We start from the raw sequence: 55,071 nt of genomic DNA on the forward strand, positions 1-55,071 counted from the left end.
CCATCGCGCATCACCACGATCTTGTCGGCCATGGTCATGGCCTCGATCTGGTCGTGGGTGACGTAGATCGTGGTGGTCTTCAGCCGCTGGTGCAGTTCCTTGATCTCGGTGCGCATCTGCACGCGCAATTTGGCGTCGAGATTGGAGAGCGGCTCGTCGAACAGGAACACTTGCGGGTTGCGCACGATGGCGCGGCCCATGGCGACGCGCTGGCGCTGGCCGCCGGAGAGCTGGCGCGGATAGCGTTTCAGGTAGGGATTGAGGTCGAGGATGTCGGCGGCGCGCTTGACCCGCTCGGCGACCACGGCCGGATCGGTGCCGCGCAGCTTCAGCGCGAAGGCCATGTTCTGCTCCACCGTCTTGTGCGGATAGAGCGCATAGTTCTGGAACACCATGGCGATGTCGCGTTTGGCCGGCGGCAGATTGTTGACGATGCGCTCACCGATGGCGATGGTGCCGCCGGAGACGGTTTCCAGCCCGGCCACCATTCTGAGCAGCGTGGACTTGCCGCAGCCCGACGGGCCGACCAGCACCACGAACTGGCCATCGGCGATTTCGACGCTGACCTCGTGCAGGACCTTGACGGTTCCGAACGCCTTGGCCACATTGGTGATCGCGACTTGAGCCATCGTCCCCCCTTTCCTCGCGGTGAAGCTAGCCATTGCCAACGGCAAGGGCAAGTCAGTATCTTATAGATAAAAAGTCATTCGTGTTGACAAGGTAATCGATTACGCGAATAGTGGCGAGTGCCAATCCGACAGTCGGATTTTTTCCCGAAAATCGGAGCTTCAGGCGACGCAGGGTGGGGTGCCACGTCCCCGTGTGATAAAGGAGAACCGCCGACGTTTCGGCGTCCGAGGATTGGTATTTCAAATTCACGACTGTGTTCTGGGAGGAATAGATGAGAGTCGGTCTGTACGAAAAACTCGTCCGCGCGGGTGCAACCCGGCGTGACATACTCAAAGGTGCGGCCTCGATGGCCGCGATCGCCGCTGCTTCCGGCGCCGGACTCGGCGCTTTCACACGCCCGGCTGCCGCCGCCAGCGAGCTGCGCTCCAAAATCCTGCAGATCCCCGGCGTCGGCAAAGGCCAGCCGACGGATTCCGACTTCCAGAAGGTCGGCGAACTCTGCCTGGAAGCCACCAAGGCCAACGTCAAGGAAGGCGAATTCGCCGGCGTCGAGCTCACCTTCATGGGCCTCAACAACCAGAACCTTCACAATGTTTTGTTCCGCGGCTTCCTTAAGCCGTGGGAGGCCTATACCGGCGCCAAGATCAGCTGGATCGACCTGGCGCAGGCTGACTACAATGCCCGCCTGCAGCAGTCGATCGCCACCGGCACCGTCGACTTCGACATCATCGAGATGGGTGCGCCCTTCGAAGGCGATGTTTGCGGCAAGGGCCTGACCTCCGAAATGCCTGACTGGGTCAAAGAGCAGATCGACATGAAGGATGTCGTTGCCTATCTGCAGCCGCCGGTCGGCACCTGGGACGGCAAGCAGTACCGCATCACCGTCGACGGCGATGCGCATAACTTCAACTTCCGCACCGACGTGTTTGCCGATGCCGACCTCGCCAAGGCGTGGAAGGATGGCGGCGCGACCACCGAATGGGGCGTGCCGAAGACCTGGCAGGAAGTCCAGGCGGTGACAAAATTCCTCAAGGGTAAGCAGTTCAAGGGCCAGGACGTATTTGGCTATCTCGATGCGCCCAAGGCCTGGGGCGGTTTCGGCTTCTACTTCCTCGGCAGCCGCGCCTCCGCCTATGCCAAGCATCCGGACGACAAGGCCTGGCTGTTCGACGCCGACACGATGAAGCCGCGCGTCAACAATCCGGCCTGGGTGCGCGCCATCCAGGACGTGATCGACGCGCTGCCGTCGGAGCCCGCCGACCAGATCAATGCCGATCCGAACACCACCGCCTTCCAGCAGTTCCTGGCCGGCACCGGCTCGATGGTCACCTGGTGGGGTGACGTCGGCTCCAACGTCAAGACCAACGATAGCTCGGTCGTCGGCGACGTCACCGGCTTCTCGATCCTGCCGGGATCCGACGATGTCTACAATTCCAAGACCGGCGCCTGGGACAAGCTCGCCAGCGGCCCGAACTATGCGCCGAACTGCGCCTATCTCGGCTGGGGTGTCTATGTCATGGCCCGCGTCGACACGGACGAAAAGAAGAAGAAGGCGGCATGGTCGGCCGCCGCCCATCTCGGCGGCAAGGACCTGTCGATCTGGACGGCGATGTATCCGTCGGGCTTCCAGCCCTACCGCAACTCGCATTTCGACATTCCCGAATGGGTGGCGGCAGGCTACGACGAGGCGTTCATCACCTCGTATCTGAAGTCGGAAGCCGACAGCTACAACCATCCGAACGCGGCGATCGAGCCGCGCATCCCCGGCATCTTCCAGTACTATTCCGCTGCCGAGGACATTCTGGCCAACACATTCGCCGGCAAGATGAAGGCGCAGGAAGGCGCTGACGCCATTGCCGCGGCCTGGGAAAAGCTGACCGACCAGATCGGCCGCGAAAACCAGATCAAGCTCTACAAGGCCTCGCTCGGCATGTAGACTGTTGTCGTGAAATGGGTCCGGCGGCGCGGAGCCGCCGGACCTGACCGGCTCGGGCCGGTCGCAGGCATAGTTTTGAACGGACGGGACGCGTGGCTGACCAGACCACCAATGCATGGCCGGCAAACGCCGGTCCAGCCGATCTGATCTCGCCAAGCCGCAAGCAGCTTGGTTTTGCCGTGATGGCGCTAGCCACGCTCGGCCTGCTGGCGGTGATCGCGCTACAGATCCTCTACAAGAGCGAAGTCACCACGCTCGGTTTCGAGACCTGGCGCCCCATCGTCTACGCCTACATTCTGTGGGGCGTGGCGCTTGGCGTCGGCCAGGTGCTGACGCGCGGCGAGGACGGCCAGCGCGCGCTGTTCCTGCTGCCCGCGCTTTTGTTCACCATCGCCATGGTGATCTTCCCGACCCTGTTCGGCTTCTACATCGCGCTGACCGACTGGAACCTGTCGTCCTTCGCCGGCCGCAAGTTCAACGGGCTCGACAATTTCTGGCAGATGCTGGCCGACCCCTACTACCGCAATGCGCTGTTCAACATGGTGCTCTATGTGCTGGCCGTGCTGGTCGAGTACGTCATCGCCTTCGGCCTGGCGCTGCTGCTCAACGCGCAGATCCGGGCGCGCAAATTCTTCCGCGTCGTCTTCCTGATGCCGCTGATGCTGTCGCCTGTGGCGGTGTCATGGATGATCGGCAAATCGTTGATGGAGTACCGTTTCGGACCGGCGGCGACGCTGGCGCGCCATCTCGGCTGGGACAACCCCGCCTTCTTCTCCAACCCGATCACCGCCCGCATCTCGATCATGGTGCTCGACGCCTGGACCTTCATCCCGTTCATGATGATCATGCTGCTGGCTGGCCTGCAGGCGATGTCGCGCGACGTGCTCGAAGCGGCACGCGTCGACGGCGCCACGACCTGGCAGACCTTCTGGCAGGTCACCTTCCCGCTGATGCTGCCGGTGTCGGTGACGGCGGTGATCCTGCGCATCATCTTCAAGCTGAAGCTTGCCGATATCATCATCACCGTCACCTCGGGCGGCCCCGGCGGCGCTACGGATTCGGTGTCGAGCTTCATCTACCGCGAATACCGCGACCGCTCGAATGTCGGCTACGGCACCATGCTGGCGATGGCCTATCTCGTCATCATCGTGGTGTTCGTGACCTGGCTGTTGAAATTCGCCAACCGCTTCGTGCGCAATGTGAACTGACAGGGGATCATGAGCGTCCAGACCACCGACTATGTCGCTTCCGAAATCCGCTCGCCGGTGGGCTTTTTGGCCAATCGCGTGTTCATTTATGGCGCGCTGGCGTTCTGGGCTTTCATCTGCCTGTTCCCGATCTACTGGACGATCACTACCTCGTTCAAGACGGCCGTCGACGTCACCCAGGGCCACCTCATCCCGTTCGTCGACTTCCAGCCGGACTGGAAGGGCTGGCGCTCGCTCGGCCTGTCGCCGGATTCGATCTTCCAGACCTCGACGGTGCGCGAGGAATTCATCAAACGCTTCATGAATTCGGTCATCACCTCGGTCGGTGCATCGAGCCTTGCGATCGTCATCGGCAGCCTCGCCGCCTACGGGCTGACCCGCTATCGCTACCAGTTCGCCTGGTTCAAGAACGAGGACATCTCGTTCTTCTTCCTGTCGCAGCTGATCCTGCCGCCGGTGGTGCTGGCCCTGCCCTTTCTGGTGCTCTACCGCGAAGTCGGCCTGCTCGACACCCGCATCGGGCTGATCCTGCTCTACACGCTGATGGTGCTGCCGATCGTCATCTGGATCATGCGCGACCAGTTCAACTCGATCCCCGTCGAGCTCGAGGAGGCCGCCTTGGTCGATGGGCTGTCGATCTGGGGCGCCTTTTTCCGCATAGTCATGCCGATTGCGCTCCCTGGCATGGTCGCCGCCTTCATCCTGGCAATGGTGCTGTGCTGGAACGAGTACTTCTTCGCCGCGCTGCTGACCTCGACCGATGCCAAGACCATCCCCGTGATGGTGGCGAGCCAGACCGGCTCGCAAGGCATCAACTGGTGGTCGATGGCCGCGCTCGCCACCGCCGCGATCGCACCGCTGGCGGTGATCGGAATTGCGCTGGAGCGGTATCTTATCATGGGCATGACGGCTGGGGCGGTGAAGTAAGCCGTTGCTGAGGCGGGCCTATGCTCCCGTGAGCACCGATTTTATCCGGTCGCGGAACATCTCCGCGGTCTTGGCGGTGCTGAAGTCTCGCGTCTCAAATCGCTCGCCGTTCACCGTCGTCAGGACGACCGTGTAGGTTGGACCTCCACTGTCCCACTCGATTGTCCTCAGGCTGAAATCGGCTATGTCTCCTGGCAACACATGATGCCTGTGCAGAAAGATCGGGTTGCGCAGCACGATGTCGATGCGCCCGCGCCTTACGATCCAGCGCACCGCCGGGCTGAAGATGGCCGCATATACCAACGGAATGCCGACGGCATAGGCGCCTAAAATGATGAACAGAAAGAACGGAGTGGCGATGCTCGACGGCCAGACGCCGCGATAGAGCTCCCCATGTCGGCATGACAATGCAGAACAGGCCGGCAAGCCCGAGAAACAGGCGCTTGGCGACATGCATCGGAATGTCGTGCCGCAACCGCCCGTCCCTGCTGATCTCGTCCATGCCATGCCTCCAAGCCGACGATGGCGGCGGAAGGTGAACAAGCCGTAACGACCCCAAAGGCGGCAGATGGTCAGGGCTTCAAAATGGCGCGCAGGTGATCGAGGATCATGGCGACACCCTTTTGCCCGAGTTCGGCGGACGCCTCCGGCGCGCTTGCCGTGTACCAGCTTGTGTTGTCTGCGAAATGTCCGGCATCGACTGCTTCCGGGCACAGCGCCAGCATCAGGGAGGTCTCGCCGATGCCGGCATGGTCGAACGGGTACTTGCCGTTCATGGCGGCCGACATCAGCGGATGCACCTGCACCCAGTTGAAGAAGTTTTCGCCGGCGGCGTGCGCGGCATAATAGTCGGCCATCTCGTTCGAGCCCCACCAGCCCTCGCCGCGCTGCTTTTCGAGGAAGCGGAAGATCGCCTGGCGGCCGGCGGTCTTGAAGGCGAGATCGGTCGGCATCCCCGCCGCGAAATTCTCGGTCTGGTGGTGGATGATGGCGTGGATGTTGCGAAAGCCGATGCGCAGCAGGCTGTAGAACAGTTCCTCGCCGAACGGCGCCAGCTGATTGCCGCCGACCTGCACCGAGCCGCTGCCTTCGGGCGCCGCCACCGCATAGCTCGCCGCGCCGTAGTAGAAGGACGGCAGGATGACGATGTCGGCCTCCTTTTCGTAAAGCTCCAGCGTCTTGATGACGGCCAGCGTGTCCATGCCGACGGCCATGTGTTCGCCGTGATATTCGAGCACGCCGAGCGGCAGCACGACCGGCCAGTTCTCGGCGATCGCCGTGCGGATCTGGTGCGGCAGCATCAATTCGTAGCGCATCGCGCCTACTCCATGTTGGTGTGGCGGGCGCGCATGGCCTCTGACGACTGGCCGGTCAGCCCTTTGAGCTTCAGCACCATCACCTCGAACAGCAGGAACAGCGCGCCTTCGAAGACCGAGCCCATTGGCAGCAGCGATGTCTTTTGCGGCCCCTGGTCGCGCGCCATGGTCTGCGCCGGGATGAGCAAGGTGAAGTCGGCGAGTGCGGCCGCACTGCCCCCAGCCTCGGCGGTGAGCAGCAGCACCGTCGCGCCGGCGTCACGGGCGACCTGCATCAAGGTAAGCACCGTCGTGGTCTCGCCCGGGCCTGAACTGACCAGGAAGACATCGCCCGGGCCAAGAGGTGGCGTGTTCATGTCGCCGACCACCGACACGTCGAGCCCGAGGTGATAAAGCCGCATGGCGAGGCCCTTGAGCTGCAAGGCCTCGCGGCCGCAGCCATAGACGACGATCTTCTGCGCGCGGGCGAGCGTTGCGCAAGCAGTGTCGATGCCGGCTTCGTCGACGCGCGCCAGCACGGCGCCCAACTCTTGCAGGGCGGTCGCGAACATATCCGAGCCGGCATTCGTCATCAGGGTTCCGCCAGGGTTGTGGCCGGGATTTCCGGTTGCGCATTTGCCGGGAAAGGCTTGTTTTTGTTCATGCTATCACCGCGAAAATGCGTGTCCAACAGACGCCGCGGCTTTTGCTGTGCCACCGGCGTGATAGTGTCATGTCAGACAAATCAATCCAGGAAATCTCAAGCGACATGAAGACACGGCATTTCGACCGCATCGGCAATGGCGGCATCGACTTCACCGAACTCGGCTTCGGCAGCGCGCCGCTCGGCAACCTCTACCGCGCCGTCCCCGACGCGGATGCCAATGCCACGCTGGAGGCGGCGTGGGCGACCGGCTGCCGCTACTACGACACCGCGCCGCTCTATGGCTTAGGTCTCGCCGAAACCCGCCTCAATGCCTTCCTGCGCGGCAGGAAGCGCGATGACTATGTGCTGTCGAGCAAGGTCGGCCGCCTGCTGCGTGTCTGCCCGCCGGAGGAACGTACCGGCATCGGCAAGTTCTTCGACACGCCGACGCGCCGCGAGGTCTACGACTACAGCTATGACGGCGTCATGCGCTCGTTCGAGGCGTCCCTGGAACGGCTCGGCGTCGACCGCATCGACATCCTTTTCGTCCATGACCTCGACATCTTTACCCATGGCAGCAAGGAAGCGTCAGACCAGCGTATCGAGGAGTTCATGGCCTCGGGCTATTACGGACTGCTTGCGCTGCGCGACCAGGGTGTGATCAAGGCGTTCGGCGGCGGCATCAATGAATGGGAGGTCTGCCAGACCCTGGCCGAGCGCGGCGATTTCGACCTGTTCCTGCTGGCCGGGCGCTACACGCTGCTCGAGCAGGAAGCGCTTGCCACCTTCCTGCCGCTCTGTGAGAAGCGCGGCATCGGCATCGTGCTCGGTGGCCCCTACAATTCCGGCATACTGGCGACCGGGCCGAAGCCAGGCGCCTATTACAATTACTCCGAGGCGCCACACGACATCATGGATCGTGTCGGGCGCATCGAAGCCGTCTGCAAGCGCCACGGCGTCAGGCTGATCGAGGCTGCGCTGCAATTCCCGCTGCTGCACCCGTCCGTGGTGTCGGTCATCCCCGGCGGCCAGCTGCCGGCCGAGGTTGAAAACAACCGCGCGCTGCTTGACGCCAAGCTGCCCGCGGCACTTTGGGCCGATCTCAAGCAGGAAGGCCTGATGAGGGCCGACGCGCCGGTGGGCTGAAGGCTCGCCTCAGCGGGCTGACGGCCTGCCGTGTCGCGTTGCCGACGAGGCAAAAGAAAAGCCGGGCGAGCCCGGCTTTTCGAGATTCTCTGAAGAGAAAAAATGGTCTTAGTTGACCGCGTCCTTGAGGCCTTTGCCGGCCGAGAACTTCGGCACGGTACGCGCCGGAATCTTCACTTCCGCGCCAGTCTGCGGGTTGCGGCCAGTCGACGCCGCACGCTTGGAGACGGTGAAATTTCCGAAGCCGACGAGCCGTACATCGCCGCCCTTCTTCAGTTCGCCAGTGATGACGGAGAACACCGCATCGACCGCCGACTGTGCGTCACCCTTCGAAATGCTCGCGGATTCAGCGACAGCGGAAACCAGTTCGTTCTTGTTCATAAAAATTCCCTTCCATGAGAAAAACCGGAACTCTTCGACTCGTCCGGCAGGAAAGGGACTTTAGAAAGAAGCGTTCCCGCAACCAAGTCGAAAAGCGCGGAAAAAGTGCGAAAAAGCCCGGAAAAGGTGGGTTTTTCACATGAAAAAGCCGGGCTCAAGGCCCGGCTTTCCATTTGTGCACTGCACCCTTAGCAAAAACTAATGTGCAAGCGACTTTCCAGCATCGTCGGCGCTGTCGGTCGTGGCCGGCGGATTGACCGGCTCGACCCACTCGATCGGCTCCGGCATGCGCACCAGCGCGTGCCTCAGAACCTCGCCGACGCGTGAGACCGGAATGATCTCCATGCCGTTCTTCACGTTGTCCGGAATCTCCGCCAGATCCTTGGCGTTGTCTTCCGGGATCAGCACCTTCTTGATGCCGCCGCGCAGTGCGGCGAGCAGCTTTTCCTTGAGGCCGCCGATCGGCAAGATGCGGCCGCGAAGCGTTATCTCGCCAGTCATCGCCACATCGGCCCTGACCGGAATACCCGTCAGTATCGACACAATGGCTGTCGCCATGGCGGCACCTGCGGACGGTCCGTCCTTCGGCGTAGCGCCCTCCGGCAAGTGCACGTGGATGTCGCGCTTGTCGAACAGCGGCGGCTCGATGCCGAAATCGACGGCTCTTGAGCGGACATAGGAGGCCGCCGCCGAGATCGATTCCTTCATCACGTCGCGCAGATTGCCGGTCACCGTCATGCGGCCCTTGCCGGGCATCATGACACCTTCGACCGTCAGCAGCTCGCCGCCGACTTCCGTCCAGGCAAGACCGGTAACGACACCGACCTGATCGTCAGCCTCGACCTGACCGAAGCGGAAGCGCTGAACACCGAGGTAATCGGCGAGGTTCGCCGCCGTGATGCTCACCGTCTTCTTCTTCGTCTTCAGGATCTCGGTCACCGCCTTGCGCCCGAGCTTCATCAGCTCGCGCTCGAGGCTTCTGACACCCGCTTCACGGGTGTAGGTCTGGATGATGCCGCGGATCGCGTCCTCGCTGACCGAAAATTCCTTCGGCTGCAGCGCGTGGTCGCGAACCACCTTGGGCATCAGGTGACGCTTGGCGATCTCGATCTTCTCGTCCTCGGTGTAGCCGGCGATACGGATGATCTCCATGCGGTCCATCAAGGGCGCAGGGATGTTCAGCGTGTTCGCCGTCGTCACGAACATCACGCTCGACAGGTCGTATTCGACCTCGAGGTAATGGTCCATGAACGTCGAGTTCTGCTCGGGATCGAGCACCTCGAGCAAGGCCGATGACGGATCGCCCCGGAAGTCCTGGCCCATCTTGTCGATCTCATCGAGCAGGAAGAGCGGGTTGGACTTCTTGGCCTTCTTCATCGACTGGATGACCTTGCCGGGCATCGAACCGATGTAGGTGCGGCGGTGACCACGGATCTCGGCTTCGTCACGCACGCCGCCAAGCGCCATGCGGATGAATTCGCGGCCGGTCGCCTTGGCGATCGACTTGCCGAGCGAGGTCTTGCCGACGCCGGGAGGGCCGACGAGGCACAGGATCGGCCCCTTCAGCTTCTTCTGGCGGCTCTGCACGGCGAGATACTCGACAATGCGGTCCTTGACCTTGTCGAGACCGAAATGATCGGTATCGAGCACGTTCTGCGCGAACGCCAGGTCCTGCTTGACCTTGGAGTTCTTGCCCCACGGGATCGACAGGATCCAGTCGAGATAGTTGCGCACGACGGTCGATTCAGCCGACATCGGCGACATCGTCCGCAGCTTCTTCAACTCGGCTTCCGCCTTCTCGCGGGCCTCCTTGGAAAGCTTGGTCTTCTTGATGCGCGCCTCGATCTCGGCGGCCTCGTCGCGGCCGTCCTCGCCTTCGCCGAGCTCCTTCTGGATCGCCTTCATCTGCTCGTTGAGGTAGTATTCGCGCTGCGTCTTCTCCATCTGGCGCTTGACGCGCGAACGGATGCGCTTCTCCACCTGCAGGACGGAGATTTCGGCTTCCATGAAGCCCATCGCCTTTTCCAGCCGTTCCTTGACGGAAAGCGTGGCCAGCATCTCCTGCTTTTCAGGGATCTTGATGGCGAGGTGCGACGCGACCGTATCGGCGAGCTTGGAATAGTCGTCGATCTGGCTGGCAGCGCCCACCACTTCGGGCGAGATCTTCTTGTTCAGCTTGACGTAGTTTTCGAAGTCGGTGACGACCGAACGGGCGAGCGCCTCGACCTCGACCTCTTCCTCTTCCGGCTCGACCAGCGCGGCAGCGCGGGCTTCGTGGAAGTCCGGACGGTCGGTGAACGAGACGATTTTGGCGCGCGAAGCGCCTTCGACCAGCACCTTGACGGTGCCGTCGGGCAGCTTCAGCAATTGCAGCACATTGGCGAGCGTACCGATGTCGAAAATCGCATCGGGCTCGGGATCGTCATCGGCGGCATTCATCTGGGTGGCAAGCAGGATCTGCTTTTCCTGACCCATAACCTCTTCCAGCGCCTTGATCGACTTTTCACGCCCGACAAAGAGCGGAACGATCATGTGCGGGAACACCACGATGTCGCGCAGTGGGAGGACTGCGAAGACGCCGTCGCTGGGAGCCTTGGATATTTTGGCCATTGTCCAACCTTTCATGTCGCGGCCGCTAATTGAGCCAACCGCGAATCTCATATTAACGACCGTGGGTCGTTCCGCCTACCACCGTTTGTGACGGGAGTTTTACAGCACAGAATTCGGCACCACGGCCTTCCAGTGTTAGTTGGATGCACAAGGGGCAAAGATCAAGGGTCAACACGGGCCGTTCGTCCACTCCAGCACTAGGCTTGATACCTCACCACAGCAAAACGGCGCCCAAGGGGCGCCGTTCCATAAAAAGGTTGGGCCAGATGCCATGTCAGGCGCTGACATTGCCCTTCTTTTCCTTCTGCTCGGAATAGATGTAGAGCGGCCGGGCGCTGCCGGTCACCACTTCTTCCGAAATCACCACTTCGCGGACGCCTTCCAGCGCGGGCAGTTCGAACATGGTGTCGAGCAGGATCGCTTCCATGATCGAGCGCAGGCCGCGGGCGCCTGTCTTGCGCTCGATGGCGCGCTTGGCGATCGCCGACAGCGCATTCTCGTGGAAGGTCAGGTCGACACTCTCCATCTCGAACAGCCGCTGATACTGCTTGACCAGCGCGTTCTTCGGCTCGGTCAGGATCTGGATCAGCGCCGGCTCGTCGAGGTCTTCCAGCGTTGCCAGGACCGGCAGACGGCCGACAAACTCGGGAATGAGGCCGAACTTCAGGAGATCCTCAGGCTCGACCAGGCGGAAGACGTCGCCAGTGCGACGATCCTCTGGCGAAGCGACGATGGCGCCGAAGCCGATCGAGGTCTTCCTGCCGCGATCCGAGATGATCTTGTCCAGCCCGGCGAAGGCGCCGCCGCAGATGAACAGGATGTTGGCGGTGTCGACCTGCAGGAACTCCTGCTGCGGATGCTTCCTGCCACCCTGCGGCGGCACGGAGGCGACCGTGCCTTCCATGATCTTCAACAGCGCCTGCTGCACGCCCTCGCCCGACACGTCGCGGGTGATAGAGGGATTGTCGGACTTGCGCGAAATCTTGTCGATTTCGTCGATGTAGACGATGCCGCGCTGGGCGCGCTCGACATTGTAGTCGGCCGACTGCAAGAGCTTCAGGATGATGTTTTCGACGTCCTCACCGACATAACCGGCTTCGGTCAGGGTCGTGGCGTCGGCCATGGTGAAGGGCACGTCGATGATACGGGCCAGGGTCTGGGCCAGCAGCGTCTTGCCGCAGCCGGTCGGGCCGATCAGCAAGATGTTGGACTTCGCCAGCTCGACATCGTTGTTCTTGCCGGCATGCGCCAAGCGCTTGTAGTGATTGTGCACGGCCACCGACAGCACGCGCTTGGCGTAGGGCTGGCCGATGACATAGTCGTCGAGGACCTTGAGGATCTCCTGCGGTGTCGGCACGCCCTCGCGCGACTTCACCATTGAGGTCTTGTTCTCCTCGCGGATGATGTCCATGCAGAGCTCGACGCACTCGTCGCAGATGAACACCGTCGGGCCGGCGATCAGCTTGCGCACCTCGTGCTGGCTTTTGCCGCAAAACGAGCAATAAAGCGTGTTCTTGGAATCACCGCTGTTGTTGCCGACCTTGCTCATTTTCCTATCCTTTCATCGCCGCCCGCCGATGGTCTGGCTGAAACGGCGCATATTCTATCTATCGCGGGAATTCGCCGCCGCCAGTGTCCCGGCTCCCGCAACGCAATCCGTACGAAACACAAATCAGAAAACGTAGCAATGATTCGCGACAACCCCACCCAAAGCTAAGCCGTCGAAAATCAACATAGCATTAACGTAGGCAATCCCATCCGCCGAGGGAACAGCCAATTGTGGCCGAAATGCCGCAAATCCCAGCAAAAGCGTGTTATCCCGCCATCCAACTGCCATGCAGCCTTATGCGGCGACGCCTTCGACCGGCTCGCGCGACGAAATGACCTTGTCGATGAGGCCGAAATCCCTGGCTTCGTCGGCGGTCATGAAATGGTCGCGGTCAAGCGTTTTTTCGATCTCTTCGTAGCTCTTGCCGGTGTGCTTGACATAGACCTCGTTGAGGCGGCGCTTCAGCTTGATGATGTCCTGGGCGTGGCGCTCGATGTCGGAAGCCTGGCCCTGGAAGCCGCCGGAAGGCTGATGCACCATGATGCGGGCATTCGGCGTGGCAAAACGCATGTCCTTGTGGCCGGCGGTCAGAAGCAGCGAGCCCATCGACGCCGCCTGGCCGATGCACAGCGTCGACACCGCCGGCTTGATGAACTGCATGGTGTCGTAGATCGCCATGCCCGAGGTCACCACGCCACCCGGCGAGTTGATGTAGAGGTTGATCTCTTTCTTCGGGTTCTCGGCCTCGAGGAACAAAAGCTGTGCACAAACCAGCGTCGCCATGCCGTCTTCGACCGGGCCGGTGATGAAAATGATGCGCTCTTTCAGCAGGCGCGAGAAAATGTCGTAGGCCCGCTCACCACGATTGGTCTGCTCGACCACCATCGGAACGAGGTTCATGTAGGTTTCGACGGGGTTCTTCATGGACTATCCCTTTTTGGAGATGGGATTCCGGCGCCGGGAATATTAGCAATCGGGCAGAATCGGTTCTGGACGGTTAGGATGTAAATAGGATGCCGGCTCACCCTAGCGCAAGGCCGCCTTCTCCTAGCCATCTGGTTAAGTCGAATCAAGGTTTCCGCGCAAGGGGAAGTCAAGACGCGGCTGGCCGCGCTTTCGGTGTAGCAATTCCTTAACCGCATCGCTTAACGAAATGCGGCGAAACCGCTTTCCCCGGGAGAACCATACCCTACAATTCAACGTTGAACTTGCGTTTTCGCGTTCAAACAGGGGGAGTGCCATGATCAGGAAAACAGCTTCCTTGGCCATTTCCGGCCTTGCCGGTCTCGGCATGGTGTCCGAAGCGGTCGCCGGCGGCCGCGCCGTCGAATGCTACGAGCCGGTGCACAGGCCGGCGCTCTATGACACGGTCTATGAAGACGTCATGGTCAGCCCCGGCGGGCAGCTGGTCGACTACGACCCGCCGATCTATGGCACGATGGAGCGCGTCGAGCAGATCGCGCCGCCCCGCGTCACCTATGAGGTCATGCCGGCCATCACTCGCACGGTCTACCACACGGTCAAGGTCGACGATGGCGGCTATGCCTGGGAATGGCGCGTCATCCACGGACGCCGGGTGCTGTGCAAGGTCTGGCGCAAGGCCCGCTATGCACGTGTCGCCGAAACGGTAGAGATTGAACCCGCGCGTACCCGCCGGGTCGTGCTGCCGGCCGAATATGAGAGCGTCGCGCATGAAGTGCTGGTGCGCCCCGAGCGGCGGCACATCACTGAGATTGCGCCGTCATACCAGCGGGTGGCGCGCCGGGTGGTGGTGCAGGAAGGTTCGACCAGTTGGCGCCGCGTGCATATTGCGCGCCATTGCCAGGATTAGAGTTCGGCACGTCGTCGAGGGCCGTCCCGGCTGGCTCAATCCATAGGCCCGTCGGTGGCCAACATACGGTCTGGCACCAAGCTGGCAAGCCGCGCTAATGGTCTGGCATGACCAAATCCATGCCGCCCTACCTCGCCTTTGACCCAGCCGCGCGCCGCCTGCGGCTCGACCCGCACGAGCCGGCGTTTTTCCAGAACCCTTATGACGCCTACGCCTTCCTGCATGGCGCATCGAACACCTTTTTCTGGGAAGAATTCGGCTTCTGGTGTTTTGGCGGCTTCGACGACGTCAACAGGCTGCTGCGCGACCGCCGTTTCGGCCGCCAGAACCCGGCCGGCATTCCCGACAGCCGCGGTATCGGCGAGGATCGTTCGCATCTCGCCGCCTTCGACGGCATCGAGGTGAATTCGATGCTGGAGCTGGAGCCGCCGGTGCACACCAGGCTGCGGACGCTGGTCAACCGCGCCTTCGTCTCGCGGCAGGTCGAGCGGCTGCGGCCGCGCGTGGAAGCACTGGCCAATGAGCTTATCGACCGGTTCGAACCGGACCAAGTCGATCTGCTGCCTGCCTTCGCCGCCCCCTTGCCGATCACCATCATTGCCGAAATGCTCGGCGTGCCGGTCGAGATGGGGCCGCAACTGCTCGACTGGTCGCACCAGATGGTGGCGATGTACATGCACGGCCGCACCCGCGAGACAGAGGAGACGGCCAATCGCGCCGCGCACGATTTTTCCGACTTTTTGCGCGGCTACGTCACCGAGCGGCGCAAAAAGCCCGGCGACGATCTGTTGTCGTTGCTGATCGCGGCGCAGGAAGACGGCCAGAAGCTGTCGGAAGACGAATTGGTCTCGTCCGCCATCCTTTTGCTCAATGCCGGCCACGAGGCAACGGTCCACCAGACCGGCAACGCCGTGCGCACGCTGTTGGCACAAGGCGGGGACCCCGGCCGCTTCTTCACCTCGCCGGAGGCGACCGCGGCCACGGTCGAGGAATGCCTGCGCTTCGACGCGCCGCTGCATATGTTCACCCGCTATGCCTATCAGGAGATCGAGGTAACATCAGGGGTTGTCGTACAACCGGGCGAGACAATCGGCCTGCTGCTCGGGATGGCCAATCATGACCCGCTTGCCTTTGCCGAACCTGGCGTCTTCCGACCCGGCCGCGCCGACCAGAAGAACGTCTCGTTCGGCGCCGGCATTCATTTCTGCATCGGCGCGCCGCTGGCGCGGCTGGAATTGCAGGTGTCGCTGAAAACGCTGTTCGAGCGGCAGCCGCAACTCCATCTTGCGGAGGAGCCGCGCTTCCGCGACACTTACCACTTCCATGGGCTGGAAAGGCTCGCCGTCGGGTTCTGACGCGAGGCCGGGGTGCTAAAATGAAACTGTTTTCGACCCGGGCGATAGCGTTCGCTCTCGTCTTGCTGTGCGCCTGCATCGCAGCCGCGTCTGCCCGACGGCAAACCGACGACATACAGTGGCAAAACAGCATGGCCATTGCCAAGAAAATGGCGGTCGGCCTGCTTGACCGCCAAACCAGTTCCAAAGGTATGGCACTGACGTCCTTCGCCATGGACGTCGACCTCAATCTCGATGGTTTTCCCGAAATCTTCGCCTATCGTTATCAACCGGGTTGCGACGGCACGACATGCGGCAATTTCCTGTTCGTGCTGGAAGGCGACAGCTACCGCGAGGTGCTGGGCGACATACCGGGCGCCCGGCTGGTGCCGCAGGACAAGATCAGCCTTAGCATTTTCAAGCGAAATCGCTATTTCGATATCCAGTCCGATCAGTTGACGATCGGCTGGAACGGCGATCGCTATGTCGACATCTCGACGCTGCCGGCCACATCGCTGAACGGCGACACCTTCATGGCCGCCTGCCGGAAATCGAGGACCAGTGAGCCGCCGGAGGAGGGCGAAGCCGAACGTGCGGCAAGCGATTGCCAATGCCAGCTCAACCGATTCCAGGCGGTGGGCTTCTCGCAGGCTGATCTCGACCTCTATGTAGCGTCGCTCGGCACGGACTTCGTCTATCCCAGCGGCGACAAGGAGGCCGCCTGGCAAACGCTTTCAGGCAATGCCTCCGACGTCGCAATCGGCTGCGAGGTCGCCAGCGGCAGCAGCCAATGGCCGCAGGCCTATATGAACCATGGCGACCAGCCGCCGCAAAAGCTCGACTTCGACGCCTTTCTCGACGCCTGCCCGGCCAAGGATTTCATCCTGACCAACCGCAAGATCGGCACGCCGGACCGGGCGCTCGGCCTCTGCGGCTGCCTTGCCCGCGAAATGCCGACACAAGGGATAACGCAGGCGGGGCTCGACCTGGTGACGCGCTATTACCGCGACGAAATATCGGACAGCGATGCCGAGGCCGAGGAGGCGCTGGCGATGCACGACAAGGCGTCGGAAGCCTGCCTCACTTTGTTTCCGAAGTAGTCCTTCAGAGCTTGATCACATACTCCTTGCGAGTCGTTTCAAGCACTTCCCAGCTGCCCTTGAAGCCCGGCCTGAGCACAAAGCTGTCGCCGGCACGCACCGTGCGCGCCTCGCCACCGTCCTCGGCAACCACGGAGACGCCGGACAGGATGTGGCAGAACTCCCATTCGTCATAGACGATGCGCCACTTGCCGGGCGTCGCTTCCCAGATACCGGCGTAGAGGCCGCCGTCGCGCTCCTCGACATTCCAGGTGCGGAATTTCGGATCGCCCGCAATCAGGCGATCCGGCGCGGGTGCGCCATGCTCGACGTCGACGCTGTCGACGCCGACGGACAGGAATTTTGGCTCGGCCATGATCAAACCTTGGCCAGGGCCTGTTCCAGATCGGCGACGATGTCGTTGACATCCTCAATGCCGATGGAAAGCCGGACGGTGTCAGGCCCAGCACCGGCCTTGACCTTCTGCTCGTCGGAAAGCTGGCGGTGCGTGGTCGAGGCCGGATGGATGACCAGCGACTTGGTATCGCCGACATTGGCCAGATGCGAGAACAGTTCCAGCGCCTCGACGAATTTGACGCCAGCCTCGTAGCCGCCCTTCAGGCCGAAGGTGAAGACAGCGCCGGCGCCGAGCGGCGAGTATTTCTTCTGCAGCGCATTGTTCTTGTCGCTGGGCAGGCCGGGATAGTTCACCCAGGCGACCTTGGGGTGGTTGGACAGCCAGCCAGCGACGGTGACGGCATTGTCGCAATGGCGCTGCATCCGGAGCGGCAGGGTTTCCAGGCCGGTGAGGATCAGGAAGGCGTTGAACGGCGAGATCGCCGGGCCGAGGTCGCGCAGGCCGAGCACGCGCGCGGCGATGGCGAAGGCGAAATTGCCGAAGGTTTCGTGCAGCACGAGGCCGCCATATTCGGGGCGCGGCTCCGACAGCATCGGGTACTTGCCCGATTTCGACCAGTCGAACGTGCCGCCGTCGACAATGGCGCCGCCGATCGAATTGCCGTGGCCGCCGATGAATTTGGTCAGCGAATGGACGACAATGTCGGCGCCATGCTCGATCGGCCGCACCAGATAGGGCGAGGCCAGCGTGTTGTCGACGATCAGCGGCAGGCCGTGTTTGCGGGCAATGTCGCCGATCTTCTCGATGTCGACGAAGACCCCGCCCGGATTGGCCAGGCTCTCGATGAAGATCGCCTTGGTCTTGTCGTCGATCTGGCTCTCGAAGGTCGAGATGTCGTTGGTGTCGGCCCAGCGCACCTCCCAGCCATAATTCTTGAAGGCGTGGCCGAACTGGTTGATCGAGCCGCCGTAAAGCCTTGTCGCGGCAACGAAATTGTCACCGGGCCGCATGAGATTGTGGAACACGATCACCTGCGCCGCATGGCCGGAAGCGACGGCAAGTGCGGCCGTGCCGCCTTCAAGCGCCGCGATCCGCTCCTCCAGCACCGCCTGGGTGGGGTTCATGATGCGGGTGTAGATGTTGCCGAAAGCCTTCAGCCCGAACAACGAGGCGGCGTGGTCGGCATCGTCGAAGACGAAGGAGGTCGTCTGGTAGATCGGCGTGGCGCGCGCTCCCGTCGCCGGGTCGGGCTTGGCGCCGGCATGGACGGCGAGCGTGTTAAAACCGGGCGTACGGGTCATCGAAACCTCCCTCTCCTGAACCTGCTGAAAATCGCCGGGCATTCTTGGCGAAGCGCGGGCGCGAATGCAAAGAAGAAAATACCTTTCGGCAAGCGATCTACGATGAACGCGCGAGGAACTTCATCGTTTCCCGGAATAATTTTGCTCGCCTGGGAACCGAGCGTGGCTTTCGGAACCGCGGTCTATTTCTGGCGCACGCCGAAACTCTGGAATCCCGACCGCATCAGCGGCTTCTTGGACGACAGGACACCGGAGTTGACGCCGGTCCAACCGATCTCGCCCGACAGCTTGCCATATTCGATCTTGGGGCAGCGGTTCATCACGACCTTCATTCCCGCCGCCTCGGCACGCGCAGCCGCCTCGTCATGGCGCACGCCAAGCTGCATCCAGATCACTTTCGGCAAGGGATCGAGCTTCAGCACCTCATCGACAATGCCGGGCACCGCTGCCGAGGCACGAAAAATGTCGACCATGTCGACCGGTTCAGGGAGATCGGCAATGCTGGCATAGGTCATGCGGCCGAGGATTTCCTTGCCGGCCTGTCCCGGATTGATCGGGAACACCGAAAAGCCCTTGGCCAGCAGATATTTCAGCACGAAAAAGCTCGGCCTGACGTCGTTGGCTGACGCGCCGACCATGGCGATGGTCTTCACCGAATTGAGGATGCCGCCGATATAGGCATTGTCGTAGGTATCGTGGTTCATCCGACAATCGCCTTCCTGCGGTAGTGATAGCGGTAGAGTTCTCGGGCAAACCCAAGCGAGGCATAGAGCGCGCGGCCCGGCGCGTTGTCGGCGACGACCTGCAGGCAGGCCGCCGAGGCCCCTGCCCGCCGCGCCCAGCCGATCAGGCCGCCAACCGTCTTGCGGCCGAGGCCTTGCTGCCGGAAACGGCCGTCGGTTTCAACCGACTCCACCACAAGCAGCCCATCGCGGATGACGCCATAGGCCAAGGCGGCAATTTCGCTGTCACGCTCGCAGGACACGAACGCCTTGTCGCCAATGATCAGCCCAGGCATCTCGCGAAAAACGCGGCGATCAGTGTCGTCATAAGCGCCCATGCCGAACCGCGCGGCGAACCAGTCCTCGCTGGGCGTTGGCGAAACGCTGACGTGCTCGTCGCTGATATCAGCCAGCTCGTCGATCCCGCCGTAGAGATGGATGGTTCCGCCTTCGAGATCATAGCCTTGACGGTCGAGGAGCGTGTCCATCTCTGCAGCGATGCCGGGAACCCGAAACAGCGGGGTCTGGCCATGGCTGATGTAGAACGCCTCGGCCGTGGCAAGCACGCTCTCAGGTGCGCCGCGTCTGCCGCGCAAGGGATTGACCGAGTTGCTGCGCCGGGTCCGGCCGCCCGAACGCCTGAGCAGCCAGCCGTCGACGACGGTTTCCACGGCTGCCGGCCAGGCTTCGCGACAAGCCTGTTCGCTCTGCCAGTTGAGGTCGTCGTCGCTCATCGTCATTCGTCGTCTTCCCGCAGCGCCTCTTCCATAAACGCCTGCGGGTCGGTGCAGAAGTCGCGCAACATGCGAAAATGATCGGTGTCGCTGAAGTCGGTCGGATCGAGGCCGAAGCGGCTGATGCGAAACAGCCGCGCGCCGGGACAAGCCATCAGCAGCGGCGAATGCGTGGCCATGATCACTTGCGCCGTGCCCGACTGGTCCATGCGCCGCAGCATTTTCAGCAGCTCGATCTGCCGCGACGGTGAAAGCGCGCTTTCGGGCTCGTCGAGGATGTAGATGCCTTGCCGGCGGCAGCGCTCCTCGAAAAAGCGGATGAAGCCCTCGCCGTGCGACCACGACAAAAAGTCCGGCGGCGGCGGTCCGAACGGATCTTCCAGCGCCGCCTGGTCCAGATCGCGGGCGACCGAGTAAAAAGATTCGGCGCGAAAGAACCAGCCAGCGGTGACCTTTGGCAGCCAGTGGCCGCGAAAGGTGTTTGCCAGCGCGGCGCCGCTCTTGTCGATAGCGATGGAATGATCAACCGGCCTGTAGCCCTTGCCGCCGCCGGCTTCGTCATAACCGGCCAAAGCGCCGATAGCCTCCAGCAGCGTCGATTTTCCGGTGCCGTTCTCGCCGACAATGATGGTGATCGGCGTGGTGAATTCGAGCTCGAATTCGTGGCCGCGAAATAGCGGCAGGTTCCAGGGATACTTTTCCCAGTCAGCCACGCGCTCGGGGTCGAGCAGGATGCGCTTGAGATAAGGCGCCTTCAGCCGCGTCAGTTGCTTGCGATAGGCCATGCGGACCGATCAGTCCGGCAGCGAGATGGTGCCGTCATCCGCGATCGGAAAGGCAGGATTGTGCGCGACTTCCCAGACATGGCCGTCGGCATCTGCGAAATAGCCGTACCAGCCGCCCCAGAAGGCGCGCCCTGCCGGCTTGACGATCCTGCCACCGGCTTTTTCCGCCATGGCGAGCACCTCGTCGACTTCGGCGTCGGAGCGAGTGTTGTAGGCGAGGTAGACTGCCGACGGCGCCCTGGCGAAGGTGACGCCTGAATCTTCTTCGGCGCTTTGGCGTGGAAACAGGCCGAGAATGCCGCCCCCCATCTGGAAGAAAGCGACACCGTCGGTGATGCCAGCGTGACGCTTCAGGCCCATCGCCTCGTAGAAGCGCACGGCTCGCTCGAGATCGTCGGTGGCGATGGTGATTATCGAGATGCGCGGTTCCATGTTTTAGTCGTCCGTCCATTCCGGCTTGCGCTTGCCGATGAAAGCGCCGATGCCTTCTTCCGCATCGCGTGCCAGCATGTTCTCGACCATGACGCGGCCTGTATAGGCATAGGCGTCGGCCAAGCCCATTTCGGCCTGCGCGTAGAAGGCTTCCTTGCCGGTCTTGACCACCAAAGATGATTTGGAAGCAATGGTTTGCGCGTATTTGGTGACGATCTGATTCAGGTATTCGCGCGGCACCACGCGGTTGACTAGGCCGAACTCCTTGGCGGTTGCCGCATCGATGGTCTCGCCGGTCAGAAGCATCTCCATGGCGTGCTTGCGCGAGACATTGCGCGACAGCGCCACCATCGGCGTCGAGCAGAACAGGCCGATATTGACGCCCGGCGTGCAGAACGTCGCTTCATGCGAGGCGATGGCGAGGTCGCAGCTGGCGACCAGTTGCAGCCCGGCGGCGGTGGCCAAACCATCGACCTCGGCGATTATCGGCAGCGGATGGCGCACGATCGCCTGCATCAAGGCAGCACAAGCCGAAAATGTCTGCTCGAAGAACGCCCTGCCCTTGTCCGGGTCGGCTCGGCGCGCGGTCATTTCCTTGAGGTCATGGCCTGCGCAGAACACTTTTCCGGACGCCGCCAGGACGACGACGCGGACGGATTTGTTGGTTTTGGCGTGCTCGAGTTCGGCGCTTAGCGCCGCCATGACGGACAGCGACAAGGCATTGGCAGGCGGATTGGCGAGCGTCAGGCGCAGCACGCCCTTGTCCAGCCTGGCGATGACCGGACCTTCGGGCGGCTTGATGGCGACGATTTCGGCCATGGGCCGCTTCTCCCCAGTCGAGTTGGATGACTACAATCTAGTATGCGATCTCCGATCGTCCAACACCCTGAAACCGATGCTGGCACAAGCGACGCACCGATCTGACGCCATCGGCGACGGTTGCAACAGGCACCGGACCGCGTTCATACAGGCACAGGTGCCAAGGGGAAACCGATATGCCCGCCCAGGACAATCTCAAACCGGTGCTGACGGCGCCTGAAGTCAATGCGCTGATGGCAAGCGTCTATCCGCAGCTCAACGACGAATTCACCTTCTATGAGGCGCTCGACGTGTTCCCGGGCGGCTGCACGGTGCGGCTCAATGCCGACGAGCGGCATTTGCGGCCCGGCGGCACGGTGTCCGGCCCTTCGCTGTTCACGCTGGCCGACATTGGCGGCTATGTCTGCGTGCTCAGTCACGCCGGACCGGATGCCCTATCGGTGACCACCAACCTCAACATCAACTTTGTCCGCAAGGCCGAGGCGGGGCCGATCGACGGGCATTGCCGCATCCTGAAGCTGGGCAAGAGCCTGATGGTGTTTGACATCGACATCGTTGCCGGACCAGACCGACACACGGTGGCGCATGCAACGGGCACCTATTCGATCCCGCCGAAGCGGGCCAGCGATGTGGTAAAATAATACCTTTTTACCAAGCCATTGTTTTTATTTATCTTTACGCGCTCGCGCGCTTTTCCTGTGCCTTGACGCGCAAAGTCCCCTCGCCTATAAGCCCACCCGAAGCAGCGGCCCGCAAAGGCCGCCGTTTTGTTATTGGCGGCGGGTACGTGCCTTGCCACCAATCCAAGCAACAAGAAACGCCTTCTCCATCATTTGGAGTAGGTCCAAACCGAAAGCAGAAATCCATGGCAACCTTTTCGCAGAAGCCTGCGGATGTGGTGAAGAAGTGGGTGCTGATCGACGCCGAGGGTCTCGTCGTCGGCCGTCTCGCCACTGTCATCGCCAATCATCTTCGCGGCAAGCACAAGCCCACCTTCACCCCGCATGTCGACGACGGCGACAATGTCATCGTCATCAATGCCGACAAGGTGGTGTTCACCGGCAAGAAGTTCACCGACAAGGTCTATTACTGGCACACCGGTCACCCCGGCGGCATCAAGGAGCGCACCGCGCGCCAGCTGCTCGAGGGCCGTTTCCCCGAGCGTGTCGTTGAGAAGGCCGTCGAACGCATGATCCCGCGCGGGCCCCTCGGCCGCCGCCAGATGAAGAACCTCCGCGTCTATGCAGGCACGGAACATCCGCATGTCGCCCAGCAGCCCGTCACCCTCGACGTGGCCAAGCTGAACGCCAAGAACAAGAAGGTTGCATAAGATGGCTGAGCTTTCCTCGCTCGCAGAATTGGGCGCCGCCACCGGCAACACCAACACCCAGCCGGCAGCACCCGTCCATGTCCAGAAGCTCGACAAGTCGGGCCGCGCCTATGCCACCGGCAAGCGCAAGAACGCCATTGCGCGCGTCTGGGTGAAGCCGGGTTCCGGCAAGATCGTCGTCAACGACAAGGAATTCGCGACCTATTTCGCGCGTCCGGTCCTGCAGATGATCCTCAACCAGCCGATCATCGCTTCCAACCGCGCCGGCCAGTACGACATCGTCGCCACTGTCGTCGGCGGCGGCCTGTCCGGCCAGGCGGGTGCGGTTCGTCACGGCATCTCCAAGGCGCTGACCTACTACGAGCCGGCACTGCGCGCCGTGCTCAAGAAGGGCGGCTTCCTGACCCGCGACAGCCGCGTCGTCGAGCGCAAGAAGTACGGCAAGGCGAAGGCCCGCCGCTCCTTCCAGTTCTCGAAGCGCTAAGCGCTACAGATATCGAAAAGGCCGCCTTTGGGCGGCCTTTTTGTTTGGGTCTCGGCAGTCACCCCACCCGCGCCTTCGGCGCGACCTCCCCATCGAGGGGAGGTACGGGGTCGCGGCAGCTCATTCGACGAGCATGCAACAGGTACGGCGGCCCCCCAGGATATAAGGGCGCGGCGCCCTACCTCCCCTCGATGGGGAGGTCGGCGCGAAGCGCCGGGCGGGGTGATGGCGCCGAGTGTCGTTCATCCGGCAGCAGTCTCAGAACTTGCCGGCCTTGACGAAATCGATAAACGCCCGCAGCGGCGCCGGCACCAGGCGCCGTCCCGGATAATAGAGAAACGGTCCGGAAAAGCTCTGCCACCACGGTTCGAGGACGGGCTCGAGGGCGCCGCTCTCGAAGTGAGGGCGAAGCCAGCCCTCGAAGAGAGCGACGATGCCGCTGCCGGCAATCGCCGCATGGACGGCAAGATCGCTCGCGCCGCCGATCCGCACGATCAACGGCCCCGTCGTGTCGACCCGCACCACCTCGCCGTCGCGCTCAAACTCCCATGGCAGCATTGCACCGCTGGCAAAGCGGCCGCGCAGGCAGGAGTGGCCAAGCAGGTCGCTCGGGTGCTGCGGCCGCCCATGGCGATCGAGATAGGCAGGACTGGCGGCTGTGGCGAAATGCTGGACGCGCGGACCGATCGGCACCGCGATCATGTCCTGCTCCAGCCGCTCGTCATAGCGGATGCCGGCGTCACAGCCGGCCGCCAGCACGTCGACAAAGTTCTCATCGGCGATCACCTCCAGCCGGATACCGGGATAGGCGGCGAGGAAGCCCGGAATGATATCAGGCAATATCAGCCGCGCGGCGCTGACCGGCACATTGAGGCGCAGCGAACCGGCCGGCCTGTCGCGAAAGCCATTGACCACGTCAAGCGCCGCCTCCACCTCCGACAGCGCCGGGCCAAGTCGTCCCAAGAGGCTGAGGCCGGCCTCGGTCGGAACAACGCTGCGCGTCGTGCGGTTGAACAGCCTGACGCCGAGTTGCGTCTCCAGACGGCGCACCGCCTCGCTCAAGCCCGACGCGCTGCCGCCGCTCGCACGAGCCCCTTCGCGAAAACCGCCGGCACGCGCCACCGCCACGAAGGCGTTCAGATCGCCAAGGTCCATCATTGTTCGCCAATCCGCACAAGCTGTGCGGATTGTACCTGATTATCCCGAGGTTGAGCAGCGCCTATCTTCGCCTCCTCAAAGGAGATCGAGCATGTCCACCATCCAAAAGTCCGGCACATTCACCCTCGGCAGCCACACCGTGAAGCGGCTCGGCTATGGCGCCATGCAGCTTGCCGGCCCCCACGTTTTCGGTCCGCCGAAGGATCGGGACGCGGCCATTGCGGTGCTGCGCGAAGCGGTGGCGTCCGGGGTCAACCACATCGACACCAGCGACTATTACGGCCCGTATGTCACCAACCAGCTGATCCGCGAAGCGCTGTTCCCCTATCCTGAAGATCTCGTCATCGTCACGAAGATCGGCGCGCGGCGCGGCAGCGATGCCTCCTGGCTGCCTGCCAATTCGGCCAAGGAACTTGAGCAAGCCGTGCACGACAATCTCAAGAACCTCGGACTTGAGGTTCTGGACGTCGTCAATTTGCGCATCATGTTCGGGACGATGGGGCCGTCCGAGGGCTCGATCGAAGGGCAGCTGACGGTGCTTGCCGAGCTGCAACGCAAAGGCCTGGTGCGCCATATCGGCCTGAGCAACGTCACCCGCGCGCAGGTCGAGGAAGGCCGTGGGATCGCCGAGATCGTCTGCGTGCAGAACATGTACAATCTGGCGCACCGGGATGATGACGGAATGATCGACGAATTGGCACGCGCCGGTATCGCCTACACGCCGTTCTTCCCGCTGGGCGGTTTCAGCCCGCTGCAGTCGTCGACCTTGTCGGATGTGGCGGCGCGCCTTCGCGCCACGCCGATGCAGGTAGCGCTGGCGTGGCTGCTCAAGCGCTCACCGAACATCCTGCTGATCCCGGGGACATCGTCGGTCGGGCATTTGAGGGAAAACCTCGCGGCGGCTGAGTTGGAGCTGTCGGAAGATGTTATGGCCGAGCTGGATGGGGTGGCGAAGGCGGCGTAACCCTTTGCGGGCTGCGCTATCACCCCACCCGCGCCTGCGGCGCGACCTCCCCATCGAGGGGAGGTAGGAGGTCGCGCCTGATTCCAGCGCTCAGCCAGTTCTGAAGGGCACAACTGTCGGAATGCAAGGCGCCAACGCCCTACCTCCCCTTGATGGGGAGGTCGGCGCGTAGCGCCGGGTGGGGTGCAGCGCCGGCGTTGAATTTCTAATTGATACTCGCCGTGTTCGCCGGCTCGGCCGGCTTTGCCTCATCCGCATAAGGCACGCGAAACCCATTCGCCGCCAGCCAGCCAATCGCAACCTTCGGCTCATCGGTCTGGATGATGGTGGCGCCGCGTTCGGCCCAGAAACCGTAGGTCTCGGCCGGCAGGCTGGCCGCGACCGCCAGTTCGTCGCCGCGGCCGCCGGAGAGGAAGCCGCCCGGTTTGTTGACGATGGCGTAGGTGTCGGCCCAGATGTGCCAGCCGCCGCGCACCGACACCGCCCGCATACGCGTGCTGAACAGCGGGCCGCCGGTCTCAGTCAGCGTCTCCGCCCCCGCCCGCCAGTTGATCAGCTCAATGGCGCCGGGCGCAAAAGCCTTGCCGACCTGCTCGGCAAAGGCGGCGTCATGCACCGCGTCATCGGCGATGATCGGCATGAACTGGAAGCCGCCGCCGGCAGCATCAAGCGCCGCCTTGACGGTGTCGATACGCTGCTGGTTCCACAGGTTCTCCTTGACGATCACCTGCTCAGTCATGCCGAGGTCGCGGGCAACGGCGATCATACCCGGCAGCGCCTGGACGTCGAGCTTGTTGTCGAGATTGATCAGGATGCGATCCCTGGTCGCCAGCAGCATTTCGCGCAGCGTCGACACTGTTTCATTGGTCACGGCACCGGTGCCTTCGACTACCAGCCTGCAGTGTCTGAGCTCGGCCAGCGTGTAGTTGACCACCTCGCCCTTGCAAGTCGTGGTGCGGTCGAGCCAGCTGTCATGCATGACGACGAATTCGTCGTCCTTCGAGCGCCTGATGTCGACCTCGACGATCTCGGCGCCGATGGCGATCGCGCCTTCGACGGCAGCGAGCGAATTTTCGGCATAGAGCGTCTTGCCGGCCTGCATGCTGCCGGCGCGGTGCGCGGCGACCATGACATGGTCGCGCCACTGGTTGGCGTGCTCGAAGCGGTCGAGGATTTGCCTGGCGCGGGTTTCGCCTGCCTGGGCCTCGCCGGTGAAGGCGGCAAGTGCTGCGCAAAACAGAAGGCAGATGGTCCGCATCGAGAATCGCTCCTTGCCGGATCGACCCGGGGATAGGCGACGTCAGTGACAGGCCGGTGAACGAAGCCGGCTAGTGGATTGTCGCGCCGCTGCAACAAAGTCGTGCTGAAACCATGCCAGCAGCGCGCCAGAGCAGGATCGAGAAGGGCCTTGCGCCTTGGCGACAAAATCCTGTGTCGGCCCGGGAGAGCGCCACGTCGTTTCGCCAAGCTGTGACTGGCATCTTGCGTGCCGGTTCTGTAGTTGTGGCAGCCCGATGAACAAAGAGGACCCGTAATGGCGAACCAGACCATCGACAACGCCTTCACCGCCCGCTCCAAGACGGGGGCATCCTTCGAGCCGACCTATGCCGGCGCGCTGTCGTTCATGCGGCGCAAATACACCAAGGATGTAAAGGGCGCGGACGCGGTCGTATGGGGCATTCCCTTCGACGCCGCGGTCACCAACCGGCCGGGCGCGCGCTTCGGGCCGCAGGCGATCCGCCGCGCTTCGGCGATCCTCGACAACGATCCGCAATATCCGTTCTCGCGCGACCTGTTCGAGCATCTCTCGGTCGTCGACTATGGCGACTGCCTGCTCGATTCGGGCAATCACCAGAAGACGCCCGGCACGATCGAGCGCGAGGCGGCGAAAATCCTGAAATCGGGGGCTTTCCTTTTGTCGCTCGGCGGCGACCATTTCGTCACCTGGCCGCTGCTCAAGGCGCATGCCGCCATCCATGGGCCGCTGGCGCTGGTGCAGTTCGACGCCCACCAGGACACATGGCCGGACGACGGCAAGCGCATCGACCACGGTTCTTTCGTCGGCCGCGCCGTCAATGAAGGCATCATCGATCCCGACCGCTCGATTCAGATCGGCATCCGCACGCACGCCCCCGATACGTTCGGGATCAAGATCCTCTACGGTCACGAGATCGAGGAGATGCGGGCGTCCGACATCGCCTATGCCATTGTCGACCGCACCGGCGGCAGGAAGACCTACCTTACCTTCGACATCGATTGCCTCGACCCGGCCTTTGCGCCCGGCACCGGCACGCCAGTTGCCGGCGGACCGTCCTCGGCGAAAATCCTGTCGACGCTGCGCCAACTCGGCCAGGTCGATATTGTCGGCGCCGACGTCGTCGAGGTTGCGCCGGCCTATGATCACGCCGATATAACGGCGATCGCCGGCTCTATGGTGGCCATGCACTATCTCGGCCTGGTGGCCGAACGTAAGGCGCGGGCCGTAGAGTTGAACAACGGCAACCATGGCGCTGCGAACTACGGCCAAGGCATCTAGGTTTGAATTAGAACGGAATTTGGCAGGACCATGAAACCGAAAATCTTCATCGATGGCGAACACGGCACCACCGGCCTGCAGATCAGGGCGCTGCTGGCCGAGCGCGGCGATCTCGAGATCATCTCGATCCCGACCGAGCGTCGCAAGGAAACGGCGGCGCGCGCCGAATTCCTCAATGCCGCCGATGTCGCCATCCTGTGCCTGCCCGATGCGGCCGCCAAGGAGAGCGTGTCGCTGATTGCCAACGACACCACCAAGGTGATCGACGCCTCGACCGCGCATCGCGTGGCAGAAGGCTGGGAATATGGCTTTGCCGAACTGGACAAGGGTCAGGCCAAAACCATCGCCAATGCCAAGCGCGTCGCCAATCCCGGCTGTTGGCCGCAAGGGCCGATCGCGACGCTGCGGCCGCTGGTGGCGGCGGGCCTCTTGCCGCCGGATTTCCCGGTCACCGTCAATGGCATTTCGGGCTATTCGGGCGGCGGCCGGCCGATGATCGAGGACTATGTCGCCCAGGGCGAGGATGCCTCGGAATTCCTGCCCTATGGGCTGACCTTGCAGCACAAGCATGTGCCGGAGCTCAGGACCTACGCAAAGCTGTCGCATGATCCGATCATGCAGCCGGCGGTCGGCAATTTCGCGCAAGGCATGATCACCGTGGTGCCGCTGCAACTCGGCGGCCTCGACCACGTGCCGACCGGTGCCGAACTGCACGCCGCGATCGCCGACCATTTTGCCGCCATCAAGGGCGGAGTGGTCGAGGTGGCGCCCTATGCGCATATGGAGCGCGTGCCGGAGATCAATCCGGAGGTCTATAACGGCACCAACCGCATGAAGGTCTACGTCTTTGCCAATGACGATAGGGCGCAGGCGCTGCTGATTGCCGTCTATGACAATCTCGGCAAGGGCGCCTCGGGTGCGGCGGTGCAGAACATGGACCTGATGCTCGGCCTTTAGGGCGTTTCGCCCGTTCCGTGGAAACGGCGAAACCGCTCTATCTCCTTGTTTGGAACAATTCCGGACGAAACCGCTCACCCTCTTCTGGAATTGCTCCAATGGACGTGCCTGCATTTCCAAAGCGCTGGAAGGTCAGCGCTCCCGAACTTATTGCAGAGACCTTTTCGAGCCGCATCTGGAAGGTGCGGCGCGAAGACGGCACGCCGGCCAGACAAGAATGCGGTCGACGAGAACCGCGAACTGTCGGTTGCCGAGGCGATCCGGAAGGTGCGGCTCAGCCTCTGACTTCTATCTGGTGCGGCAGCGGATAGGCGCCCTTGGTGCCGCGCCAGTGCGCGGCGGCAAAACCCAGCAGGATAAGTGCGAAGGCCTGATGGGTCAGCGCCATGTGCAGCGGCACCTGCATCAACAGCGTACCGATACCGATCGAGGCCTGGACCAGCACCAGCAGGAACAGCAGCGTCGCGCGCCGCGCGTGTGTCGTTCCCGGCAGCCGCCAGCGTGTCGCGATCATATGCCAGAGTGCGAAGGCGAAGACCGTGTAGGCGCCGAGCCGATGGACGAATTGCACCGTCTTGGGGTTCTCGAAGAAGTTGCGCCACGCCGGTTCGAGCAGCAGCAGGTCGCTGGGGATGATCTTGCCGTCCATCAACGGCCAGGTGTTGTAGCTCAGGCCGGCGTCGAGCCCGGCGACCAGGCCGCCGAGATAGATCTGGATGAGAGCCAGGAGCACGATGAAACCGGCCAATCTTTGCGTCGACCGGTCGGCGGCAGGCTCGGAATGCGGCGCCAGCCCACGCGCGACCACCATGGTGGCGGTGAAGATCAGTGCGGCAAGCGTCAGATGCGTCGCCAACCGGTACTGGCTGACGGAGACGCGGTCGACAAGGCCGGAGGCCACCATCCACCAGCCGATGGCGCCTTGCAGGCCGCCGAGCAGAAGAATGCCGAGCAGCTTTGGCCCAAGGCCGCGCTCGATGCGGCGCGTCGCCCAGAAGACCAGCAGCGGCAGGCCGAAGACCAGGCCGACGCTGCGGGCCAGGATACGGTGCGCCCATTCCCACCAGAAGATCGACTTGAAGGCGTCGAGGCTCATGCCATTGTTGAGCTCGGCATATTGCGGGATTTTTTGGTAGAGCTGAAATTCCTCCTGCCACTCCGCATCGTTGAGCGGCGGTATCACACCGTGGATCGGCTTCCATTCGGTGATCGACAGGCCGGACTCGGTGAGCCTTGTGGCACCGCCGACCAGCACCAGCGCAAACAGCACCAAAAGCACGACATAGAGCCAGCCGCGCACCAGCGCCCGGTTGTTGAGGTCGCGGTCGCGGGCCGTGTAAGGCGCGGTGGCTGAGATAGCGGCCATGGGCTGGTCCCGGCAGATTGACGTGGCGGATTGGTGAACCATCGCAACCCGGCTGACAAGACCGGACGGCGCGGCACGCCGTCGCGCCGCAACTGGCGGGTTGCGCGCGCCGCCGGTTGGGCCTAAGCGAAGGCGATCAACGAGAACGCCTCATGCCCATCCGCCTGAAAAAGCTGATCGGAACTTTCCTGCTGGTGGCGCTGGTCATCATCTACGCGCTGGTCGCGTCGATCATAGCGGTGGCGCAGCTGTCGGAATCCGGCCCGCTGGTGCATTTCCTGTTCTTCCTGTTCAGCGGCCTGTTCTGGATACTGCCGGCGATGGGCATCATCAAATGGCTGATCCTGGAGCCGCGGCCGAAGGGCTGAAGCGGGCCAGGCTAAATTGTAACGACCATTTTGCCGGCATTGGCCAGCGGCGTCGTCACCCCCGACAGCATGGTGCGGATATGGGCGACGCTCTGGTAGCGGCCATTGACCGAAATGCGCGGCAGCGCGTGCAGGAAGCCGGCATGCTCGGCATGCAGCACGCCATGGCGGGTCGTCACCGCCGAGGCATAGCCGGCATCGCGGGCAAAGCCGACTTCTCGGCAGCCGACGGCGCTGGCGTAGCCATAGGGATAAGCGAGATGGCGCGGCTCTTCGCCCAGCTGCGCCTGCAGCTGGCGCCTCACGTCGCCGATCTCATGGCGCGCATCGGCTTCGTCGAGCCGCTTCAGATTGCGGTGGTTGACCGTGTGCGCGCCGATCGTCACCAGCCTGTGCCCGGCCATGGCGCGGATATCGTCCCAGGTCATCAGTGTGCTTGAGCGCAAGCCGTCGAGTTCGATGCCGTTCGAGCGCGCGAGATCGCGCAGCACGGCGCGCTGGTCCTCCTCGCGCACTTCCAGCGTCAGATAGGTGTGCAGGCGCGCATTGGCCTGGAGTTTCCTGCCGTGGGTCGAGCAGTCGATCGTCACCGGACCCTTCGGCGTCGCCAGCGTCAGCCGGTCGCGCGCGTTGACGATGTCCTCGACCACGTCCCACCACAGATCGGCGCTGCCGTCGATCAGACCCGGCGCGACATAGATGGTGATCGGCGCGTCGTGCTTTTCCAGCACCGGCAGCGCTTCGGTCATGTTGTCGCGATAGGCGTCGTCGGCGGTGATGGTGGCGAACTGGCCATCCTTGCCGCCGGCCTTGATGCGCTCGATCGCCTCGTCGAGCGTGACGAAAGCATAGCCCCTCGCCTTCATGTCGGCGACGAGAGCGTCGAGGAAACGCGGGGCGATGTTGAGGTGGCGGTTGACGCCGTCGGGCTTCTCCGGCGTGGCGGTGACCCGGTGCAACATCAGGATGGCGCCGATGCCGCCGACGAAGGGCTTGGCCAGCGGTGCAAGGCCGGTAAAGCGAGCGATGTTAAGCGCCAGTTTCCGAACTGCCTCCCCGCCGTCGATCATTCATTCACCTTTTGCGCCTAGGCTCAATCCAAGCACGGAACGCGCCGACGCGAACTCCCTGATCGCGACGAATACGCCTTAAGGATTGAGGTATGGTTGACGCCACCGCGTCATTTGACGGCAATCGGCTCGCCGCAAGCAAGGCGTCCGCGCGCGCAATTGCTGCAAACCAGACCAGCCTGTCGGTGTCGATCGCCGACGCTGCCGCGCTCGCCTCTTACGGGGAATTCTGCCGTTCCGCGCTGTTTGCGCCGGCGCAGAGCGCCGCCTGGGCCCGCGCCTGGATGACGCAGGCCAATCCGGATGCCGTCGTCGCCACGCTGAAAATCGAGGACCGGCCGGTCCTCTCGCTGGCACTGGAAATCACGCGAACTGGTCCATTCCGCGTCGCCCGCTTCATGGGCGGGCGCCATGCCAACGGCAATTTCGCCGCCGCCGATCCGACCTGGCTGGCAAAGACCGATGCCGGGGCGATCCGCAGGCTGGTGACGGCGATCGGCAAGGCGCGTCCCGACATCGACCTCGTTGCGCTCGAAAGGCTGCTGCCCGATCTCGATGGCGTTGCCAATCCGTTGGCGGCATTCGCGCATTTCCCCAGCCCCAATTTGTCGCTCGCCGTCGACCTCGATGGTGGTTTCGATGCGCTGCTGTCGCGTGCGAGCGGCAAGCGCAAACGCAAGAAGCACCGTTCGCAGACGCGCAAGTTCGAGGCTGTCGGCAGTCATCGCCGCATCGAAGCGCGGACACCGGATGAGGTGGACAGGCTGCTCGATACTTTCTTCGAGATGAAGGAGTTCCGCTTCGCCAAGATGGGCATCGCCAATGTCTTCGGCGAGCCGGAGGTGCGTGCTTTCTTCCGCACCCTGTTCGCCGGCGCGCTGGCCGAGGAGAAACCGGCCTTCGTGCTGCATGGGCTTGAGGTCGCCGGCAAGCTGCGCGCCATCACTGGCTCGAGCCGTTCGGGCAAACGCCTGATCTGCGAATTCGGAGCCATCGCCGAGGACGATCTCGGCCACACCAGCCCCGGCGACTTCCTGTTCTTCGACAACATCCAGGAAGCCTGCGAGACGGGTTTCGAAGTCTATGATTTCTCGGTCGGCGACGAGCCCTATAAGCGGCTCTGGTGCGATATCGAGACCCAGCATTTCGAGGTGCTGGTGCCCTTGACACTAAAGGGACGCGCGCTGGCGTCGGCGCTGCGGCAAGGCGCGCGGGCGAAAGCCTTCATCAAGAACAGCCCGACGATCTGGAAGCTGACCAAGATGCTGCGCCGCAAGGCGGCCGGACAGGCGGCGCCCGCCACCACGGAAGACGAAAACTAGCCGTCAGAAATTGAGAGCTTCGCGCAGCGCGGGACCGGCCCTGACACGCAGATCGAGATCTGCTTCTATGTGGTCGATATGGTGCAGCATCAGTCGGCTCACCAACCCGCAATCGCCGCTCTCCAGTGCGCCGACAATTTCCGTGTGCTCGCTATGCCCGCAGGCTGACACGCCAGAGCGGCCGTAAAGGGCGATGACCAGCGACGAACGCGCCACCAGTTCCTCCATGAAGCGCTGCAGGATGGCATTGCCGGCGACTGAAGCAAGCAGCAGATGGAAATCACCTGACGCCTTGATTTCGGAGCGCCGCGCGGTCGGACCGCGTTCGGCGATGAAGCGGCCTTCCTCATCGAGTTGGGCGCGGAACGCGGCGATATCGGTGGCTGTGACCCGCCCGCAGGCGGCAGTGGCAAGGCCCGGCTCGATCAGCCGGCGGGAGGCGAACACCTGGCGCGCTTCTTCGGGCGACGGGTTGGCAACGAAGGCGCCACGGTTTCGCTCGGTACGCACCAACCCCTCGAAGGACAGCATCTGCAGCGCCGCGCGCGCGACGGTGCGCGAGACGTCAAACAGCGTGCCGACCTCGCCTTCCGACAGCTTGGTGCCCGGCGCCAGCCGACGGTCGACGATGGCGTCGCGCAGATTGTCGCGGATCGCCTGGGCGCGATCCTGATTGGCGCTGTCGGCTGCGGAATAGATCTGATCGGCAATGTTCATGGCGATGATGGTTCCCGCCCCCTTCTAGCGCGACTCGTCGGGTGCGCACGAGAGGCAAAGTGGACACGAAGCTAAAAAAGATTGCATACGATTCTTGTGCAAATCGCGAACAATCGCCCATAATTTGTGCAATGCACAAGGCAGCTCGCCAGATAGGCAGCGTTGCCGAAGCCTGATTTTTCAGACAATTCAATCGCTTGGCCGCTGGCCCGCAAATTGGCACGCATGATGCTTTGGTTAATGCGACCAAACGGGGAAGCCTGAATGTCCAAAGCCGCCGAGATCGACATCGTGTCCATTTCGAAAGTCTACGGAACGACGACTGCCGTCGAGGCGATCAGCCTGAAAATACCGGCAGGCACCTATTGCTGCCTGCTGGGCCCCTCCGGCTGCGGCAAGACCTCGACGCTGCGCATGATCGCCGGCCACGAAAGCATTTCGTCGGGCGATGTCCGGCTTGGCAATACTGTCGTCACCGACCTGCCGCCCGCCAGGCGCGGCACGGCGATGATGTTCCAATCCTATGCCTTGTTCCCGCATCTCGACCTCATCGACAATGTCGCCTTCAGCCTGAAGATGAAGGGGGTCGACAAGGAAAAGCGCCGCGCCAAGGCGCTCGACATGCTCAAGCTGATGCAGATGGAGGCCTATGCGACGCGCCGGCCAGCGCAGCTTTCCGGCGGCCAGCAGCAGCGTGTCGCACTCGCCCGCGCACTAATCACTGACCCGGAGGCGCTGCTGCTCGACGAGCCGCTGTCGGCGCTCGACCCGTTCCTGAAAATCCGCATGCGCGCCGAGCTGAAGAAACTGCAGACTTCGCTCGGCATCACTTTCGTCCACGTCACCCACAGCCAGGAGGAGGCCATGGCTCTGGCGGACCTGATCGTGGTGATGAATGACGGCCGCATCGAACAGGCGGCACCTCCGCGCGATGTGTTCGAACGGCCGGCCACGGCCTTTGTTGCGCGCTTCATGGGTGACCACAATGTCATCTCCGGCCGGGTAACCGGCGCACGCGACGGCATGGTCGTTTTCGACATCAATGGCGGCGCCTCGCTCGCCGCCCGCGGTCAGGGCCAGGACGTAGGGACGCCAATCGATATCGCCATCCGCACCGACCATGTGCGCATGGGCGAGGCGCCCTCGCCGGGCCTCGGCTTCACCGGCATCGTCTCCAACATCGAATATCGCGGCGCCACGGTGAAGCTGTCAGTGGCCGGCGCCGGCATCGACGATTTCACGGTCATCGTCGACGATTCCGACTTCTTCGCCAAACCCGTCGCCATTGGCGACGCCGTACCGCTCGCCTGGGATTCCGAGGATGCCATCGTCCTCGGGCGCCTTCATTCATGAATCCAACGAAGCAAAACAAAAAAGGGGAATAAGCATGACAAACACATCGCAAACCAAGACTGGCATTTCGCGCCGCTCGCTGCTCAAGACGGGCGCCGCCGCCGTCGGCCTTGCCGCCGGCTCCGGCGTCATCACCGGCTTCCCGACCATCTGGGCGCAGTCCAACATCACGCTGCGCCAGTTCGGCACCGGCGTGTCGAACCTCAACGCCATCGCCGACAAGTGCAAGGCCGACCTCGGCATCACGCTTGAGATGACGGCGACCGATTCGGACGCCGCCGCCCAGCGCGCCGTGACCCAACCCGACAGCTACGACATAGCCGACATCGAATACTGGATCTGCAAGAAGGTATTCCCGAGCGGCGTGCTGCAGCCGATGGATGTCAGCAAGCTGAAATATTACGACGAGCTGGTGCCGCTGTTCAAAACCGGCAAGCTGACCCCCGACAGCGTCATTGCCCAGGGCACCGCGCCGCACACGGTCGGCTATGTCGAGGCGCAGGACTCAAAGACCTTCGCCAAGGCGCCGACCAACTGGTTCACCATGGTGCCGACGATCTACAATGCCGACACCCTGGGCATCCGCCCCGACCTCGTCGGCCGCGACATCACCACCTGGGCCGACATCATGGACCCGGCCTTCAAGGGCAAGACCGCGATCCTCAACATTCCGTCGATCGGCATCATGGATGCGGCCATGATCATGGAGGCCACCGGCAACATCAAATATGCCGACAAGGGCAACATGACCAAGGAAGAAATCGACAAGACGATCGACTTCCTGATCAAGGCCAAGCAGGCCGGCCAGTTCCGCGCCTTCTGGAAGTCGTTCGACGAGAGCGTCAACCTGATGGCGTCGGGCGAAGTGGTGATCCAGTCCATGTGGTCGCCGGCTGTCGCTGCCGTGCGCTCCAAGGGCATCGCCTGCCGCTTCCAGCCGCTCAAGGAAGGCTACCGCTCCTGGGGTGGCGGCCTTGGCCTTGCCGCCCATCTCAAGGGCGCCGAGCTCGACGCGGCCTACGAATACATCAACTGGTATACGTCAGGCTGGGTCGGCGGCTATCTCAATCGTCAAGGCTACTATTCCGCCAATATGGTCTCGGCCAAGAAGTTCATGTCCGAGGACGAGTGGGGCTACTGGATCGAGGGCAAGCCCGCCAAGGGCGAGATCAAGGCGCCGGATGGCACCGTCATGGAAAAGGCCGGCGCCGTGCGCGACGGCGGCTCGTTCGAGGAACGCATGGGCAAGGTCGCCTGCTGGAACTCGGTGATGGACGAGGACCGCTACATGGTGAAGCGCTGGAACGAGTTCATCGCGGCGTAAGGGAACAAGCGCCCCTCCTGTTCCCCTTCTCCCCTTGTGGGAGAAGGTGGATCGGCGCGGAGCGCCGAGACGGATGAGGGGTGCGTGACGGAGCACCGTCATTGCCAAGCTGGAACACCCCTCATCCGACCGAGCTTCGCTCGGCCACCTTCTCCCACAAGGGGGGAAGGAAAGGCCGCTCCGCCCGCTCCGCAAATCGAGAGCCTAGATGACCGTCGCGCTCGAACGTCCCGCAATCGCAGCCGCCAAGCCCGCCAGACGGCGCCGCTTGTCGCTCAGTGCCGTCACGCCCTATCTGCAGTCGGCACCGCTGGCACTCATCCTTGGCGCGTTCCTGCTTCTGCCCATCATCATGATCGCCGTCGTGTCCTTCTGGGATTACGACTTCGCCGCCATGTATCCGGATTTCCTGACGACGAACTATTCCGACGTGCTTGGCTCCTGGGTCACCTGGAAGACCTATCTCAACACCATCAAATTCGCTGCCATCGTCTGGGCGCTGACCTTGTTCATCGGTTTCTGGGTGGCTTATTTCCTTGCCTTCCACATCCGCACCACGGCCATGCAGATGGTGCTGTTCCTAGTTTGCACCGTACCGTTCCTGACCTCCAACATCATCCGCATGATCTCGTGGATCCCGGTGCTTGGCCGCAACGGGCTGATCAACTCGACGCTGGTGCAATTGGGCCTGGTGCCGAAGCCGATCGAATGGCTGCTCTATTCCGAATTCGCGGTCGTGCTGGCCATGGTGCATCTCTACACGCTGTTCATGGTGACGCCGATCTTCAACACGCTGATGCGGATCGATCGTTCGCTGTTTGAGGCCGCACGTGACGCCGGCGCGTCCGGCTGGCAGGTGCTATGGAACGTCATTATCCCGCTGGCCAAGCCCGGCATGGCGATCGGCACCATCTTCGTCGTCACACTGGTGATGGCCGATTTCTCCACCGTGCAGGTGATGTCGGGCGGCCAGAGCGCATCGGTCGCACTGATGATGAAGAACCAGATGTCGCTGCTGCAGTATCCTGCCGCCGCCGCCAATGCCGTGGTGTTGCTGGTGTTGGTGCTGTTGATGGTCGCCGGCATCCTGCGCATCGTCGACATCCGCAAGGAGCTTTGAGGTGAGCCACGAAAAACGCACCCTCGAATTCTATGTGCTTGCGGCCTTCTTCACTCTGTTCGTCCTGTTCCTCTATGGCCCGCTGTCGGCGATCCTGATCCTTTCTTTCCAGGGCGAGACCGGCGGCCTCACCTTCCCGCTCAACGGCGTGTCTCTGCACTGGTTCGCCAATCTGTTCGAGCGCCAGGCGGTCGGCGATTTCGGCGGCAGCTTCAAGCGCTCGCTCGTGCTCGGTCTGATGGTGATGATCGTCACCGTCGTCGTGTCGCTGCTGGCAGGGCTCGCCTTCCGGCAAAAATTTCGTGGCGCCACCGCGCTGTTCTACCTGGCGGTCGCCAGCCTCGTCGTACCCTCGATCATCATTTCGTTGGGCATTGGCGTCGTCTTCCAGCAGGTCGGCTTCCGCCCGGCCTGGTACACGTCAGCCTTCGGCGCGCACCTGACCTGGACCTTGCCCTTCGGCGTGCTCATCATGTTCGCCGTCTTCAACCGGTTTTCGCCAGCCTATGAGGAAGCCGCGCGCGACCTCGGCGCCTCGTCCTGGCAGACCTTTGCCCATGTCGTGCTGCCGATGATCGCGCCGAGCCTGATCGGTGTCGGCCTGTTCGGCTTCACGCTGTCCTACGACGAGTTCGCCCGCACGCTGATGACGTCGGGCACCTTCAACACGCTGCCGCTCGAGATCTACGGCATGACCACCAATGTCACGACGCCGGTGCTCTACGCACTGGGCACGGTGACCACGGTGTTCTCCTTCCTGGTGATCCTGGCGACGCTGGGCGCTATTCTCTATGTCGGCCGCCGCCGGGCGAGAACGTGATCGTGCAGATACTGGTGGTGAACCCCAACACGACGGCGAGCATGACCGAGACGATCGCGGCAGCGGCGCGAGCCGTCGCCGGCGCCTGGACAGAGGTGGTGGCCGTCACCTCCTCCATGGGCCCGGCGTCGATCGAGGGCTACTACGACGAGGCGCTCGCCGTGCCTGGCCTGCTGATGGAAATCGCTGCCGGTGAGCGTGCCGGCGCGCAGGCCGCCATCATTGCCTGTTTCGACGATACCGGCTTGGACGCTGCGCGCGCCATGGCTGCCATCCCCGTTATCGGCATTTGCGAAGCCGCACTCAGCGTCGCGTCGTTCATCGCCCAACGTTTCACCGTGGTAACGACCACCGAACGCTCGCGTGTCCCTGTCGAGGGACTGGTGCAGCGCTACGGCATTGCCGGGCGCGCCCGTGTGCGCGCCGCGGACATTCCCGTGCTCTCCCTCGAAGACCCTGCCTCGGGCGCGGTGGCGAAACTGCGCGCCGAGATCGCCCGCGCCATCAAGGAAGACCGCGCCGAAGCCATCGTGCTCGGCTGCGCCGGCATGGCCGACCTGGCCCACCAATTGCAGGAAGAGTTCGACCTGCCGGTCATCGACGGCGTCGGCGCGGCGGTCAAGCAGGCGGAGGCGCTGATCGCATTGGGGCTGTCGACCTCGAAGCGCGGTGCCTATGCCAGCCCGCTGGCCAAGTCCTATCGCGGCGTGCTGAAATCCTTCTCGCCCGGAACAATCGCCGCGGAGTGAGCCATGAAGCCGACCATCCGTGCGCTGTCGCTGCAAGAACTGGCCGTTCTTATCGACTGGGCGGCCGCCGAAGGCTGGAACCCTGGCCTTGACGATGCCGCCGCATTTCAGCCAACCGACCCTGAAGGCTTCATCGGCGCCTTTGTCGGCAACGAGTTGGTCGCCGCCATCTCGGCTGTCGCGTATGGCGGCAATTTCGGTTTCATCGGTCTCTACATCTGCCGGCCGGACATGCGCGGCCAAGGCCATGGCAAAGCGGTCTGGAGCGCCGGCATGGCCAGGCTGGCCGGCCGAACAGTTGGCCTCGACGGCGTCGCAGCACAGTTGGCCAACTATCGGCGCAAGGGATTCAGGCCGGCTTACGAAACCATCCGCTTCAGCGGCCGTACCGCGATACCGTCCGTCCGAAGCGATGGGGTGCGCGCGATACGCACGCAACTCGTGCCCGACATCATCGCCTATGACGCCCGCTGTTTCCCCGCACCTCGGCGGGCCTTCCTGCACCGCTGGTCGCAACCACCGCATTTCGGGTTCGCCGCGATCAGTTCGCTCGGCACCATAGGCTACGCCGTGGCTCGTCCCTGCCGTTCGGGTTACAAGGTCGGCCCGCTGTTTGCCGACGACACCGAGACAGCGATGCAACTGTTGGGCAGTCTGGCTGGTGCATGCGAAGGCGGCGACCTGCATATCGACGTTCCAGCCGACAGTATCGATTTCACTGCGGCGCTTGCAGCGATTGGTTTCAGGCCGACCTTCACCACCACCCGCATGTACAAAGGCCCGCCTCCGAAGGTCGACGCGCGCCGAATATTTGGCGTGACGACCCTGGAGTTAGGGTAGATTCCGGCGCAGCCTGGCAGGCTTGGCCAGCCGCTTGCGCAGCTGACAAGCTTTGGTTTTGGGGAACCGGTGGGGCAAGAAACTGATGGGCGCCGCCTAAGTAGAAGTGTCTGATGTCTCAGGCGGCGCTACGTCGTCCCGGCACGGGGTTTCCCGGCGTCTCATGGCCTACCGGCGTTACCAGAGTGAGGTCGGGATAGCCGCTCTCGATCAGCTTGACGGCGGCCTGCGCCACCTCATCGTCCGCTTGCAGCATGGAGAGGAAGACCTCGGTGCTGTCGCCGACCAGTCGGCTGATGCCGTGCGCGTCGGCCGGTCCGCATTCGACAATGACCAGATCATAGGCGGTGGTCAGCGACTGCATGATGATCGGAAGCCGATCGGCGGCGCGCATGGCGCGGACCGGGTCGGCGGTGCCGACGGGGATGACATGGCAGTCGGAATAAAGGTCGGCGTGGATGACATCGCTGAACTGCGCTTCCGAAGCCAGCAGATTGGTGATGCCCGGGAAAAGTCCGCTGTCCAGCATCGGCCGCGAGGCCGCGCCCGACGCGGTCAGGTCGAGCAGCAGCACGCGCAGGCCAGCGTCGGAGACTTCGCGCGCCACCAGCACCGCCGAGGCCGCGGCCTCGTCGCCTTCGGGCGAGACGAAGATAGCGCGCGCAGCACCGGTGGCGATCAGCTTTTCCGCCGCTTTCTCGACGTCGATCTCGCCGAGGCTGGAGCGTACCGGTTCGGGTTCCGCGTCTGCGTCTGCGGCCGCTGCTTCTTCCAGCGCTGCGGGGGCCGACTCGGGAACCGCCTTCGGCTCCAGTTCATGCTCCATGTCCGCCGGCCGGTCTTCCGCCTCCTCGGTCTTGGCTGCCACCGGTTCCGGCTCGACGACCGGCGCCGACGCGACTGGCATTGCGACCTGTTCGATGCGCTCGAATCGGGCGCCGGGGGCCGGACGCATGGCGCGACCCGAAAACAGCTCCTGCAGAAGCGTGATGATCGACATCAGCAGCAGCGAGCCGACGAAAGTGGCACCGACGATCGGGACGAGTTTGGGGAAATAGGGTTCCGAAGGCACCGAGGCCTTTGATGCTATCCGAGCGTCAACCGGCAGATATTTGCGATCCTGGCGCGAAGCCGCCTCACGGTAGTTGGTCAGGTACAGTTCAAGTTGCTGACGTTTAGCGGCTGCATCGCGCTCCAGCGCGTCGAGTTCGACCTGCTCCTTCCCGGCGCGCGCCGATGCGGCCTTCAGCGTATTGAGATCTGATATGAGCTGGTTTTCGCGAGCCTGCGCGGTCTGCGCCTGCGTCAGAAGCCCCTTCATGATTTTTTGCGCTTCGTTGCGGATCTGGCCGTCGAGATCGGCGAGCTGCGATTTCAGCGCACGGATGCGCGGATGATTGTCGAGCAAGGTGGTGGAGAGGTCGGCGATGTTGGTCCTCAACTCGACCTGGCGCTCGCGCAGGCGCTGGATCAGATCGGACGATAGCACCTCCGGCACCGCATCCAGCGAGCCGCCGCCCTGCAATGCCTTGCGCACGCTGTCGGCGGTCGCTTGCGCCGAAGCGCGGTTGGCGCGCACGCGCATCAGTTCACTCGACAGTTCGGACAGCTGTTGCGTCGCCAGCACCGAATTGTTGCCGCCCATCAGAAGATCGGACTGGGCGCGGTAGTCAGCGACCTTGTCCTCGGCAACCCTGACCTGCTGTTGCAGGTCTGCGATCTCCGGTGCCAGAAAATCGGCAGCGGCGTTGTTCGACTCGCGTTTGGCCGCCCCTTGCCCAGCGATGTAGGCGGCGGCAATGGCATCTGGTATGTCGGCCGCGAGCTTGCGGTTTTCCGATGAGAACTCAATGGCAATGATGCGCGTCTTCTCGACACCATAGACGTTGAGCTTCTCGTGCATTTTCTTGAGGACACGCTCTTCCGCCGGAATTTCCATTGGGTCGCTTTTCAAGCCGAAGAGGACCAGAGCCCGACTCAACGGCGACATGTCGAGCGCATCGTCGAACTCGGGGAGTTTTTCCAGACCAAGCTTTTCAGCGACCTGCTTCAGGATCTCGTTGGAGGAAATAATCTGGACCTGAGTGGCGACGCCTTGTTCATCGAGAATTGGCTTGTCGGTGTCGTTGTTGCTGGGCGGCCGCGTATAAACGGATTCACGCGGAACGATCTCCACCTGCGTCTGGGCCTTGTAGTGCCGGGTTGCCAGCGAGGCAAAGGCGAACGCCAGCCCTGTCACCACCAGCGTGACCACGAGGATGCGCAGCCAGTTCCTCGCCAGGCTGGCGAAGAGCTGTCTCAGGTCGACATCGACGTCTGCGGCCGCGGACTGAACGGACATGCATTCCTGCTCCGGAACATGAGTCTAGATATTACCGTAAACAACTATGGTAACTCAGCCGTTAAGATCGCGGTAAGCACCGGTTAGGGTTTGCTGACAGCGGGCAAACAAGGGCCGCGAAACTACTCGGCTTTTTGTCGATTGCCGCCAAATCGGCCGCGTCCCTTTACCGGCCATTAACCCTAACAGGATGATAACAAACCCAGATCCTTAAGGTTTGCCGCCGCATCAGGGCGGCCACAGCGACGAAGGTGTGTGTCCGATCATGAAAAGCGCTGCTGGTCTGTTTCGCGCTCTGCTGGCCGTGTCGATGCTCGCCGGCTGCTCCAGCTACCGGCCGACGCCGGCGGCCTTCCACGAAGTGCTCGACCAGCCCTACCGGCTCGGCGCCGGCGACCGTGTCCGCGTCACCGTGTTCGAGCAGGACGGGCTGACCAACACCTACAGCGTCGACCAGTCCGGCTACATGTCCTTTCCGTTGGTCGGCGCCGTGCCGGCACGTGGCCACACGGCCCAGCAGCTGGAAAAAGAGATCGCCGACAAACTGCGCCAGGGCTATCTGCGCGACCCCGACGTGTCGGTCGAGATCGACCGCTACCGGCCGATCTTCGTCATGGGCGAAGTGGGTGCTGCCGGCCAGTATTCCTATGTGCCGGGGCTTACCGTGCAGAAGGCGATTGCGATTGCAGGCGGCTTCTCGCCGCGCGCCAACCAGGAAAGCGTCGACATCACCCGCGACATCAACGGCAAGGTGATGACCGGGCGGGTGGTTACCTCCGACCCCTTGCTGCCTGGCGATACCGTCTACGTTCGCGAACGCCTGTTCTGACATCAACGTGGCGGACCAGCTCAGGATCGTCCACTGCTTTCGCTCACCCGTCGGCGGGATCTTCCGGCATGTGCGCGATCTGACGGAGGCACAACTCGCCACCGGGCACGTTGTCGGCATCGTCTGTGATTCGACCACAGGCGGCGAATACGAAGAACGCCTGTTCGACCAGATGAAGGACAGCCTGGCGCTGGGTATCCATCGCACACCAATGCAGCGCCATGTCGGACCGGGCGACCTCGCCTCGGCCTGGCGTACCTATCGAATCATCAAGGAATTGCGGCCGGACGTGTTGCACGGGCACGGCGCCAAAGGTGGCGCCTATGCCCGTCTGTTCGGCTCATTGTTGCGGGTATCAAGGTCTCGCGTAGCCCGCCTTTATTCGCCGCATGGTGGCTCCCTCCACTATGACGAAACGACAACGACCGGAAAGCTGTTCTTCGCGCTGGAGCGCTTCATGGCGCGCTTCACCGACTGCCTGCTGTTCGTCTCCGACTATGAGCGGCGCACCTACCGGCGGAAGGTCGGCGAGCCGCCGATCCCCAACACGCTGGTCTACAACGGCTTGCGCGCTGCTGAGTTCGAGCCGGTGGTGACCGCGCCTGACGCCGCTGACCTGCTCTACATCGGCATGATGCGTGACCTCAAAGGCCCGGACATCTTCATCGACGCGCTGGCCTTGGCCGGCACGCAGATCGAGCGTCGCTTGACCGCTGTCATGGTCGGCGACGGCGACGACCTGCCACGCTACCACACCCAGGTGAAACGGCTGGGGCTCGAAAAACAGGTTCGCTTCCTGCCGCCAATGCCGGCCAGGGATGCCTTTGCGCTGGCCGACCTCGTGGTCGTGCCGTCGCGCGCGGAAGCCATGCCTTATATCGTACTCGAGACGCTGGCCGCCGGCAGGCCGATGATCGCCACCGCGGTCGGCGGCATACCCGAAATCTTTGGCGAAGGCTCCCCTGCCCTGATCCGTCCCGATTCGCGCGACCTCGGCGACAAGATGGGCGAGGCGCTAGGCGATCTCGACGCCTATCGGCGCGCCATGCCCGACACCGCCAGCCTGAAAGAGCGATTCGGCTCCAATGTGATGGCGGCCGAAATCGAAAAGGCCTATTTCGCCGCGCTCAGAAAATAGGCTACCTCCCAAAACCACAGGTTGTCTCAAGGTTTTTTTAGCTCTCTTCTGCTATGGTCATGGCGGAAGCTTGTGGGAAACCCGATGAACGAGACCGACCCCACGCGCCGCTTTTCGGCCGATGCGGTGCGCAAATTCGACGGTCCTGCCGAGAGCCCCACGCCCGGCGGCATGAACAGTGTTGCCCGCCAGGTTGCCTCGCAATACCGGCGCGATACGATGTCGCCGGTCATGGTCAGCGGCGTGCTGCGTATCGTCGAATTCGCCTTGCTGTTCCTGTCGGGGCTCGTGCTCTACTTTCATTTTGTCGGCTTCTTCACTTACCTCGCCTGGCAATATCCGCTGACCATCGCCGCGGCCTCGTTCCTGGCCGTCGTGTTGCTCGACGTCAGCGATTGCTACCAGATCTCCGCCTTGATGCGACCGATCTCCAACCTCGGCCGCGTGCTGGCGGTCTGGGCCGGCACCTTCGCGCTGATGGCGCTGACGGCCTTCATCATGAAGATGTCGGAGGACTATTCGCGCCTGCTGTTCGGCACCTGGTTCGTCATCGGCCTGCTTCTGCTGTTTGGCCTGCGCCTGGTGATGTCGAAGCTGATCCGGCGCTGGGCGCGCGACGGCCGCATGGAACGCCGCGCCGTCATTGTCGGCGGCGGCAAGGCGGCCGAGATGCTGATCCGCTCTGTCGAAAAACAGCCCTACAACGACATCCGCATCTGCGGCATCTTCGACGATCGCGGCGACAAGCGCTCGCCGCCGATCGTGGCCGGCTACCCCAAGCTCGGTACCATTTCGGAGCTGATGGAATTCGCCCGCATCGCGCGCATCGACATGCTGATCGTGTCACTGCCGCTGACCGCAGAAACGCGGGTGCTGCAGCTGTTGAAGAAACTCTGGGTGCTGCCGGTCGACATCCGGCTCTCGGCGCATTCGAACGCGCTGCAGTTTCGCCCGCGTGCCTATTCCTACATCGGCTCGGTGCCGATGCTCGATATCTTCGACAGGCCGATCAACGACTGGGATTCGGTCGCCAAGCGCGCTTTCGATATCGTCTTTTCGCTGATCGGCATCATCCTGTTTTCACCGGTGATGCTGGTGACGGCCCTCGCCATCAAGCTCGACAGCAAGGGGCCGGTACTGTTCAAGCAGAAGCGGCACGGCTTCAACAACGAGATCGTCGAGGTCTATAAATTCCGCTCCATGTACACCGACCGCTCGGATCCGAGCGCCAAGCAGACGGTGACCAAGAACGATCCGCGCGTCACCCGCGTCGGCCGCTTCATCCGCAAGAGCTCGATCGACGAACTGCCGCAGTTCTTCAACTCGCTGTCCGGCTCGCTGTCGCTAGTCGGTCCGCGCCCGCATGCGATCGCCGCGCAGTCACACAACCTGCTCTACAACGAGGTGGTCGACGGCTATTTCGCCCGCCACAAGGTCAAGCCAGGCGTCACCGGCTGGGCACAGATCAATGGCTGGCGCGGCGAGATGGATACCAATGAGAAGATCCGCATGCGCACGGAGTACGACCTTTACTACATCGAAAACTGGTCGATGCTGTTCGACTTGCGCATCCTGTTCCTGACGCCGCTGCGGCTGCTCAATACGGAAAACGCCTATTGAGCGCGACTTCCCATGAGGTGCCGCAGGCTGCGGTCAACACGTTGCCGCCTTCGGTAGTCAACACGTTGCCGCCTTCGGCGGTCAACACCAAGCTGATCGCGCTGATATCCTCGGGCGCGGTGTTTTTTGGCGTCTTCCTCTCGGGCTTCGTCATCGACGAGCCGGCGCCTTACGACCTCTTCATGGTCGGGCTGATCGGGGTGTGGGCGCTGTTTGGCCTGCGCATATCGCGTGCGGCGGCGCCGCTGCTGGTGCTGCTGATCACGATGAACATCGGCGGCATGATTGCGATGACGCAGATGGCCGATCTCGCCAACACGCCACTCTATCTCGCCGTTTCGCTGTTCCTCGCCTTCACCGCGGTGTTCTTCTCTTCGGTGACGGCAGTGCAACCCGGCCTCTACCGGCTGATCTTCATCGCCTATGTCTTCTCCGCGGTGGCGACAGCGCTGCTTGGTATTGCCGGCTATTTCCACGCCTTCCCCGGCGCCGACATCTTCACCAGATACGACCGCGCCCAGGGCGCCTTCCAGGACCCGAATGTGTTCGGACCGTTCCTGGTGCTGCCCGGCATCTACCTGCTCTACCTTATGCTGACCGGATCGATCGCGCGCATGCCGCTTTTGGCGGTGCCGCTTTTGATCATCACCGCCGGCATCTTCTTCTCGTTCTCGCGCGGCGCCTGGGGCATGTTCGCGGTCTCGGCGATCCTGCTCACCGGCGCCCTGTTCCTGCAGAGCAACAGCGGCAAGTTCCGGCTGCGCGTCGTCATCATGACCATCGCTGCCATCACGCTGCTGGTGGTCGCCATGATCGTCATCCTGCAGCTGCCGGGCGTCAGCGAGATGTTTTCCAGCCGCGCCCAGCTGGAACAGAGCTACGACACGGCGCGGCTTGGCCGGTTTGCCCGTTACACGATCGGCTTCCAGATGGCGCTCGAGCATCCGCTCGGCATCGGACCGTTGGTGTTCGGCACCATTTTTGGCGAAGACACGCACGACATCTGGCTGAAGACGCTGATGGACTATGGCTGGCTCGGCTTCGTCTCGTTCCTGACGCTGACGCTGTGGACGATCGCGGCCGGTTTCCGCTTCCTTTTGCGCGACCGGCCGTGGCAACCCTATCTGCTTTGCGCCTACGTCGCCTTCATCGGCAATATCGGGCTCGGCGCCTTCATCGACATCGACCACTGGCGCCACGTCTACCTACTGCTCGGTCTGATCTGGGGCGCGATTGCGCTGGAATACCGGCATCAGAGGGAATTGAGAGCGGAGACAATCCGAATCGGTGGGAAAGCCGCCGAGTTCGGATGACTCCGCCATGCTGACGGACTGCAGAGATTTCACCTATCTCGCGATGCCGGCGACCCGTTCGGGGTATTGCACGGCCAGCATCGAATTGTCGGCGTGGCTGGCAAAGATTGCACTGACCTTTTCCGCGTCGAACCTCGCCCTGCGTTTGCGCTTCTCGTCGTTCAGCAAAATGCCGCTGATGGCGTCGAACTTGCGTCCGAGGTTCTTCAATATGCCTCGCTTGATCGGCCAGCTGCGGCTGAAGCGGCCGGCCCAGGGCGTGCCTTTCGCCAGATCGCGGTAGATCGCCATGGCGTCGACCTCGACGCCGACCGGGCGAGGCTCCCAAGGTTTGCCCCAGGCGAAGTGACGGGCGTAGGACCTGCTGAACGGGATCTGGCTGCTGTAGTTGGTCATCACGTTCCAGAACGGATGCATAGTCTGCCACCGGCCTTCGAAGGCCACGTTCAACGCGCCTTGATCCATTCCGTAGACATGTTCCGACGCCAGCTGCCGCGTACGCTCCAGGAGCCCCTCAGCCCTGAGTAGCGGCATGTTGAAGAGAAGAACGCCAGCATTGAATTTCGGCGCACCGGGCTGCATCGGCAGATGTCGCCTGTACTTCGCGTCGAAGTAGGTCTGCTCGTCGTGAGCGGCCAGCAACGGCGCGTTGAGCGGTGTGTTGCAGAGATCGGCTATCGATCGGTTGAAGAGCACGTCGGCATCGGAATAGGCGATGCGGTCGTACGGCTCGAATTCAGGCAATTTGTCCGCGAACAGCCTGATGTAGGTCGCAAGGGTGGGATGCGTTCCACGATTGAAGTTCGTCGCCTCCATGAACTTCGTTACGTCGATGATGCTGATCCTCCCACCGAGCAAACGCTCGCCGGCAGACCGGTCCTCACTGGGAATGATGCCGGTGTGCAAAATAAAGCCGTCGACTGGGCCGGATAGATCCAACACACGGCGCGCTGCCAAGCAGGTGTACGGAAAATACCTTTGATCGGCGGCGAAAAAGAAGCATGACGTTTGCGACACAGTCTAATTCTCCTGCCCTACGCCTTACGGATTGAAGTCGCGGATATCTCAAGCGAAACCGCCGAGTACTTCGGGAAATTGCACGGCCATCGCACCGGCAAGGGCATGCTCGGCATACATCTTATGGACCTTGCTGCCGTCATACCGTGCGCGCCGCCGATACCGATCCTTGTTCGGCAGCATCCCCATGATTCCGTCGAACCTGCGGGCGAAGCGCCTCATGACGCCCCGCTCGAAGGGAATGCGCTGCATAAAGGGCTGAAGCCAGGGCGTATCCCTTGCCAGACCGCGCCAGACGACAAGCGCCTCGGGCTCCACGTCGACCTGGCTCCCCCACGGCTTGCCGCCGGCGAAATGCCGCGCATAGGCTTGGGCGAACCGAAATTCCTTCGTATCGTTGGACATCAAATTCCAGTTCGGATGCATCGTCTGCCACTTGCCCTCGAAGACGATGTTCAGCGCGTTCTGGTCGTTCATCTGCCCTGCGACGGCCACGTCCCTGGCGCGGTGCAAGAGGCCCTGTTCACGCACCAACGGCATGTTGAAGACGATGATACCGGCATTGAAGTAAGGCGCTCCCGGCTGCATCGATAACTTCTGCCGGTAGCCCGGGCGGAAGTACATATAATCGTCATGGGCGGCCAACAACGGCGCATTCAAAGTCTGGCCCACCAGGTCACCGATATCCCGATTGAACAGAACATCACAATCGATATGGGCGATGCGGTCATAGTCCGCAAACTGAGGCAATTGGTCGGCGAAAAGCCGCACAAAAGTGCCGACATTGCTTGGCCGGAAAGTATGGCCGGCCTGCGCAAACAACGCCGAGACGTCCATTATGCGAAGGCTGTTCTTCAGCAGGCGCTCAGCAACACGCATATCGGTATCGCGTGCACCGACATGCAGGATGAAGCCTGGCGTTGCTTCGCCCGAAACGTCCAGAATTCTGCGCGCCGCCAAGCATGCATACGGGAAATAGTTGGCGTCAGCCGCTAGAAAAAAACAGGAATTCGCCACGCGCAATCCTTCTAATCGATCTGGGCGAGCCATATCGCCTTGGCGTAGCGTCGACAAGGCCGGATGCCTGGCGACTTTTCCGGTCCAACGCGCCGTTTTAGCGCTTGCACCATAACCCTTGAAAATATATGGCTTTGCGCGGTCCGGAGTGTAGCGCAGCCCGGTAGCGCACTTGACTGGGGGTCAAGGGGTCGTCGGTTCGAATCCGGCCACTCCGACCAAACAACACAGGCGTTTAGCTGCTTCCCCCAAGTGGCCACGCGATTTCTCAGCCGCATTGCAGCCACTCGCAAAATACGTTTCTTACGGCGTCACGCCTGCGTGACGCTCCAGGAAAGGCTCGATGGGGCCTGTAAGAAGAGCAGCCTCCTGCTTGATCTTCTCGTCGCTCCATTCCCACCACCGGATCGCCAGCAATTTCGCAATGACGTCCTCCGAAAACCGATAGCGGATAAGCCTGGCCGGAACCCCGCCGACGATCGCATATGGCGGCACATCCTTGGTGACAACGGCGCCGGCAGCAACGATGGCGCCATCGGCAATGTGGACGCCTGGCATGATCATCGCATGACGGCCGATCCAGACATCGTTGGCGATGGTAATGCCGACGGGTTTGCCACCGTGCGCATTGGGGTCGGTCGAGTCCATCATGCGGCTGTGGATCGGAAAAGTGGTTGCAGCCCAAGGCACGTGGCTTCCCCCGGAACATTCAAAGCTGACGTTGCCGGCGACCGAACAGAACGCTCCAATGGTCAACGGAGTGGCGTCAGACGCTCCAAGCACCTTCTTCCGGCTCACGCCATAGGTGTGACGTCCGAGGGTCACGCTGGAGGGCAGCTTGGATCGAAACGGGTTTTTCAGGTGTAGCCACCCGATCACAGTGGCCTCCCATCCCGCTGCCACAGGCTCACACGGGCTCCCGACAAACAATATCGAGCCCTTGCAGCCCATAGCCCATCGCGATGGCAAAGCCCATTCTCGCTGTAGGCGATGTAATCAAAAACGTCGGTAGATCGGACCATCCGTTCTTCTATCCGCCCAATGCCCGCGACCTCAAGAGGCTTGCCATGAGTCGCAGCCGCGCGGGCGCCAGCAGCGGGTCTAGACAGCAGTTTGCTACCGGCCTTGTCGCTCTCGGCCTCACCGATGGGCAGATCGGCACCATCAAAAAAGCTACCGCTGCAAAGGCTGGAGAGCCTTGCTATATGGCAGATAGGAGCCAATAAGGGCTGAATGAAATTTTTCCTGCCAGTCGAAAAAGCGGCGCATCACCTCCGCAGCAAACTGTTCGCAAAGCTGATGTCATTCCGCTGGTTTCGCTCTATCAGTCTACTGACGATGAAGGAAGACATCCTTCTCGTCACGAGGCAATTTGAGGACCACAAACTTACTTTTTCGCCGCACGAAACCATTGGTCGGGACTTGTTCCGAAAGGGGCACTATCAGCGCGAGTTGGCGAACAGGGTTCTGGAGCTGATCGGGACACCGCCCGGGAAGACTTTGCTGGAAATCGGCGCCAACATCGGCACGCATAGCGTCTATCTGATGCTCAGCGGGAAGTTCGATCGAGCAATCTGCATTGAGCCAGATCCACGCAATTTCAAGCTTTTGAAGCAAAACCTGGAGCTAAACGACCTTTCGAGTGCGGTGAGCGCCTTTCAATATGCCGCTGGCGACCGCGAAGGATCGATAGACCTCTACTTCGGCGATGAGAATTTCGGTGCCAGTACGGTCATCAAGCCAACGGAAACATCACGTTCTGTCCCGGTGCAGCTTCGGCGTGTCGACAGCATCATGGCTGAAGCTGGCGTCAGCCCCGATGACATCGGTCTGGTGTGGATGGATATCGAAGGCGCGGAGCCGGAAGCCTTAAGCTCGATGGCCGAATTGGTGCGGCGTCAGGTTCCCATCCTCATGGAATACAGCCCGCAGCGATATGACCCGGCCAAGACCCGCGAAATAGCCAAGTACCTGGCCAATGCCTACCGGCGCTGCATCGTCTTCGGCAGGTCCGAAAACGAGATGGATATTCGCAGCGTAACTGAGCAACGCGACATCCTGCTTCTGTAGAACCCGGTCACGGCGACCTCCTACGCTTCTGGCGCCATAAATCCAAAGGCGTCCGCCACAGCCGATATCGACCGGCTTTTGCAACCTGCTGGCCGACTGGCACCTTGCCATAAGCGTTAAAGAACGCATGAACACGCGGCTCAGCAAACTGCTTTTTGCCGCGGGTGTTGTAGTGTCGGATCGGCAGGCCGTGAGGGCTGATGGTTCGGCCGTTTTGAGAAAGGGCTACCCCGAGGCAGAACTGTTCTGGCGCCCACGTGTCGGTCACCTCATAAACGGCCTTGATAGCTGCGAAGGCGTTCACCATGGCACTGAGGTTGTCGCGGTGGATTCCTACGATTCCGCTGTTCCACATCGGTTCCTGGCCGCTCAGGATCTGGCCACCGATGCTGATGCTCTTGCCCGGCAGCGCGCTCTGATAGATGCGATGCGGCCCTTCGCACAGGCGCATAAAGGAATGGGTCGCAGAGATCGAGCGGAAGCCTTTCGACGGGTCCCCCACCGGGTACATGTCGGTGTCCATGAAAAGGAGCCGATTTGCTCGCTGCAAAAGCTCACGCATAGCACCGGCCTTGATGCCGAAATGGTAGCTTCCTCCGAAAGACCACTGCTCTTTCTCCGCAGCCGTTATGAGCATTGTCTCAACAGGATAAGCGCGAAAGAGTTCAGTCCTGTCAGTTGCGACGACTATTCTAGCGGTCGGGCAATGGTGCAAAAGCTTGAGGGCGCTGAGTAGCGCACCGCGATGGTAAAGCTCGTTCTCACCATAGGCGATGTAACCAAAAACGTCGTTCATTCCATCACGTATAGTGAGTCGCCCAATCTTCTACCAGCCGCTCAGCTCGCTACTGGCAGACATCGACCCATTCGGCGTTGACGATCTCGGCCATGCGCTGCGGGCTGAGCCGTACGGCGGCGTTGGTGGCGCCGGCCGCGGGCACGACTTCATCGAAGGCACGCAGCGAGACGTCGGCATAGACCGGCAGCGGCGCCGGCAGGCCGAACGGACAGACGCCGCCGACAGGATGGCTTGTGGCGGCGACAACCTCGTTGGCGTCAAGCATGCGCGGCTTGCCGCCGAAGCGGTCCTTGAATTTGCGGTTGTCGAGCCTCGACATCCCGCCGGCCACGATCAGCATGGTCTGCTCTCCGACGCGCAGGCAGATGGTCTTGGCGATCTGCGCCGGTTCCACGCCATGCGCTGCCGCTGCCAGCGCCACGGTCGCCGAACTGGCATCGGTAACTAAAACTTCGACATCGGGCGCACGGGCAGCCAGAAAGGCACGCACGGTCTCAAGGCTCATTCCGGTGTTTCTCCTCCATTCGATCCGGCGGGCAATCACCTACCACTCGAACATGAAAAAGCTCGCCAGGGCAAACCATGGCGAGCTTGTTGAGAGACGCTTTGGCGTCGTCGTTTATGAAACGGACCGATTTTCTACAGGCGCTGTTGGCGCCGGGGCATCGATCAGGGCCGTTTCCGGCAATTGCAATGCTGCGGCGATCCGGCGAAGTTTCGACGGATCGGTGTCCTTGCCGCTCTCTATGTCGGCAATCTCGCTGGTCGACAGACCGCAGGTCAGAGAAAGCTCTTCAATACTGTATCCCTTTGTTTCCCGGATGGCTTTAAGGCCTGGGTGCTCAAGCGCAACATCGGCCGCCAGCCTGGAGAAGGGTTCGTGTTTTGCATTTTGGGGCATTGGCAACTCCATGGGGCTAAAGAGTTTTGGATCAAATGATAGGGTGTTGCCTGAGAGCCGGGACAATGCCCGCTCAAGGGCGATTTGCCAAGACCCAAACCGACCGTCACGGCATCGTGAACCGGCGTCAAAAACCGCTGGCGTCAAGCAGATATGGGGATCTCTGCCCCGATCTCCCAATCAAGTTCTTTTGAAGGACCGCACGCCGAAGTGTTCAGCGGTTTAGGGCCGCACACCTACGACAACGGCCAGAAAAAGCAGATCGCGATCCTGCAGACGACACCGGTGGTGACCTTCGCGCCGGCCACACCGGCCGACCTTCAGCCCGGTCCCGTGGTGTTCGTCAACGCCGAGCGTGGCAGCGACGGCACGCTGACCGCCGGCCGGGTCGTGGTCGGCAACAACGGCGTCGTTCCGCCGATGTGAAAGCGGTTGCTGCGCCTGCGAAGGCGCCAGACACAATCCAGAAACAAAATTCTACAGTCGGGAAAAAATGTCGAAAAATTCGGAGGCGATAGTCATGACTGCGGGGTTCACGTCACCGATCTTGCTCGGTGGCGGTCAAATTCAGCCCGCGCAGAAAAGGAAACGAAGTCATGAAGAAGTCCCTCCTGTCGGCTCTCGGGCTGGCTTTCGCCCTTGCTGTCTCGCTGCCGATCATCGGCGCCAGCAGCGCGGACGCAGCTCCGGTGGCGAAAAAGCATCACCACCATCATCATCATCACCACAAGCACCACAAGAAGCATCACCGCCATCATCATCACCACCATCACCACAAGAAGGTGGAAGCCAAGAAGGCCTGAGCCGGCCGACTTGCCCGACGGGAAGGCTGGCTTTGGAGTCCTCGCCAAGGCCGCCTTCCCGTTGGTTTTTGCCAGGCGAGACGTGGCGAGATGAAGACAGGATTCGATGGCGCCCATGCGCCAGAAGGCGAGCAACCAACGAAGGTGTCAGGCACAAGGCCGAGGAGCACAGCGGTTGCGAGGCATGCTGCAGCACACCGCGAGTGTCTCAGTGCGTTGCCGAAAACCCGCTAGGATGGCGCCGCGAACGCGAGCACTATCGCGATCAAAATCAACAGCGGTCCCATCCATTTGAAATGCTTCGCGACTTGCAGCAACCACGGCTGCTGACCTGACCGAGCCTGAAAAGGACTTTGGAGCAGTCCAAAGCCAACGCCTGTCACCCACAGCCCAACGCAGAACATGATGAACTCGTCGATGTAATTTGCGACCACGCCCCGCCTCCTCCGCCGGTATCTTTGGATTGGCGTTATAGCCGCAGCCGGGCGGGGCAAAAAGCGCGGTGCCAAGATGGCGACAATGACTGCTGCCGCCACCTGACATGAGCCGGGGCGGACCCGGTCTTGGCCGGCCATTTTCGGCACACCACCGTGCGACCTTTCGCCGGCGGCACGCATCCCACTGGCGACGGCGGCGCGGTTTGCAAGGGCGCCGGCCATTGCCTGGTGCTCTCGATCGAGTGCAAGGGCACCTATACCGACGCCACTGACAAGAATGGCACGGTCTATGGCAAGTGCAGCCAGACCGCGCAGGTTTCGCCGCAGGGCAAGATCAAGCTCGCCAGGTAATCGGCCCCTGATCAAGGAAATGGAGGCCGTCCGCGGGACGGTCGCCATTTTCTTTTGTGCGAGACCTCTTTGTTTTTACGCAATTCCGGACGGAAAATCGTTCACACTTTTCCTGGAATTGCTCTAGCGCCGGCTGAGCAACAGGCTGGCGACAAGGCCGACCACGACCAGACCCACGGCAGCCGCCGTCGCCGGATGATCGCGCGCCGTCTTTTCAATCGCCCTGCCCTGCTT

Annotated in this window: 57 protein-coding genes, 1 tRNA gene and 2 pseudogenes (2 of these 60 cut by a window edge); 31 read left to right on the forward strand and 29 right to left on the reverse strand. The window is 62.3% G+C overall.

All coding sequences use genetic code 11. The features are described 5' to 3' along the window. Positions 1–629, reverse strand: partial view of an ABC transporter ATP-binding protein gene (locus AC04SH_RS02610; protein WP_488573828.1) — the 5' portion only. The gene continues 424 nt to the left of window position 1, outside the view; only the first 629 of its 1,053 coding nucleotides appear in the window; its start codon is at positions 627–629; its stop codon lies beyond the left edge, outside the window. Between the two features lie 272 nt (positions 630–901). Here AC04SH_RS02610 and AC04SH_RS02615 point away from each other — a divergent pair, with 272 nt between their 5' ends. The 3 genes from AC04SH_RS02615 (at position 902) to AC04SH_RS02625 (ending at position 4,701) form a co-directional block, all read left to right on the forward strand. Continuing rightward, entirely contained in the window at positions 902–2,566 is a 1,665-nt protein-coding gene (locus AC04SH_RS02615) for an ABC transporter substrate-binding protein (protein WP_488573829.1), read from the forward strand. Positions 2,567–2,658: 92 nt separating this feature from the next. Continuing rightward, on the forward strand, positions 2,659–3,774 hold the full coding sequence (locus tag AC04SH_RS02620) for a carbohydrate ABC transporter permease (protein ID WP_488573830.1): 1,116 nt from the start codon (positions 2,659–2,661) through the stop codon (positions 3,772–3,774). 9 nt (positions 3,775–3,783) lie between these two features. Next, the gene (locus AC04SH_RS02625) at positions 3,784–4,701 is read left to right on the forward strand and encodes a carbohydrate ABC transporter permease (protein ID WP_488573831.1); all 918 of its coding nucleotides are present in this window, start codon (positions 3,784–3,786) and stop codon (positions 4,699–4,701) included. Positions 4,702–4,719: 18 nt separating this feature from the next. Here the strand turns inward: AC04SH_RS02625 and AC04SH_RS02630 are convergent, their stop codons facing one another. From AC04SH_RS02630 to AC04SH_RS02640, 3 genes are all read right to left on the reverse strand, one after another. Then, on the reverse strand, positions 4,720–5,154 hold the full coding sequence (locus AC04SH_RS02630; RefSeq protein WP_488573832.1) for a hypothetical protein: 435 nt from the start codon (positions 5,152–5,154) through the stop codon (positions 4,720–4,722). Positions 5,155–5,273: 119 nt separating this feature from the next. After that, a complete protein-coding gene (locus tag AC04SH_RS02635; RefSeq protein WP_488573833.1) occupies positions 5,274–6,017 on the reverse strand; it encodes a creatininase family protein in 744 nt (247 codons plus the stop codon). A 5-nt stretch (positions 6,018–6,022) separates the two neighbouring features. Then, entirely contained in the window at positions 6,023–6,589 is a 567-nt protein-coding gene (locus tag AC04SH_RS02640; protein WP_488573834.1) for an SIS domain-containing protein, read from the reverse strand. Between the two features lie 176 nt (positions 6,590–6,765). On the opposite strand from AC04SH_RS02640, the gene AC04SH_RS02645 reads away from it, so the two are divergent. After that, complete coding sequence (locus AC04SH_RS02645) at positions 6,766–7,788, forward strand: aldo/keto reductase (RefSeq protein WP_488573899.1); 1,023 nt, start codon at positions 6,766–6,768, stop codon at positions 7,786–7,788. A 108-nt stretch (positions 7,789–7,896) separates the two neighbouring features. Here the strand turns inward: AC04SH_RS02645 and AC04SH_RS02650 are convergent, their stop codons facing one another. The 4 genes from AC04SH_RS02650 to clpP form a co-directional block, all read right to left on the reverse strand. Continuing rightward, positions 7,897–8,169: an HU family DNA-binding protein gene (locus tag AC04SH_RS02650; protein WP_112392385.1), complete on the reverse strand. Its 273-nt coding sequence runs from the start codon at positions 8,167–8,169 to the stop codon at positions 7,897–7,899. 198 nt (positions 8,170–8,367) lie between these two features. Beyond that, positions 8,368–10,779, reverse strand: coding sequence for an endopeptidase La (gene lon / locus AC04SH_RS02655; protein ID WP_112561374.1), 2,412 nt, complete (start codon positions 10,777–10,779; stop codon positions 8,368–8,370). Positions 10,780–11,053: 274 nt separating this feature from the next. Next, positions 11,054–12,328 carry an ATP-dependent Clp protease ATP-binding subunit ClpX gene (gene clpX / locus AC04SH_RS02660; RefSeq protein WP_023682305.1) on the reverse strand — a complete coding sequence of 425 codons (1,275 nt, stop codon included), beginning with the start codon at positions 12,326–12,328 and terminating at the stop codon, positions 11,054–11,056. A 294-nt stretch (positions 12,329–12,622) separates the two neighbouring features. Then, a complete protein-coding gene (clpP, locus tag AC04SH_RS02665; protein ID WP_192253416.1) occupies positions 12,623–13,252 on the reverse strand; it encodes an ATP-dependent Clp endopeptidase proteolytic subunit ClpP in 630 nt (209 codons plus the stop codon). A 316-nt stretch (positions 13,253–13,568) separates the two neighbouring features. Between clpP and AC04SH_RS02670 the strand changes: the two genes are divergently transcribed. From AC04SH_RS02670 to AC04SH_RS02680, 3 genes are all read left to right on the forward strand, one after another. Beyond that, positions 13,569–14,159 carry a hypothetical protein gene (locus tag AC04SH_RS02670; RefSeq protein WP_488573835.1) on the forward strand — a complete coding sequence of 197 codons (591 nt, stop codon included), beginning with the start codon at positions 13,569–13,571 and terminating at the stop codon, positions 14,157–14,159. A gap of 107 nt (positions 14,160–14,266) precedes the next feature. Then, positions 14,267–15,514 (forward strand): cytochrome P450, encoded by a 1,248-nt coding sequence (locus AC04SH_RS02675; protein WP_488573836.1) that lies wholly within the window; start codon positions 14,267–14,269, stop codon positions 15,512–15,514. A gap of 20 nt (positions 15,515–15,534) precedes the next feature. Beyond that, positions 15,535–16,593 (forward strand): hypothetical protein, encoded by a 1,059-nt coding sequence (locus AC04SH_RS02680; protein ID WP_488573837.1) that lies wholly within the window; start codon positions 15,535–15,537, stop codon positions 16,591–16,593. A gap of 4 nt (positions 16,594–16,597) precedes the next feature. Here the strand turns inward: AC04SH_RS02680 and AC04SH_RS02685 are convergent, their stop codons facing one another. From AC04SH_RS02685 to AC04SH_RS02715, 7 genes are all read right to left on the reverse strand, one after another. Then, a complete protein-coding gene (locus AC04SH_RS02685) occupies positions 16,598–16,948 on the reverse strand; it encodes a cupin domain-containing protein (protein WP_477232813.1) in 351 nt (116 codons plus the stop codon). A 2-nt stretch (positions 16,949–16,950) separates the two neighbouring features. Continuing rightward, a complete protein-coding gene (locus AC04SH_RS02690) occupies positions 16,951–18,231 on the reverse strand; it encodes an O-acetylhomoserine aminocarboxypropyltransferase (protein ID WP_477232814.1) in 1,281 nt (426 codons plus the stop codon). A gap of 182 nt (positions 18,232–18,413) precedes the next feature. Then, on the reverse strand, positions 18,414–18,935 hold the full coding sequence (locus AC04SH_RS02695) for a CoA-binding protein (protein WP_488573838.1): 522 nt from the start codon (positions 18,933–18,935) through the stop codon (positions 18,414–18,416). Next, positions 18,932–19,693 carry a GNAT family N-acetyltransferase gene (locus AC04SH_RS02700; protein WP_488573839.1) on the reverse strand — a complete coding sequence of 254 codons (762 nt, stop codon included), beginning with the start codon at positions 19,691–19,693 and terminating at the stop codon, positions 18,932–18,934. Before AC04SH_RS02700 ends, AC04SH_RS02695 begins: the two co-directional genes overlap by 4 nt. Continuing rightward, entirely contained in the window at positions 19,690–20,472 is a 783-nt protein-coding gene (locus AC04SH_RS02705; RefSeq protein ID WP_488573840.1) for an AAA family ATPase, read from the reverse strand. The genes AC04SH_RS02700 and AC04SH_RS02705 overlap by 4 nt, the downstream gene beginning before the upstream one ends. Positions 20,473–20,481: 9 nt before the next feature. Further along, on the reverse strand, positions 20,482–20,904 hold the full coding sequence (locus tag AC04SH_RS02710; protein ID WP_488573841.1) for a VOC family protein: 423 nt from the start codon (positions 20,902–20,904) through the stop codon (positions 20,482–20,484). A gap of 3 nt (positions 20,905–20,907) precedes the next feature. Beyond that, positions 20,908–21,723, reverse strand: a complete 816-nt coding sequence (locus tag AC04SH_RS02715) for an enoyl-CoA hydratase (RefSeq protein WP_488573842.1) — start codon at positions 21,721–21,723, stop codon at positions 20,908–20,910. A 176-nt stretch (positions 21,724–21,899) separates the two neighbouring features. On the opposite strand from AC04SH_RS02715, the gene AC04SH_RS02720 reads away from it, so the two are divergent. The 3 genes from AC04SH_RS02720 (at position 21,900) to rpsI (ending at position 23,537) form a co-directional block, all read left to right on the forward strand. Then, the gene (locus AC04SH_RS02720; RefSeq protein ID WP_488573843.1) at positions 21,900–22,364 is read left to right on the forward strand and encodes a PaaI family thioesterase; all 465 of its coding nucleotides are present in this window, start codon (positions 21,900–21,902) and stop codon (positions 22,362–22,364) included. 224 nt (positions 22,365–22,588) lie between these two features. After that, positions 22,589–23,053: a 50S ribosomal protein L13 gene (gene rplM / locus AC04SH_RS02725; protein WP_192253381.1), complete on the forward strand. Its 465-nt coding sequence runs from the start codon at positions 22,589–22,591 to the stop codon at positions 23,051–23,053. A gap of 1 nt (position 23,054) precedes the next feature. Next, positions 23,055–23,537, forward strand: coding sequence for a 30S ribosomal protein S9 (rpsI, locus tag AC04SH_RS02730; protein ID WP_027042360.1), 483 nt, complete (start codon positions 23,055–23,057; stop codon positions 23,535–23,537). A 258-nt stretch (positions 23,538–23,795) separates the two neighbouring features. Here rpsI and AC04SH_RS02735 read toward each other — a convergent pair whose 3' ends face one another. Beyond that, the gene (locus AC04SH_RS02735) at positions 23,796–24,695 is read right to left on the reverse strand and encodes a LysR family transcriptional regulator (protein WP_192253378.1); all 900 of its coding nucleotides are present in this window, start codon (positions 24,693–24,695) and stop codon (positions 23,796–23,798) included. Positions 24,696–24,786: 91 nt separating this feature from the next. Between AC04SH_RS02735 and AC04SH_RS02740 the strand changes: the two genes are divergently transcribed. Continuing rightward, positions 24,787–25,659 (forward strand): aldo/keto reductase family oxidoreductase, encoded by an 873-nt coding sequence (locus tag AC04SH_RS02740; protein WP_488573844.1) that lies wholly within the window; start codon positions 24,787–24,789, stop codon positions 25,657–25,659. 205 nt (positions 25,660–25,864) lie between these two features. Here the strand turns inward: AC04SH_RS02740 and AC04SH_RS02745 are convergent, their stop codons facing one another. Next, a complete protein-coding gene (locus tag AC04SH_RS02745; protein ID WP_488573845.1) occupies positions 25,865–26,917 on the reverse strand; it encodes a glycerophosphodiester phosphodiesterase family protein in 1,053 nt (350 codons plus the stop codon). A gap of 276 nt (positions 26,918–27,193) precedes the next feature. Here AC04SH_RS02745 and speB point away from each other — a divergent pair, with 276 nt between their 5' ends. From speB to AC04SH_RS02760, 3 genes and pseudogenes are all read left to right on the forward strand, one after another. Next, positions 27,194–28,195: an agmatinase gene (speB, locus tag AC04SH_RS02750; protein WP_477232825.1), complete on the forward strand. Its 1,002-nt coding sequence runs from the start codon at positions 27,194–27,196 to the stop codon at positions 28,193–28,195. A 30-nt stretch (positions 28,196–28,225) separates the two neighbouring features. Further along, complete coding sequence (gene argC / locus AC04SH_RS02755) at positions 28,226–29,152, forward strand: N-acetyl-gamma-glutamyl-phosphate reductase (protein ID WP_488573846.1); 927 nt, start codon at positions 28,226–28,228, stop codon at positions 29,150–29,152. Positions 29,153–29,250: 98 nt separating this feature from the next. After that, positions 29,251–29,361: pseudogene (locus AC04SH_RS02760) on the forward strand (3'-kinase); the annotation flags it as partial. Positions 29,362–29,426: 65 nt separating this feature from the next. On the opposite strand, the gene AC04SH_RS02765 reads toward AC04SH_RS02760, so the two are convergent. Then, a complete protein-coding gene (locus tag AC04SH_RS02765) occupies positions 29,427–30,518 on the reverse strand; it encodes a COX15/CtaA family protein (protein WP_488573847.1) in 1,092 nt (363 codons plus the stop codon). Positions 30,519–30,670: 152 nt separating this feature from the next. Between AC04SH_RS02765 and AC04SH_RS02770 the strand changes: the two genes are divergently transcribed. After that, complete coding sequence (locus AC04SH_RS02770) at positions 30,671–30,886, forward strand: DUF2842 domain-containing protein (RefSeq protein WP_477232828.1); 216 nt, start codon at positions 30,671–30,673, stop codon at positions 30,884–30,886. 11 nt (positions 30,887–30,897) lie between these two features. Here the strand turns inward: AC04SH_RS02770 and AC04SH_RS02775 are convergent, their stop codons facing one another. Next, the gene (locus AC04SH_RS02775; RefSeq protein WP_488573848.1) at positions 30,898–31,956 is read right to left on the reverse strand and encodes a polysaccharide deacetylase family protein; all 1,059 of its coding nucleotides are present in this window, start codon (positions 31,954–31,956) and stop codon (positions 30,898–30,900) included. A 92-nt stretch (positions 31,957–32,048) separates the two neighbouring features. Between AC04SH_RS02775 and AC04SH_RS02780 the strand changes: the two genes are divergently transcribed. After that, complete coding sequence (locus AC04SH_RS02780) at positions 32,049–33,278, forward strand: GNAT family N-acetyltransferase (protein WP_488573849.1); 1,230 nt, start codon at positions 32,049–32,051, stop codon at positions 33,276–33,278. A 3-nt stretch (positions 33,279–33,281) separates the two neighbouring features. Here the strand turns inward: AC04SH_RS02780 and AC04SH_RS02785 are convergent, their stop codons facing one another. Then, the gene (locus AC04SH_RS02785; protein ID WP_477232831.1) at positions 33,282–33,995 is read right to left on the reverse strand and encodes a GntR family transcriptional regulator; all 714 of its coding nucleotides are present in this window, start codon (positions 33,993–33,995) and stop codon (positions 33,282–33,284) included. Positions 33,996–34,259: 264 nt separating this feature from the next. On the opposite strand from AC04SH_RS02785, the gene AC04SH_RS02790 reads away from it, so the two are divergent. The 6 genes from AC04SH_RS02790 (at position 34,260) to AC04SH_RS02815 (ending at position 40,201) form a co-directional block, all read left to right on the forward strand. Beyond that, entirely contained in the window at positions 34,260–35,348 is a 1,089-nt protein-coding gene (locus AC04SH_RS02790) for an ABC transporter ATP-binding protein (RefSeq protein ID WP_488573850.1), read from the forward strand. Positions 35,349–35,382: 34 nt separating this feature from the next. Next, positions 35,383–36,672 carry an ABC transporter substrate-binding protein gene (locus tag AC04SH_RS02795; RefSeq protein ID WP_488573851.1) on the forward strand — a complete coding sequence of 430 codons (1,290 nt, stop codon included), beginning with the start codon at positions 35,383–35,385 and terminating at the stop codon, positions 36,670–36,672. A 208-nt stretch (positions 36,673–36,880) separates the two neighbouring features. Beyond that, the gene (locus tag AC04SH_RS02800) at positions 36,881–37,792 is read left to right on the forward strand and encodes an ABC transporter permease (protein ID WP_488573852.1); all 912 of its coding nucleotides are present in this window, start codon (positions 36,881–36,883) and stop codon (positions 37,790–37,792) included. 1 nt (position 37,793) lies between these two features. Further along, positions 37,794–38,612 (forward strand): ABC transporter permease, encoded by an 819-nt coding sequence (locus AC04SH_RS02805; protein ID WP_477232835.1) that lies wholly within the window; start codon positions 37,794–37,796, stop codon positions 38,610–38,612. A 2-nt stretch (positions 38,613–38,614) separates the two neighbouring features. Further along, positions 38,615–39,361: an aspartate/glutamate racemase family protein gene (locus tag AC04SH_RS02810; RefSeq protein WP_488573900.1), complete on the forward strand. Its 747-nt coding sequence runs from the start codon at positions 38,615–38,617 to the stop codon at positions 39,359–39,361. 3 nt (positions 39,362–39,364) lie between these two features. After that, positions 39,365–40,201, forward strand: a complete 837-nt coding sequence (locus AC04SH_RS02815; RefSeq protein ID WP_488573853.1) for a GNAT family N-acetyltransferase — start codon at positions 39,365–39,367, stop codon at positions 40,199–40,201. A gap of 118 nt (positions 40,202–40,319) precedes the next feature. Here the strand turns inward: AC04SH_RS02815 and AC04SH_RS02820 are convergent, their stop codons facing one another. Next, the gene (locus AC04SH_RS02820; protein ID WP_488573854.1) at positions 40,320–42,542 is read right to left on the reverse strand and encodes a GumC family protein; all 2,223 of its coding nucleotides are present in this window, start codon (positions 42,540–42,542) and stop codon (positions 40,320–40,322) included. 265 nt (positions 42,543–42,807) lie between these two features. On the opposite strand from AC04SH_RS02820, the gene AC04SH_RS02825 reads away from it, so the two are divergent. From AC04SH_RS02825 to AC04SH_RS02840, 4 genes are all read left to right on the forward strand, one after another. After that, entirely contained in the window at positions 42,808–43,371 is a 564-nt protein-coding gene (locus tag AC04SH_RS02825) for a polysaccharide biosynthesis/export family protein (protein ID WP_112561792.1), read from the forward strand. 7 nt (positions 43,372–43,378) lie between these two features. Beyond that, positions 43,379–44,509, forward strand: coding sequence for a glycosyltransferase (locus tag AC04SH_RS02830; RefSeq protein ID WP_488573855.1), 1,131 nt, complete (start codon positions 43,379–43,381; stop codon positions 44,507–44,509). Between the two features lie 84 nt (positions 44,510–44,593). Further along, positions 44,594–46,129 (forward strand): undecaprenyl-phosphate glucose phosphotransferase, encoded by a 1,536-nt coding sequence (locus tag AC04SH_RS02835; RefSeq protein ID WP_488573856.1) that lies wholly within the window; start codon positions 44,594–44,596, stop codon positions 46,127–46,129. Continuing rightward, positions 46,126–47,442: an O-antigen ligase family protein gene (locus AC04SH_RS02840; RefSeq protein ID WP_488573857.1), complete on the forward strand. Its 1,317-nt coding sequence runs from the start codon at positions 46,126–46,128 to the stop codon at positions 47,440–47,442. Before AC04SH_RS02835 ends, AC04SH_RS02840 begins: the two co-directional genes overlap by 4 nt. A gap of 33 nt (positions 47,443–47,475) precedes the next feature. Here the strand turns inward: AC04SH_RS02840 and AC04SH_RS02845 are convergent, their stop codons facing one another. Beyond that, positions 47,476–48,459: a glycosyltransferase family 8 protein gene (locus AC04SH_RS02845; RefSeq protein WP_488573858.1), complete on the reverse strand. Its 984-nt coding sequence runs from the start codon at positions 48,457–48,459 to the stop codon at positions 47,476–47,478. A gap of 48 nt (positions 48,460–48,507) precedes the next feature. Beyond that, positions 48,508–49,476, reverse strand: a complete 969-nt coding sequence (locus AC04SH_RS02850; protein WP_488573859.1) for a glycosyltransferase family 8 protein — start codon at positions 49,474–49,476, stop codon at positions 48,508–48,510. Positions 49,477–49,620: 144 nt separating this feature from the next. Between AC04SH_RS02850 and AC04SH_RS02855 the strand changes: the two genes are divergently transcribed. After that, positions 49,621–49,697: transfer RNA gene (locus tag AC04SH_RS02855), tRNA-Pro, on the forward strand. Positions 49,698–49,779: 82 nt separating this feature from the next. Here the strand turns inward: AC04SH_RS02855 and AC04SH_RS02860 are convergent. Beyond that, positions 49,780–50,166 (reverse strand): CatB-related O-acetyltransferase, encoded by a 387-nt coding sequence (locus AC04SH_RS02860; RefSeq protein ID WP_488573860.1) that lies wholly within the window; start codon positions 50,164–50,166, stop codon positions 49,780–49,782. Between the two features lie 543 nt (positions 50,167–50,709). Between AC04SH_RS02860 and AC04SH_RS02865 the strand changes: the two genes are divergently transcribed. Continuing rightward, complete coding sequence (locus AC04SH_RS02865; protein ID WP_477232889.1) at positions 50,710–51,546, forward strand: FkbM family methyltransferase; 837 nt, start codon at positions 50,710–50,712, stop codon at positions 51,544–51,546. A 7-nt stretch (positions 51,547–51,553) separates the two neighbouring features. Here AC04SH_RS02865 and AC04SH_RS02870 read toward each other — a convergent pair whose 3' ends face one another. The 3 genes from AC04SH_RS02870 to AC04SH_RS02880 all read right to left on the reverse strand — a co-directional run bounded on the left by AC04SH_RS02870 (position 51,554) and on the right by AC04SH_RS02880 (position 53,246). Next, on the reverse strand, positions 51,554–52,342 hold the full coding sequence (locus AC04SH_RS02870; RefSeq protein WP_488573861.1) for a hypothetical protein: 789 nt from the start codon (positions 52,340–52,342) through the stop codon (positions 51,554–51,556). A gap of 49 nt (positions 52,343–52,391) precedes the next feature. Then, positions 52,392–52,850 carry a YbaK/EbsC family protein gene (locus AC04SH_RS02875; protein WP_488573862.1) on the reverse strand — a complete coding sequence of 153 codons (459 nt, stop codon included), beginning with the start codon at positions 52,848–52,850 and terminating at the stop codon, positions 52,392–52,394. Between the two features lie 114 nt (positions 52,851–52,964). Then, positions 52,965–53,246, reverse strand: coding sequence for a helix-turn-helix domain-containing protein (locus AC04SH_RS02880; protein WP_112561791.1), 282 nt, complete (start codon positions 53,244–53,246; stop codon positions 52,965–52,967). A gap of 234 nt (positions 53,247–53,480) precedes the next feature. Here AC04SH_RS02880 and AC04SH_RS02885 point away from each other — a divergent pair. Together AC04SH_RS02885 and AC04SH_RS02890 are read left to right on the forward strand one after the other, a co-directional pair. Continuing rightward, positions 53,481–53,672, forward strand: a pseudogene (locus AC04SH_RS02885) (hypothetical protein); the annotation flags it as partial. 170 nt (positions 53,673–53,842) lie between these two features. Further along, entirely contained in the window at positions 53,843–54,049 is a 207-nt protein-coding gene (locus tag AC04SH_RS02890) for a hypothetical protein (RefSeq protein WP_477232893.1), read from the forward strand. Positions 54,050–54,279: 230 nt separating this feature from the next. Here the strand turns inward: AC04SH_RS02890 and AC04SH_RS02895 are convergent, their stop codons facing one another. Next, positions 54,280–54,483 (reverse strand): hypothetical protein, encoded by a 204-nt coding sequence (locus AC04SH_RS02895; RefSeq protein ID WP_477232894.1) that lies wholly within the window; start codon positions 54,481–54,483, stop codon positions 54,280–54,282. A gap of 129 nt (positions 54,484–54,612) precedes the next feature. On the opposite strand from AC04SH_RS02895, the gene AC04SH_RS02900 reads away from it, so the two are divergent. Beyond that, positions 54,613–54,837, forward strand: a complete 225-nt coding sequence (locus AC04SH_RS02900) for a hypothetical protein (protein ID WP_488573863.1) — start codon at positions 54,613–54,615, stop codon at positions 54,835–54,837. 123 nt (positions 54,838–54,960) lie between these two features. Here AC04SH_RS02900 and AC04SH_RS02905 read toward each other — a convergent pair whose 3' ends face one another. Beyond that, positions 54,961–55,071, reverse strand: partial view of a hypothetical protein gene (locus AC04SH_RS02905; protein ID WP_488573864.1) — the end only. It continues 192 nt past the right edge of the window; the window shows 111 of its 303 coding nt (coding positions 193–303); the start codon falls outside the window, past its right edge; its stop codon occupies positions 54,961–54,963.

It is taken from the genome of Mesorhizobium sp. CNPSo 4688, assembly GCF_057784295.1.

Bases quoted from the DNA above. Each gene is read 5' to 3' on its own strand.
- AC04SH_RS02740 (WP_488573844.1), top strand. From the start codon at position 24,787: ATGTCCACCATCCAAAAGTCCGGCACATTCACCCTCGGCAGCCACACC.
- AC04SH_RS02835 (WP_488573856.1), top strand. From the start codon at position 44,594: ATGAACGAGACCGACCCCACGCGCCGCTTTTCGGCCGATGCGGTGCGC.
- argC (WP_488573846.1), top strand. From the start codon at position 28,226: ATGAAACCGAAAATCTTCATCGATGGCGAACACGGCACCACCGGCCTG.
- AC04SH_RS02650 (WP_112392385.1), bottom strand. From the start codon at position 8,169: ATGAACAAGAACGAACTGGTTTCCGCTGTCGCTGAATCCGCGAGCATT.
- AC04SH_RS02775 (WP_488573848.1), bottom strand. From the start codon at position 31,956: ATGATCGACGGCGGGGAGGCAGTTCGGAAACTGGCGCTTAACATCGCT.
- AC04SH_RS02795 (WP_488573851.1), top strand. From the start codon at position 35,383: ATGACAAACACATCGCAAACCAAGACTGGCATTTCGCGCCGCTCGCTG.
- AC04SH_RS02710 (WP_488573841.1), bottom strand. From the start codon at position 20,904: ATGGAACCGCGCATCTCGATAATCACCATCGCCACCGACGATCTCGAG.
- AC04SH_RS02680 (WP_488573837.1), top strand. From the start codon at position 15,535: ATGAAACTGTTTTCGACCCGGGCGATAGCGTTCGCTCTCGTCTTGCTG.
- AC04SH_RS02640 (WP_488573834.1), bottom strand. From the start codon at position 6,589: ATGACGAATGCCGGCTCGGATATGTTCGCGACCGCCCTGCAAGAGTTG.
- AC04SH_RS02785 (WP_477232831.1), bottom strand. From the start codon at position 33,995: ATGAACATTGCCGATCAGATCTATTCCGCAGCCGACAGCGCCAATCAG.
- AC04SH_RS02735 (WP_192253378.1), bottom strand. From the start codon at position 24,695: ATGATGGACCTTGGCGATCTGAACGCCTTCGTGGCGGTGGCGCGTGCC.
- AC04SH_RS02875 (WP_488573862.1), bottom strand. From the start codon at position 52,850: ATGAGCCTTGAGACCGTGCGTGCCTTTCTGGCTGCCCGTGCGCCCGAT.
- AC04SH_RS02780 (WP_488573849.1), top strand. From the start codon at position 32,049: ATGGTTGACGCCACCGCGTCATTTGACGGCAATCGGCTCGCCGCAAGC.
- AC04SH_RS02815 (WP_488573853.1), top strand. From the start codon at position 39,365: ATGAAGCCGACCATCCGTGCGCTGTCGCTGCAAGAACTGGCCGTTCTT.
- AC04SH_RS02715 (WP_488573842.1), bottom strand. From the start codon at position 21,723: ATGGCCGAAATCGTCGCCATCAAGCCGCCCGAAGGTCCGGTCATCGCC.
- rpsI (WP_027042360.1), top strand. From the start codon at position 23,055: ATGGCTGAGCTTTCCTCGCTCGCAGAATTGGGCGCCGCCACCGGCAAC.
- rplM (WP_192253381.1), top strand. From the start codon at position 22,589: ATGGCAACCTTTTCGCAGAAGCCTGCGGATGTGGTGAAGAAGTGGGTG.
- AC04SH_RS02870 (WP_488573861.1), bottom strand. From the start codon at position 52,342: ATGAACGACGTTTTTGGTTACATCGCCTATGGTGAGAACGAGCTTTAC.
- AC04SH_RS02625 (WP_488573831.1), top strand. From the start codon at position 3,784: ATGAGCGTCCAGACCACCGACTATGTCGCTTCCGAAATCCGCTCGCCG.
- AC04SH_RS02645 (WP_488573899.1), top strand. From the start codon at position 6,766: ATGAAGACACGGCATTTCGACCGCATCGGCAATGGCGGCATCGACTTC.
- AC04SH_RS02695 (WP_488573838.1), bottom strand. From the start codon at position 18,935: ATGAACCACGATACCTACGACAATGCCTATATCGGCGGCATCCTCAAT.
- AC04SH_RS02790 (WP_488573850.1), top strand. From the start codon at position 34,260: ATGTCCAAAGCCGCCGAGATCGACATCGTGTCCATTTCGAAAGTCTAC.
- AC04SH_RS02635 (WP_488573833.1), bottom strand. From the start codon at position 6,017: ATGCGCTACGAATTGATGCTGCCGCACCAGATCCGCACGGCGATCGCC.
- speB (WP_477232825.1), top strand. From the start codon at position 27,194: ATGGCGAACCAGACCATCGACAACGCCTTCACCGCCCGCTCCAAGACG.
- AC04SH_RS02690 (WP_477232814.1), bottom strand. From the start codon at position 18,231: ATGACCCGTACGCCCGGTTTTAACACGCTCGCCGTCCATGCCGGCGCC.
- AC04SH_RS02745 (WP_488573845.1), bottom strand. From the start codon at position 26,917: ATGCGGACCATCTGCCTTCTGTTTTGCGCAGCACTTGCCGCCTTCACC.
- AC04SH_RS02675 (WP_488573836.1), top strand. From the start codon at position 14,267: ATGACCAAATCCATGCCGCCCTACCTCGCCTTTGACCCAGCCGCGCGC.
- lon (WP_112561374.1), bottom strand. From the start codon at position 10,779: ATGGCCAAAATATCCAAGGCTCCCAGCGACGGCGTCTTCGCAGTCCTC.
- AC04SH_RS02720 (WP_488573843.1), top strand. From the start codon at position 21,900: ATGCCCGCCCAGGACAATCTCAAACCGGTGCTGACGGCGCCTGAAGTC.
- AC04SH_RS02615 (WP_488573829.1), top strand. From the start codon at position 902: ATGAGAGTCGGTCTGTACGAAAAACTCGTCCGCGCGGGTGCAACCCGG.
- AC04SH_RS02770 (WP_477232828.1), top strand. From the start codon at position 30,671: ATGCCCATCCGCCTGAAAAAGCTGATCGGAACTTTCCTGCTGGTGGCG.
- clpP (WP_192253416.1), bottom strand. From the start codon at position 13,252: ATGAAGAACCCCGTCGAAACCTACATGAACCTCGTTCCGATGGTGGTC.
- AC04SH_RS02865 (WP_477232889.1), top strand. From the start codon at position 50,710: ATGAAATTTTTCCTGCCAGTCGAAAAAGCGGCGCATCACCTCCGCAGC.
- clpX (WP_023682305.1), bottom strand. From the start codon at position 12,328: ATGAGCAAGGTCGGCAACAACAGCGGTGATTCCAAGAACACGCTTTAT.
- AC04SH_RS02880 (WP_112561791.1), bottom strand. From the start codon at position 53,246: ATGCCCCAAAATGCAAAACACGAACCCTTCTCCAGGCTGGCGGCCGAT.
- AC04SH_RS02705 (WP_488573840.1), bottom strand. From the start codon at position 20,472: ATGGCCTATCGCAAGCAACTGACGCGGCTGAAGGCGCCTTATCTCAAG.
- AC04SH_RS02700 (WP_488573839.1), bottom strand. From the start codon at position 19,693: ATGACGATGAGCGACGACGACCTCAACTGGCAGAGCGAACAGGCTTGT.
- AC04SH_RS02630 (WP_488573832.1), bottom strand. From the start codon at position 5,154: ATGTCGCCAAGCGCCTGTTTCTCGGGCTTGCCGGCCTGTTCTGCATTG.
- AC04SH_RS02800 (WP_488573852.1), top strand. From the start codon at position 36,881: ATGACCGTCGCGCTCGAACGTCCCGCAATCGCAGCCGCCAAGCCCGCC.
- AC04SH_RS02820 (WP_488573854.1), bottom strand. From the start codon at position 42,542: ATGTCCGTTCAGTCCGCGGCCGCAGACGTCGATGTCGACCTGAGACAG.
- AC04SH_RS02670 (WP_488573835.1), top strand. From the start codon at position 13,569: ATGATCAGGAAAACAGCTTCCTTGGCCATTTCCGGCCTTGCCGGTCTC.
- AC04SH_RS02765 (WP_488573847.1), bottom strand. From the start codon at position 30,518: ATGGCCGCTATCTCAGCCACCGCGCCTTACACGGCCCGCGACCGCGAC.
- AC04SH_RS02825 (WP_112561792.1), top strand. From the start codon at position 42,808: ATGAAAAGCGCTGCTGGTCTGTTTCGCGCTCTGCTGGCCGTGTCGATG.
- AC04SH_RS02685 (WP_477232813.1), bottom strand. From the start codon at position 16,948: ATGGCCGAGCCAAAATTCCTGTCCGTCGGCGTCGACAGCGTCGACGTC.
- AC04SH_RS02890 (WP_477232893.1), top strand. From the start codon at position 53,843: ATGAAGAAGTCCCTCCTGTCGGCTCTCGGGCTGGCTTTCGCCCTTGCT.